A 55,477-nucleotide genomic window follows, 5' to 3' on the forward strand; every position below is an offset into this window, starting at 1 on the left:
ACGGATTACGAAAACCTTCTTCCCATGACAATATGCAAATAATAATCGTTAAATTTGTGGACTCTTTTTTAGACGGGTGCCTGCTGGCGCCCGTCTAAAAGGGGACACCCTAAAATTGGAAACTTACCTTATGACATCTTTCACGAAATCATATTATATTCGTGAATAAAACACTTGTTTTTCAAGAATAGAAATTGTTGAGGATTAGATATTTAAGACATTATTGCAATGCGGAAGGGGTGATGTGAACGACAAAAGACAAGGCGTTCTATTAGAGTGGATGCTTGATAAGATTGAGAAGAATGGACGGGTCGATGGCTCGTCCTTTTTTTGTGTCTTTGAGTGTGAGGTGCAGGTGGGGACCAGTACTGCGACCACTGTTGCCTGTCAGCGCGATGATGATGCCGGGACGGACGTGGGTGCCTTTGGTGACGAGAGTTTGGGAGAGGTGGCAATAGCTGACGGTGAAGTCGCCGTGACGGAGGGTGACATAGAGGCCTGAACGTTTGTCCTTGCCTACCTTGATGACCTCGCCGTGCATCATGGCGTATGTGGGTTCGTAATTTGCCTTCAAATCAAGCCCGTTGTGTAGGGCTTTTCTTTTTGTAAATGGGTCTCTGCGGTAGCCGAAAGGGCTGGTGACAGAGATATGACGGAGTGGACTGACAAGTGCCGTGTGGCGGTCGGTCTGCTCCGTTTGGGTTTGTAATGGGGCAAAGGCAAGAGAGTCTCGCCGCTGATGCGGCGAGCACGGAGGCAGTTGTTCGGATGTTGCGGACTGCGTCGTTTTTGGCACAGCCTTGCGGTGTACCTTAGTCTGTGTGACGGTATTGAACTGAGCGCATACTGTTGCTGATGAACAGAATATTGCTGCTATTGTGATGAGTAGAAATCGTTTCATGGTGCAAAAGTAACAAGCAATTCTTTGACTGGCATAAAGAACAAAGGGAAGACAAGAAGATTGTAACATAATATAGCAATCGAGTTTGATTTTTGAGCAGAAATCAAACTCAAATAATAATAATCGTCAAAAATAACACGCATTATCTTATGCAATTCTGCTTGTCTCTGAATAGGTATATAACTTTGCATGAGTTTAATTTCAAATTCAAAGTTAAAGTATGAAGCAAGTACGATTTGAAGAGAGCGAGGTGCCTTATCAGACACTGGCTCGTTTTGGTCTCACACAAGAGAAGATTGAAGACCTGCCCATGTGGGCGTTGGAAGATATTGGTCAGGGACGACGTTCACCGTTGCTGCCCATTCAGGTGAATAATGATGAGGGCGAGACATTGAAGAGCCGCACCCGATTTGCGTTGGTCCGTATGGAGGACGGCAAGGTGGATGTGGTCTTCTATCCGCAGTTGGAGAAATCACCATTGGAGGCTTTTACTCAGGAACAGCAGGAGGACTTGCTGGCTGGAAAGGCTATCCTTGCCGATGTTAAGGATGCTGATGGCAGGAGCAGCAAGGCTTTCGTGCAGATTGACACGGAGACCAATCAGGTGATGTCGGTACCTACGCCTGTCATCGGGCGCAACTTGGAGGTGCTGAAGGATGAACTGAAACTGAGTTCGGCAGAACTGACCGTGATGCAGAAGGGTGAGCCGCTCACGCTCATCATGGAGGACGAACAGGTGACGGTGGGTATTGACCTGAACGATAAGACCGGCATAAGGATTAATCAAGGCGACAGTCAGAAGTGGAAGGAGAACACCAAGCGAGAGTGGGACAAATACACCTTCGGGTGCTATGGCTGTTGGGTAATGGGCGATGACGGTAATCTTGACTATGTGCCTGAAGAGGAATACACGGAAGAACTTTGGAATGAGCAGAAGAAGAATGGAGAGCGCAACCGCGCCTCTTTTTCCATGCACAAATAATCTACACATAATATAATAAGTATATGGCATCAAATAAATATTATCCAGAGGATGTGCTCGTCGAGAAGATACAGAGCGGCGAGTACGGTTGGTTGGAGTATGTCAACCATCATTCTGCTGAATGGCAGGAAGAATATGAGAGCTATTGTCTGAACAACGGACTCTGCATTTGTGAAGAGAGTGCGGAGCAGTTTGTCCATCACAAAGATGAGGAACTGGAGAAGGCAATAGAGAACGGTGAAGCATGATAAATGAAGAGTGAAGAATGAAGAGTGAAGAATAAGTATGGCGATAAGAAAGAATACGAATCCCCAACAGATGGACCTGCAACCAGAGATGCGTGACTTGCTCATGCGCAATGGTATGCAGGCTCATGTGGTGAGTAATGGCAGCGGCTATCAGCTTGTGGTGCAAGGGCATGACAGTCCGCTGCTTACCTATAACATCACCGAGAAGCAGATGTTGGCTCTGACCGACTGGGGTACGAATCATGCCAACAAGTTAGCCTACAATACCTTTACGGGCATTGTGGGCAACGACTTCTATATGCCCAAGAACTTCGTTCATGCACGCAATGCCAACGGTCGTGTAGCTATGGGGCTGCACGGCTATCGTGTTGGTATCGGCGAGTATGGACGGATGGGGCGCATCGATATGCCACCACCCTTTTTAGGTTGGACACCACGCAGTCAGGAGGGATTCCATCTTCGCAGAGTTGGAGGACGATTGTTCTTCCCCGAAGCCCCGATTGTGCCTGAACGTTGGGACGGCAGAATGAAGCCTGGCGAATTGCAGAGCGGCGGTTATGGGTTCTATTATAAGGGACAGCAACAGAGTTATAGCCCTCAGCAACAGGATGTGCTGAAAGATTTGGAGGGAATCATAATGCCTTCCATCAGCCGCACGAGAAGCACGGAGCCAGCCAAGCCTTATAAGGAACTGATTACCTCGCCTGTCTATTTCACCAATGAGAAGTGGCAGGAGTGTCTGGCATCGCATGGCATCATCATTGATGAGAATGCGAAGACGCTGACCATTCAGTCGAACAGCGTCAATGCCGACATGGTGTATGACCTGACAGATGAGGAACTGAAGAAACTCACCTCCAACTCCATCAAGGAAGTGCCCGTCGTTCAACGCTTGGAACTGCTGAATGGCATCATCAAGGACGACTTTGCTGACAAAATCCTGATGGACACACTGAATAGCAAGGAGCGCATCGACCTGCATCTGCATCCCGAACTTGAACAGGAGTTGCAGCAGCGTCAGCAACAAGACGAGGAACGGTTGCTTCCGTTGGAAGAGGACGAGACTGTCAGACGTGACGTGTTGCAAGGCGATGCCATGGTGAGAGGTGAAGACCTTGCCTTGATTAATGAGAACAAGGGTTGGTATCGTGAGGGAGCGCATGGGCGTGAAGTGAAAGTCGGTGACATCATGGTGGAGAAAGTGCCTCCGATGGAGGGAGATAAGAAAGGCGAAGATAAGTATCGCATGACCGCCATTATCAATGGAGAAGCCATCACGCACGAAATCAAGCAGAAGGACTACGACAAGTTCTTGGCGGTGGATGACTACCATCGCATGAAACTCTTCTCCAAGGTTTTCAGTGAAGTGGATATGAAGACACGCCCCGAAACCAACGCCGGACTGGGCACGAAGATATTGGCGGCTCTGACGGCAGGAGCAGTCGTTACAGCAGAGGTGGCGCATGACATAAGCCACCATCATCACCATCCAGCCCCGGAGTTCTATGCAGAGCATCATGGCGGTCCACGTCCTTACTTCAAACCGGGAGTGGATTCGCCACAGGAGATTGCGGCAAGGTACTTTGAGGCAGAAGCAAATCATGTTGCCACGGAGATAAGGAGAGGATATTAACAATGTATAATTTACAATTTATAATTTATAATGAGTAGTGAACTGACATACGATGACTTTCTGGACAGGTTGAGCATACAGGAAGTACTGGTGGACGCAGGGTATCATCTGAACAAGAGAGATGGCTTGCGTTATCCGTCGTATGTGCGTACTGACAGTGAGGGCAGACGGGTGCGTGGTGATAAGTTCATTGTCACGCAGAATGGGAAATGTTGCTTCCAACCACCGCAGCAGAAGGTGTATAATGTCATTTCGTTCATCAAGGAGCATCCAGAAATGTTTTCAGAGAACAAGGTGGGAATGTCTCCTGACCGACTCGTCAACCTCGTCTGCAACCGACTGCTCAACCAACCCATAGAGGACAGACCATCGAAGATTACAGAACCAAGAAAGGACGGAAAGCCATTCAACCTGAATGACTACGACATCCACAAGTTCAATCCGCAGGACAGGGAAACGCAGAAAAGGTTTTATCCCTATTTTAAGTTCCGAGGCATCGACCTCTATACGCAGTATGCTTTTCATCGGCATTTCTGTCTGGCTACTAAGCATCGGACGGATGGACTTACCTTTGCCAACCTTGCCTTTCCGCTTGTACTGCCCAAGACACCCGACAAGACTGTGGGCTTTGAGGAACGAGGACGACCGAAGATGGACGGTAGCGGCGGTTACAAGGGCAAGGCAGAAGGAAGCAACAGCAGTGAAGGACTGTGGATTGCCAACCTCACGGGCGAGCCGTTGGATAAAGCAAGCGAAATTGTATGGTTTGAGAGTGCCTACGATGCCATGGCAGAGTATCAGATAAATCCTGTAAAGATGGTGTATGTATCTACGGGCGGCACACCCACCGAGGGACAGATGCGAGGACTTCTGTCCGTTACTCCCAACGCACGGCACTATTTGGGTTTTGACAAGGACGATGCAGGGCGGCAGTTTGTTGCAAACTTCAGGAAGGTGGCAGCAGAGATGGGCTTCCGTCACGAGCATGTGCAAGCCTATCATCCATTGGGTTGCTACAAGGACTGGAACGATGCGCTGCTCAACAAGAAATCAGCAGAACTGATTGCCAAGGGCGAACCAGATACCTTCGACTATGCCGAGTTTATCGCAGCCGGCAAGGCAGAGAAACAAAGGGAAAAAGAAGAAAAGAACACATATCATAGAAGCGTATGAGACAAGAAGATAATAGCATCATCACCTTGTGCCCCAGCATCGGACAGTTTTTCATCAACGAACTGCCTCTGTTGCTGTTGTGCGTGGCAATGCTCCTAATCGGAGGATTGCCCGGTTGTGCATATAGTACCCTGTTGCTTGTCTTCAGCCTCCTGTTCTCCCTCTGTTTACTCTACCGATTCATCTATCTGAGGAGTATCCGCTACCATATCGGGAGCGAGCAACTCATCTGTGAGCACGGAGTGTTTCAGCGGAGCGTGAACTACATGGAGTTGTACCGAGTGGTGGACTTTGCCGAGCATCAGACATTGATACAACAGTTATGCGGACTGAAAAGCGTGACCGTGTTGTCGATGGATAGAACGACACCGAAACTGGAAATGACCGGCATCAGCAACAGCTATGACGTGGTGAGTGTGATACGAACAAGAGTAGAAACGAACAAACGAAGAAAGGGCGTATATGAGATTACGAATAGATAAGATTTGGTTCATTGTCGTGGCATTGGTACTGAGCGTGCCGTCAGCCCATGCACAGATTGTGACTGCCAACCCTTTGGAATGGATGGCATTAGCAGAGGGCAACGAAGCCATCAACGGTGAGATAGAGAAGGAAATCAAAGGTCAGACCAAGACTGCCCTGTTGCAGAATACCATCGCCGCAGAGTTCACCAAGATACACGAATGGGAGAAGAAGTACAACAGTTATCTGAAAACCGCCAGTGGTTATGCCTCTTCCCTCAAAGCCTGTACCTATCTGTACGACGATGGAGTGAAGATATTCATCACCTTGTGTAAGATGCGCAAGGCCATCAACAATAATCCGCAAGGCATCGTTGCCACCCTCTCGATGAACAACCTGTATATGGAGACCGCCACGGAATTGGTGTCCGTCTTCACACTGCTGAAAGATGCAGTCGCCAAAGGAGGCAAAGAGAACATGCTGACTGGTGCGGAAAGGAGCAAGACGCTGTGGGCACTGAACGACAAGCTGAGTGCCTTCAGCAAGAAGCTGCATCGTCTTTATCTGTCTATACGATATTACACCATGACCGATGTGTGGAACGGCGTGACGGCAGGGATGATAGACCGAAGCAATGGAGAGATAGCCACCCAAGCCCTTAGCAGATGGCGCAGAGCAGGACGTATGACCATCAGTGATTAACGATAAAGGAATCAGTCATGAAGTATTTCATATCAATTGCCATTTTTATGTTTGTATCATCTTTTGCAGGAGTGCGGGCGCAGAACGACCCGACTCTTGCGGGGATGATTCTGATGTACACCAACAAGGCGGAGAAAGAACTGAAGAATCAGGAGAAAGTGATGCTGCTACAATCCACCGGCCATATCTGGACCAAGGAGGAAGTGGAAGCCACTACCGACCTGCAGCGGGAGTTCAACAACTATCTGGACTCCTTCCGTTCCATCGTCAGCTATGCCGCACAGATATATGGTTTCTATCACGAGATAGGTCAGTTGGTGGACAATATGGGTGGATTGGTGGCGCAGTTGGATGCCCATCCTGCCAACGGACTTGCCGTAGCCCTGTCAGCCAAGCGCAACAAGATATACCGCGAGCTGATTATGAACAGCATCGAGATAGTTAATGACATACGCACGGTATGCCTGTCGGGCAACAAGATGACCGAGAAGGAGCGTGTGGAGATAGTCTTCGGCATCCGACCCAAACTGAAGAAGATGAACAAGCAGTTGAAGCGACTGACGAGGGCGGTGAAATACACCACCATGGGCGATGTTTGGATGGAGATAGACGAAGGGGCAAGACCCACCAAAGCGAACAAAGCCGAGATAGCAGCGGCTGCCAAGAGGCGGTGGAAGCAGGTGGGCAAGAACGTAAACTGATGGAGCAGCGAGAGCAGAGCCGAACTTGTTCGAGCTATGCCGAGTCGTGACAGAAGAAGACGAAGTCAAACCGTGATTAAAAAACGATAAGATATGGGATTTTGGAGTTCATTATTGAAATATGGTGGCAAGGCGGCACGAGGTACTGGCCATGTCATCGGAGTAACTGGAAAGACCTTAGGCAGTGCGGCACTCCACCCGCAACGCACCCTTATGGGAGCCGGCAAGGCTATGCAGACGGCCGCAGTGGGTAGTGCCGCAGGCTATGTGACATGGGAGAAGCTGACCACAGACAAGAGCGTGGCACGCATCGTAGGTGATGCTGTCATCGGCGAGAATGCCACGGAAGCGGTGGCACAAACCGCCAACGATGTGCAACGTCTGACGGGCAAGGCTGGTGAAGCCGTTGATGCGGTGAACACTGTAGCCGGAAAGATGGACACCCAGTTCAGCGGCATCAGTGATTTCTTTAGGAATATGTTCGGAGGCGTAGGATGCGACATGATAGGCAATCTCTTTGGCAATATCGGCAAGGGCAACGTGTCGGGTATGAGCATCGTCGGACTGGTGGCTGCCGCCTTCATGGTATTCGGACGCTTTGGTTGGATGAGCAAGATTGCGGGTGCCCTGCTTGGAGCGATGATCATCGGGAACAATTCTAAGGTGGCGCAAACTCTGCCTAACAGAGGCGGTACGTCTTCACATGGGCAGAACATGAAAGAAGCAGAGACCCAAAGCAGAGGGATGAAACGATAACCAATATACAGTGATATGAGATATACAGAAGAAATGATACTGCGCTCATCGAGCGGCTACTGTATGCCGTTTGAGGAGCCTATAAAGCAGGACGTGCAGATGTCCTTGGGTTACGGAGAGCAGAAAAATCCCGTGACGGGAGAAACATTCTTCCATCACGGCATAGACTTCTCAGTGAACCATTACCTGCTGTCGGCGGTGGCAACGGGAACCGTCTCTGCCATTGGGTCGGACGCGGAGCATGGCATCTACCAGACCATCCGCTACGGCAAATACGAAGTGACTTACAGGCATCTCTCCAATGTCTTCGCCAACTTCTCCCAAAGCGTCAAGGCCGGTCAGACCATCGCCATCAGTGGCGACCTGCTGCACATGGAGGTGAGGTTTGACGGAGAGGAAATCAATCCGTTGGAGTTCCTCACCATGCTCTACGGCAATATCAAGGCATTGGAGCACAATTCCCAAATGGGCATCAATGAACTGGACATGAACATCCCTTCACCCTACGACACCGACCGTCAGGAGATAGAGGCATTGATGCTCCGCTTCCTTCCCTCCTACTTCGAGGACCTTCAACAAGGAGCATACTCTCTGCCCGAACATACGGAGCAGTCGTTGAGAAACATCTTCTCGTTGGGAGCGAGCAAGCATTATTTCTACGAGACCATGCCGAGCATGGCTAATCCCTTGGGCATCGGCAACCGCTGTATGCCTTTGGCGACTAAGGTGCAGAACCTGCTCATTGCCGACTTTCTCAACTATCTTGCCATGCGACATCAGGTATATCTCTCCACGATGGACGAGGTGTTAAAAAAAAACTCCAAGAGCAAGCCCTGACGCATGACGGCATCATCGACCCTCTTGCCGACTTGGACGTGGATATCCAGAGCTTCGACATTCCGAGGATAGTGAGCGTCTATCCCGACCGGGCTGGCGTGAGATGGTGGACAAAGGCATGGTTCAATGGTAAGGAAGAGGGGGAACCCTCCGTGGAGATTGAGGAACGTATGGCCGTGCAGTTCATCCACTGCCAAGTGGACAAGGACGCATGGTTGGAGGAACATTATCCTAAGCAGATGGAGATATATCACAATGCCATCGAGCAGACAAAGGAACAGATATTACAGCAGTATAATATATAAACAAGGTATATGGCAGTTAAGAACAGTCAGCGATTCGCAGAGATAGAGCGTCTGATGGGCGACTACTTCGGGTGTCACCTTGCCCCCGTGATGGGCAGGGTGCAACGGGACTTGTCCAACAGACAGGCAGACGAGATGCGAGCCTACTCCAACAGTACGGCTGGCATCCTACGCTCATTGGCCACTGCCAATATGCCTGGTGATGACCCATACGCCACGCTGAAGATTACAGGCAAGTGGAACAGCAAGACCACCGAAGACTATCTGGCGATGTGCAAGGAGGCTATTGTCGGCAACAAGGATATGCAGCGTGACCTTGCCGTGATGGCTGAGGAATGGCGCAAGGCGGTGGTGACGGAGATAGGACGAGAGCGGTACGATGCACTCTCTAAACAACTCGGTTGTGATTTGGCATACGCCTATATCGATCACCGCATGGAGCAGCTGATGATAGAAAAAATGGTGAAAGACCGTATGCCAACATCTTCTGCCGACTATATCATCCGCAAGGCGGCACAAAGCAGTCTGTTCGGTCTGCCCTACGAACTGAACAAGTCACCCCTTGCCGCAGAGATAGAAGCCAAAGGAGAGGCAGCCTATAAGCCCTCTCGAACAGAGAAGGCAGCGGGATGGGCAGCCGGAGCGGGTGCCGATGTCGTGGCCATGGGAGGGATTGGCTCATGGGCAACCTTCGCCAAGTTTGTCGGTATCGATATGGTGATGAATGTCGGCATGGAGCACCTAAGCAAGAAAGGTAGCAGCCAAGAGGTCTGTGTCGAGGAGTGTATCAGCAAGGGAGTTTTCGGTACGGGCACCAACGTCTTCGCCTCATTCCGCAAACAGGCAAAAGTCATCAAGAACCACGAGAACAGCTATATCAAGGCTACCAACAGCCATTTCAAGAACAAGATTCCCACGAGCAATATCACTTTTATGGATTGGACGAAACAAACCGAGCAGACCTCTTTTCCTTGGAACAAAGGTACGTTCCTTGACCCTCAGAGAAACGAAGCAACCAAACGTACAGGCAAGTACAAGGATGTGCCCTTGATAGTTGCGCCTGGACAGGAAGACGAGTATCTGGAGGTTAAGGCGAGACTGGATGCAGAGGCTGAGAAGGAGAAGAAGGCAGAACCGAAAGAAACTCCTGATTCATCGACTGAAGAGGCAACACCATCTGTAGTCCAGCAGGAGGAAACAGCCTTACAAACAAACGAAAATGGATGGGACGGGCTGTTGCAGAGTTTTGGACTGAACGGCTTTTCAGACATCGGCAAGAACCTTGGTTATGTGTTGGCGATGCTGCCCGATGTACTGGTGGGACTGTTCACTGGCAAGACAAAATCGCTGAATATGGACAATAGCCTCCTTCCTTTGGCCTCTATCGTGGCTGGAATGTTCGTGAAGAATCCTATACTGAAGATGCTGTTGATGGGTATGGGAGGTGCCAATCTGCTCAACAAAGCGGGACATGAGGTGCTGGGCAGGAAACAGCAGGAAGGCATTGCACCTACAGTTAGTCCTGCTGCATCTCGCATTCAGTACCGCCAATATCCTGATGAACCACTCAATCCTCGTATCAGCAACCCGATGCTGCAAGGGCGGTGTCTCGTTGCCAACATTGACCATGTGCCTTGTACCATTCAACTGCCTGACAGTGTGATTGGGGCGCATCAGTCGGGGGCATTGCCGCTGAATACATTGGCTAACGCCATACTTGCCAAGAACGACCAGATGCGACAGATGGCAGCAATGCAGTACGAAGAGCAGGCACGGGAGAGCGTGGTGCGACCGAGGGGAATACAGTGAAGCCCGACAACAAAATTGTCGGGAACGGTGGCTTGGTAAGCCAATTATAGAATGTGATTGAGATAAACAAAAAGATAAAAGCATGAAAGAGAAATCAGAATTTGAGAAGCGGACGGCGGAGAAGCAGGTGTCGCTGCTCACTGAGGCACTGACGAGTGCGGTGGATGCCAAGGGACATTGGTTGAATGCAAGCGGCAAACTCTATCCGAAGCTCTATCCCAAGGGCTTTTCGGTCAGTCCGTTCAATGCCCTTGTCCTTGCCCTTGACTCCGATGCCAAGGGTTGCAAGAGCAATCTGTTTACGCAGTTCTCCGAAGCGAAGGCACGGGGTGAGAGCGTGAGGGAGCATGAGAAAGGTGTGCCGTTCCTGTATTACAATTGGAATAAGTACGTCAACCGCAACAATCCCGACGATGTCATCACCAAGGAGGCATACGCAGAACTGTCGGAACAGGACAAACAGCAGTACAAGGGAGTGAAAAACCGTGAGATCCGTGTGCTGTTCAATATCGACCAGACGCTACTGCCTATGGCTAACGAAACAGCCTACACTACGGCATTGAAGAAGGATGGCACGGTGGAGGATAGAGGTTATGGCGACAAGGAGGACAAGCAGCTGCATGGGTGCGTCAACGGATTCCTTCAGAAGATGAAGGACAACCTCGTGAATGTACGTCAGGACGGCACGGGTGTGGCGCACTACGACACCGAGAAGGATGTCATCTACCTGCCACGGCAGCGTGACTTCGAGCACTACAATGACTATGTACAGGAGATGATGCGTCAGTTGGTGTCTGCCACCGGTCATCAGCAGCGGTTGGCACGTGAGGGCATGGTCATGAAGAACGGCAAAGCCCCGTCGGAGGATGCCGTGAAGAAGGAACGACTCATCACTGAGATAGCTTCGGGCGTGAAGATGCTCGAACTGGGACTGCCTGCCCGTCTGTCAAAGGACAGCCTTAGCATGGTGGACTATTGGACGAGGGAACTGAAGGAAGACCCTTGTCTGATTGATGCCATCGAGAGTGAGGTGAACGGTGCGCTGAAGGTGTTGAAGAAAGCCGAACTGGGTGAAAAGGTGGAGTATGCCACCGACCAGCATCAGCGAGAGACGGCGCAGATACAGGTGCAGTTGCCCAACCACTACTTCGTAGCAGACGAAATCAAGCAGCATCCCAACGAGGAGCAGCGTACTGTGGTCATCGTGCGTGATGATGCCAGCAAGACCGCCGATGTGGTGCTGCCACAGGGTGCATCGTTGGAGGTGAACAACGAGATCAAGGGCATGAACAAGCAACGCTTCACCAATGCCTTGCAGAAAGAGGGTTATGACAACGTGCGTTTCTACAATCCCGACGGAGCCTTGGGCTTCCGTCCCGACGACAGTTATTTCGCCGACAAGAAAATCACGGTATCAAGACTGCGCAACTGGTCTATCGAAGACCTATCCTCGTTGGATGCTTCTGAGGCCGTAACCCACAGCCGTGACATCGGTTTCGACAATGTGCAGTTGGTAAAGGATGACAAGGAGCGGTGGGCATTGTACATCAAGCCCGAAGGTAAGGAGGGCTTTGCCGTCTATCCCGACAAAGGAGACCTCAATCATTTCTTCACCACCTTGAAGCAGTCGATGGACAACATCGAGCGTGTGCGTGAGGAACTGGCACAGAAGTATTATGCTATGGCAGAGGCGAAACCCGACCTGAAGGTGGACATCTTCGGAGGTAATGAGCAGGAGGTTGATTTGAACCGCATCCAGCGTGTGGCAGTATTCCGTGCCAAATCGGGCGAATGCCTGTGTGCAGCCACTATTGACGGCAAGAAGTTGCAGCCGAGAAGTGTCAGTCCGTCACAATGGCAACGATTGTGGGTGGCTCCTGACAGGGATTCCTACAAGCAGAACCTTGCCGCCTCGCTGTTTGCTGATGTATTGCAGAAAGACAACAATGTCGAGCAAAGTACACAAGAGAAGCAGGAAGAAGCGACGGAGGTGAAGCAAGCGGAGACGGCAATTGTCGATAAGCATGATGAACAGAAGGAAGTGGTACTTAAGGAAGATAAAAGCTCTGAACAAAGGGAAGAGAAGAAACAAGAGGAAAAGAAAGAAGAAAAGAAGGATGAAAAGGCTGTCAAGGCTGCTGTCTCTCCCCTTGTCCAACAATATCTTGACTTGAAGAAGAAGCATCCTGATGCCATTCTTTTGTTTCGCTGCGGTGACTTCTATGAGACCTACAAGGATGATGCGGTGAAGGCATCCAAAATATTGGGTATTACGCTGACAAAGAGCAATGGGCGCAAGGATGATGAAGGCAAGCCGTTGGCAATGGCAGGATTCCCATATCATGCCCTCGACACCTATCTGCCGAAGCTCATTCGTGCTGGTGAACGGGTGGCCATCTGTGACCAGTTGGAAATGCCGAAGCAGACAACATCATCGAAGCGTGGAATTACGGAGATGGTGTCACCTGGAAAAGAGACAGGAAAGCAGATGGCACAGGAAAGTCAAGAAACAGAACAACACACCAGTCTAAGGAGATAGGCTTATGGGAAAGAACGCAGCGTATGCCGCACAATATGCGGAGGAAGCCAAAGAACAGATGCGGATGTATGGGATTCCTGCCTCCGTCATCTTGGCGCAAGCCATACTGGAGAGCAGCAACGGACAGAGCCAACTGTCGCGCGAATGCAACAACCACTTTGGCATCAAGGCTACGGCATCGTGGTTGAAGAATGGCGGAGAGTATGGAGTCTATACGGATGATAGGCCCAACGAGAAATTCTGTAAGTACAAAAGCGTGGGTGACAGTTATGAGCATCACTCGCAGTTCCTGAAGCAGAACAAGCGTTATGCGCAGTGCTTCACGCTGTCGCCTGACGACTACAAGGGATGGACGAAGGGCATTGAGCGTGCCGGCTATGCCACGGGCGGCGGTTATGCTGCAAGTCTGCAGCGCATCATTGAAGCCAACGGACTGGACAAGTATGACAGTGAGGTGATGGCTGAGATGCGGGCAGAAGGTCGGTCGTTCGGGGTGGAGAATAATCCTCGTAGAGAAATGCCTGCTGCCCATGTACCGCAGTCTGCCGGGTATTCCTTTCCTGTGGAGCGAGAGGAGTTTCTCTTCATCACCTCGCCTTTCGGCAATCGCCAGGATCCGATGGATGCCACCAAGCAGCAGATGCACAAGGGCATTGACATCAAGACGAACCATGAGGCGGTGTTGGCCACGGAGAACGGCGGCAAGGTGGTGGCGGTGAACCATAATGCGAACACGGCAGGAGGGAAATCCGTCACCGTGGAATACAGCCGTGAGGATGGCAGCAAGGTGCAATGCTCCTACCTGCATCTGTCTGACATAGCAGTAAAGGTAGGTGACGTGGTTAATGCCAGTCAGAAGTTGGGGGTGTCGGGAAATACCGGCACCAGAACCACTGGCGAGCATCTGCATTTCGGAGTGAAGAGTGTATCGGCTGACGGCTCAAAAAGGGATATGGATCCAGCCGCTTATCTGGCAGAAATCGGACAGAAAGGCAACATCAAGCTACAGGCCCTGCATAACGGCAATGACCTGTTGGCAAAATACAAGAGCAATGCGCCACAGGAGCAGAAGGTTTCGTCGGAGGACTGGATGAAGAAAATCCTTTCCTCGGAGGACAGCGGCGTGGGCATTTCGGGAACGAATGACCCTATACTCGACATGGCGATGACCACCTTCATGTCGCTGATGATGTTGGCAGCGCAGATTGACAGCAATGATGAGGAACGACAAAAAGGACTTATCTCTGCCATGGCAGCCAACCGGCTCGTAGATTTGACCTCGCTTGTTCCAGGCATGAGGCAATGCACCATTACTGTGGGTGAGAACGGCAAGACTGTGCTTCATGCAGAGAGCGGTACGGTGAAGATTGACCGTGAACTGACCTCCTCGGAGATGAACCGCCTGTCGCTCATTTTGGGCAATGCCAATCTGTCGGAAGAAAGCAAACGGACGAAGATTGCGGGAATGGTGACAGGCATCGTGGCGACACAGCAGGCTTCGCAGAACTTCGAGCAAGGGATGGAGGCTGAGAGTCAACAACAAAATCTGCAAAGGAAATGAAAAGGATAGCAAGTCATCTGTGTACATTGCTGGTGGGTATGGTAGCTGTGGCAGGACACTTCATGCTTACCCAATGGCTTTTCGGTCAGACCGTGGCCATCATCTATCTCGGCTTCCAACTTATCATAGCAGCGTGGATAGTCTATGAACTGATACGTGCGCTAGTATATGATGATTGAAAAGAGATTATTGTCATTGCTAAGACATTTCACTTGGACGATGGATATGTATAATTCAAATAGTATCGAGCAATGATCAAATGTAATGTAACAGTGTGCGGAACGGTCAGCAAGGCTGCGACCTGCCGCACGAACAAGGAGGGCAAGGCATTCGTGAGCTTTGCCATGAACGTAGTCATTCCAGCGAAGAGCGGGATTAACAAGACCATCGAGGTGTCGGTCATCAAAGATGGGACACTGACGGAGGTGGGCAGCTGCAACATCGGCGAACGCATTGAGGTAGCCGGTGTATTGGTACCAAGAAAATGGGGCGATGTCCTTTATTTCAACCTGTCGGCAAGCAGCATCAGCCACCAGCCTGACGAGGCAGAGGACTGCATCAAGGGCGTGATGGAGTTCCGCGGCAAGGTGGGCAAGAGCATTGAGGACAAGACGGACAAGAATGGTGTGCCGTACTGCCAGTTCTCCGCTTTCAGCGCAGAGAAAGTACAGGACGGATTTGAATACATCTGGGTAAGTTTCTTCCTATTCGATGGCAAATGCGAGGCATGGCTGCAACCAGGCGTGAAAGCGAACATCAAAGGGGCATTGTCTGTCAGTGTCTTCAATGACAAACTGGACTTCTCCTGCCGAGTGTCTGAAATGAGCGAATATGTTCCGCAGCCCTATAATGGTTAATTGACTATGGGAAAGCCTTATGCTAAGGAAGGTCCGAGTGCCGAAGACAAGGCACTCGACCTGTTTGCCGATATGATGATTGAGCGTATTCAGTCGCTGTCGGGCAAAGACGGATGGAAAAAGCCCTGGTTTACTGAAGGTGCGTTGCAATGGCCGAAAAACCTGAACGGACGAGAATATAATGGCATGAACGCTATGATGTTGCTCCTGCATTGCGAGAAGGAGGGTTACAAGATTCCTCGCTTCTGTACCTTCGACCGCATACAGCAGTTTAACAAAACTGGCAAGAAAGACGAGGAACAGAAGCCCCGTGTGTCAGTACTGAAAGGTGAGCATTCTTTCCCCGTGATGCTCACCACGTTTACGGTGGTCAATAAGGAAACAAAGGAACACATCAAGTGGGAGGACTACAAACTGCTCTCTCAGGAAGAGCGCGAAAAGTACAATGTATATCCAAAGCTTCAGACTTACCATGTCTTCAATGTGGCGCAGACCAACCTGAAGGAGGTCAGACCAGAGTTTTGGGAGAAACTGGAACAGGAATACTCGATGCCCAAGGTAGAGAAGGACGAGCAGTTTGCCTTTGAACCCGTGGATAGGATGATAGCGGACAACCGTTGGATATGTCCCATCAAACCGATGTTCGGTGATTCCGCCTATTTCTCCATCAGCAAGAATGAGATTGTGATGCCTGAGAAAAGGCAGTTCAAGGATGGGGAGTCTTTCTACTCGAACCTTTTCCACGAGATGGGACACTCCACGGGTGCGGAGGGACAGTTAGACCGCATCAAGCCCGCTACCTTCGGCTCGGCAGAGTATGCACGCGAGGAACTGGTGGCAGAACTGACGGCTGCGCTGACCGCTCAGCGGTATGGCATGACAAAGCATCTGAAAGGAGATTCGGCTGCCTATTTGAAGTCTTGGCTGGATTCGCTGAAGGAGTCGCCGCAGTTCATCAAGACCACGCTACTCGATGTGAAAAAAGCTACCTCAATGCTCACGCAGCATATCGACAAGATTGCTATGGAGATAGACCAGGAGAAAAAGGCTGAGCAGGAAAACGGGCAAGGGAAAAGTTATCTATCCATAGATGACGGCGACCATGCAGTCTTGGCATATAATGGTTCTGCTGTATATATCCAGCATCATGAGAAGGAGGACTCTGTAAAGATTGCTGTGCCGACGAGTAACGGTCTGGAAGTGAAACTCTCTGTTCCTTACGACCACGGCAAAGACCTTGACACCAATTATCAGGAGGCTTTTGCCCAGTACAAAAGCCTGACAGAGCCTTCACAATCGAAAGAAAACGTCTATTATGCCTCCATCGCCTATCTCCAATCAACGGATGACACATCGGAACTGGATAAGCTAAAGGAGAAAGGTGACTATCAAGGACTGCTGACGCTTGCCAAGGAATACTATGACGGGAACGGCATGGACGAGGAGCAGACCTACAGGAAGCCGTGCCAGAACAGAGGCGATGACCTGCTAATAGAGGACAAGGACTTTGCAGTGGTCTATAACGGGAGTGTCGGCGGTACGTATGAGGTGTTCCTGAAGCATACGGAGCAAGAAGTGCGTGACCATATCACTCGCTATGGCATAGGACGTGCCAGTGAGGACGTGAAGGCTGTGGCGAGGGAGATGACCGCCGAAGAGTTTTCGGAATTGGCGCAGCGAAAAATGCCGATATTCCAAATGCCGAATGGTGGTTTGCTGAACCTGCAATATAACAAGGATAAGGATAGCCTGGATGTGGGGACTGTGACCAATGCAGGACTCTCTGTGAAGCATACCTTCCCTTTCAGCCACAACCATTCTATGGACGCAAACATCAGCTCTGCGTATGAGCAACTGCTTGACATGGAGGAGTACCAGAAGGAAGAGGTACAAGAGGAGCACGTTGCCAAGTCCGCTTTCCGAAGATGAGAGTAGTATCGTAGTATATACTAATCGTAGGCTTTACTACTCATAGTAGGTACTAACAATAGTCAGCCGCAAGGAGTAATGTCCCTGCGGCTGATTTAATTTGGGGTCATTCCATATTATGAAGGAATGCTTGTAAATCCTCGTCTGGAATGCTCTTCAGTTTCACCGGCTTGAAGCCGTCCAACTGCTCCACTTGAAATATCTCGTCCACTCCATATTTGGAGCCATCCACCTTTACGCTCTCCATTTCATTGACGGAGGTATAGCCATACTCCGTTTCATGCAGACCGCATACGATGGTGAACAACGTGGTGTCGTTACCTTCCGGCTGTCCTTCAAGTACGAACCAACGGACGTGTCCGATGAAGAATATTGCCACACAAACGGCATCCTTGCCTTTGCCGTCCTGTGAATACAGAGGATAGGATTTCAGTATCTCCTCCAATACGGGTGTAATCAATCTGCTTGCCATAGTCAATCGTTGTTAAGTGTTCTGTAATACATTCTGTTCTCTACAAGGTGTTCGATGGCCTCTGCTGCCAATCGGCACACCCACTCGTCACGCTGGTCATAACGACCTTTTTGATAGTCGTTGGCAAGGCGTTCCAAGAAGGCAAACACCACCTTGCCCTTTTCGTTGATAAGATAGCGATGGTCATCTGCAAGGGCATTGCCTACCTTGGCGGCTGACCCCATCTGACCGTTTACGAACCGTGAGAAGCACTCGACAAATGCCTGCTCGTTTTCTGATAATCTGTGTAATTCCATACGCAAAGAAATTATTTGTTCAACTTGTTTTTCTTCCCTCCTTTTGAAGCCTTTCGGCTCCTCTTGTCGGGAACTGATTTTTCGTGCATCAAAAGACTGCGGAATGAGGGCGATAAGGCAAGAAAACAGACGGAGGAGTTAATGAAATACCCAAATCTTTGATTTGCGGAAAGCTGTCGTTCAGTCCTCTGCCTGTTAGCATGGCGGTACTTGACCATTCGCCCGGGCAGTAACTTTGCAAAGAAAAATGGGCATCGGCAAGTGGAATAGACACTACAAAACAGGAAAATCATTGATTTTTAGTGCATTTTTCTTTATTTCTTTCTTTGATTTAGGATAAAATATATAACTTTGCCTCCGAAAAAGTGTCACAAGTGACAGTTTTTCGTAAAATATGATAGTAAACAGATATAGATACATAGAACAGTTGAGCCGTTCAAAGAACAACGGGCTCATAAAGATAATCACAGGATTGCGACGTTCAGGCAAGTCGTTCCTTCTGAAGAAACTCTTTCATCAGCATCTATTGGATGAGGGCGTGAGAGAAGACCATATTCTCGTCATCGACATGGAGAGTAGGAAGAACAGAGAGTTCAAGAACCCGGACTACCTGTTGGACTGGGTGGAAAAGATGATGATTGACTATGAGACTTATTATATCATCATCGACGAGGTGCAGGAGGTGGAAGACTTTGTAGAGGTGCTCTCTTCCTTGTCAGTTACCGAAGGGGCGGATGTGTATGTCACAGGCTCCAACTCGCGTTTCCTGTCCTCTGACCTGGTGACGGAATTCCGAGGCAGAGGTGACGAGATACATGTGTGGCCACTATCCTTCAAGGAGTTCATGACGGTGTATGATGGTTCGAAAGAAGACGGTTGGGCTGAATACAGACTGTACGGAGGTTTGCCGCAACTACTTACACAGGTTGGGGATGAGAAGAAGGCTGATTTCCTGCGTCGCCTTTATCGCACGGTATATCTACGTGACATCTACGAGCGGAACAACATAGAACTGAGACCTGAATTTGAAGAATTGTCGAAGACCGTAGCATCCAGTATAGGAGCACCTGTCAATGCACTGAATATAGCCAATACGTTCAAGTCCGTAAGCAATGTGCAGAGCATAACCGACAAGACAGTGTCGGCTTATCTGGAATATATGCAGGATGCTTTCCTTATCGAAAAATCCGAAAGGTTCGACATCAAAGGACGGAAATACATAGGTTCGTTGTCCAAGTATTATTATCAGGACGTAGGTCTGAGGAATGCTATTCTGTCGTTCCGTCAGAGCGAGCCGACACATATCATGGAGAACGTCATCTACAATGAGATGCGTATGCGAGGATGGCTCGTGGATGTGGGTAACGTCTATCATCGAGTGAGGAATACGGAAGGAAAGCAGCAGAGGGTGACATTGGAAGTGGATTTTGTCTGCAACAAAGGGAGCGAGCGGATCTACATCCAGTCGGCGTGGCGTATGCCCGATGCAGAAAAGATGGAACAGGAGAAACGGTCGTTGCGTCTTGTAGATGACTCTTTCCGCAAACTGCTGATCGTGGGAGAACATACCAAGCAGTGGAGCGACGAAAACGGCATACAGATAATGAGTATATATGACTTCCTGCTTGACTGGTCAAGTACTGAGAAACACGGATAAAAAAAAGATATGCGCATAGAATATGCGTTAATACATATATGATTAAGGGAGGGCCTATCCATCACGGACAAGCCCTCCCTTTCTAAAATTTATCAATGAAAAAAAAGTTTTAGTGCTCTTGTTCGGAGCTGTATGTCTGGCTATAGATACAGCAGGATTCTGGTATGGCGGTTCGCCTCATTGGGCGAGTAATCGTCAATGCCGCCATCGAAAATCTGAGAGATGGTGCCATTTTCCATACCACGTTTCATCAGTTCCTCTGCAATGAATCTGGCACGGGAACGGCTGAGGTTATCATTGATGGCTTCACTGCCTGTGGCACTGTCGGCAGCGCCGATGACCTTAACTTTCAAGCCATATTTCTTGGCGATGCGTGCTACTTCGTCGAGATTGACGAGCTGTGACCTGTTGAGCAACCTGTCAGTGCCAAGTTCAAAGAAGAAATAGATGGGCGCACCTATGCAAGCCTTTCCTGAGTGGATGAGCGATAGGTAATCGTCTTCCGGCTCACCTTCAGCATTGCCATATTCTTCTGTACAAGAGGCGGACTCCATGACCTTTGTCTTTTGACCATTACCATACTTGTCTCTCATTCTTGCACGCAGCGAGTTGAGACCGCTGTAGTCGTTTCGAGGATAGCCATTTGTGACGGAAGAAGCGGCATCGTCAGAAAAGAGGTGGCCGTACTTGTCCAGAAGTCCCTCGATGGCAAGAATCTTGCGCAGCTGCTCCAGAGTCTGACAATCTCGATCGTGCTGGGCGTGATAGCGGCTGTTGCTGTCAGAAAGGGATGAGGCGTATGCCGAAAGCCATTCGTTCTGTGCGATGTACGGGCGAGCGTCTATCACTCGCTTCCAGCCAGTCTTGCCGATGCGGACAGAGAGGCCGAGGGATGCGGACAGCAGATGGTCGCCAAGGCGGTGTGCCTTGCCATAGCCGTCAAAATCCTGCATGGTGGTCATGTTGCCTATCTCTGCCGTAACAGCAATGCGTGGGGAGAGATGATACTGCCCCTGTATGCCGTAGGAAATGGCAAAGGGCTTGTGGGCATTCACCTTGTTGTGCAGCATACCCACGCCCACGTATGGAATGACACTCCATCTGGCAAGAGTGTGTACATCGTCCTTGTAGAGGTTGCCGAGGACATTCCACATGAAATCAGCACGCAGGTACTGGTAGTCCTGCGAGGAGTTGTTGCAGTCGTTGAACTGCATACCGCCATAGTTCAGACGACCGCCGACGGAAGGTGTGAACCATTTGCCGATCGACACGGAGAATGCCGGTTTCATGCGACCGAATAGGTCGTTGCATCCGAGCGGTTTGCCGAGGAAGACCGTAGTTCCTCCTGCCGCTTGGACAAACCAGTTGTCCGTCCATGGCGAAGCTACCAATGCCCCTTTCATGTAGGAAGGTTTAAGCGGACGAAGCATACCGTCTGCCGAAAGTCTGCATACAACGGTGGTGGTGTCCGCCGTGCGGTGATAGTCTTTGGCTTGCGCACCCAATGAAAGGGCGAAGCCAAGGGATAGAATAAGTATTTTTCTCATGTTGTTCAATTTAATCTGGTGAATACTATAACAGGTGATACGTGACAGTGCCGCTTATCGTTTCTTCCTTTTGCCGGAAGAGGGGCGCATCATGCGTGCAGCTTTCATCATGCAACGGCGTGCCCAAGCGCGTTCATCCTCGTCATCGTCACGTCCCCATTTGAGGTCGGACGAACTGCCGCCACCGCCATGACCTTCGGCAAAGGTGGTGGCATCATCGACGTAGCCGAGGAATAGAAGCGTGGCACAGTACATCACCTCCGTTCCATTCTCCGCAAAGGCCTGAAGCAGGGAACCGTCAAACACGTCCTTGCCCTCATTGGAAAGCCGTGCCACACGTTCGGAGAACTCGCTGACCATGTTTTCGAGAAGGGCATTTCTGAGAACGGTGTCCGCACCTTGTCGGATAGTATCGGAATATCTGTGTGCCTCCTGCCGCAACTCCTCCGTGCGCTCCTTCATGGCGGTCATCTCCTCACGCAGGGCATCGAGCTTGCGGTCAGCCTCTGAGAGCTTCTCCTGCTTGTCGTCCAGTTTCGACTGGATAGCGGACAGTTCCTGCTCCAGCTCTTGGACTTGCTGACGGAGAGCATCAGGATTGTCGTGACCTGCAAGAATCTGCCGATGCAATTCAGCAAGTGCCGCCTCCTTCTCAGCCTTCTCCTGCAAGAGGTTGTTGACCATTGAGGTGAGTCCTTTTACTCTCCGCTCTGCCAGACGGATGTCCGATTGGAGCGAGGCGAGTGTCCGCTGATGGGTGGCGACGGACTGCTCAATGGTGGTGCACTGTTCTGACAGCTGGCGGCGGTATTCTTCGGTGGTGCGGTGGCGTGCTCCCGTCTCTGAGACGGAAGTTCCGCGCTCCATGCCCCAACGCTTGTTGACATCGGCAAATTCGCTGTGCAGGGCTTTCATCCTGGCAGAAAACTCGTACTTGTCCTTTCCGGCGAATATCTGTTTGTATGCAAACTTGCCGTCCTTGATTGGCAAGAGGGTGCAGTGAACGTGCGGATTGGTTTCGTCCAAGTGTAAGATGAAAGCGACGATGTTCTCCTCACCGTATTTGTCCGCAACAAAGCGGTAAACATCCTTTGCCCATTCCTCAATGTCCTTGCATCGGGTTAGATGCGAATTGTCCGCTCCGTGAGTGAGATTCACCTTCTGGTCACCGAATGCCAATTCTGTCATACGTTCTCGTGAGCCTCCGAAGATGAAATTGACCACTGTGCGGAAGCGTGGCTCTGCCAGTCCCTCGTTGGGGTCTTTGATTCCACGGCTCCGCAGGATGTCTGCCATGCGCTCCGGGATGCTTCGGCTCTTGTCTATAGGACAAACCTTGCCGCCCCGAACCTCGAAGTTGAGCCGCTCACGGCTGCGGTCGTAGTTGCCTGTTGATTCAGCGGATCCCCAACCCTTTTCCGTCCAACGGCGTTGGTGCTCGTTGCTCTGTGCTGTGGTGATTCCCTTAGATGGTCGGAAATCCATAACCTGTTTTGGTGTTGCCATAACCTATTTCCTTTTATGTGTGTACAACTCTCCTGTCTCCAGCTTGCTGCTTGTAAGGACAGCCTCCCGATGGTCGGAGACCAAGAGGGGTATTAGGCTACCCAAATTCCCTCATTTCCGACCAACGGGCAAGCCCGATTATTTTACAGCAATGGCAGACGTGTAAACACTGTGCCAGTAGAAAAGAAGAAGCGTTGTACGGTGATTATTAGAGGTTAATACAGCCTTTTGATGGACAGGAGCCCTCTTGGTTGGCTACAATGGCAAGGAACGGTCGGCAGAGTGACTGAAACTGTGACTTGATGGCTGCGCTTTCCTGATGCAAGGCTGGTGAGCTGCCATCCAATGCCAATTCTGATATTGCCTTTGCCGCCTCGATGAATGAGAGCCAGTCTCCTCCCAGGTCTTTGTAAAAGAAGGGAAGAAGGGAGGTAACGAGGGCGTTATCTGTTTCCTGCGAAAGCACCTGATGGAAGGTGGCTTCGCAGACAGCTGTGAGTGCAGTCATACAAAAGGCGTGTCCTACAGATTCGGGAATGTTTCTTCCGCATGGCACCTTGCCAATTGAATTGCCATTGTCGGCTTTCTGCAAGATAATGGCTACTTCCTCTGTTGCATCTTCGTAGAGTTGTTCACATTCCGAGGCGCAAGCCGATGCGGACATCTTGCCGCTTCGCCATTCGTCCAATGCGGTACACATCTTCTGGCGGAACACATCCAAGGCTGCGTCAATCGGAGAAACGGCAGGTGTCTCAGCCAACATCGGGATGGTGATGATTTGGCTCTTCGTGAGACGGGTGACGGAAATCTGGTTCATCTTCTCCAACTGCTCGATGAAGGTGCGGACAGTGGCGCGGTGCCAATGCCAGCATCCTGCCAGTTCGGTAATGGTGATTACAAACTGCCCGTTGGACAGGCTGAACTCCTGCTTGCACAGATCCTTGGGGATGTACTGTACAGAAGCCTTGTCTACAAGGTCAAGGTAGGCTTCGAGCTTCGACAGCCTTATCCCGGACCTCTCTTTCAAGAACTCCAACAGGGACATCCGTTCAGACATCTTGCCGGAACTCGTTCTATGTTTCTGTTTCTTCATTTCAATAATCTGTTTGGTGAATACTGTTGTTTGTCGCCAGCTCCATTATACAAAAGGAACGGCATGATACAGGTGATACTTAATAGTAGTATATGATGAGCATTTCTGTGTCTTCGAGGAGCATCTTGCGGTCAGCCTTGTTCTTCCACAGCGATATGACTATGCGCGAGGGATAGAACAGTGATGCCAGAAGGACAAAGGAGATGGTGACAGCAAGCGTGAACAGATGAGGAGTGAAGACAAACACCACTGCCGCCAACGCGGCGATGCAGAAGGGTGTCCGCTCCTCGTGCAGACGCTGTAGCCACCTCTCCACATCCATAAAGACAAAGAATATGGCAAACGCTATGGTGGAAGCCACTACGCCTATGTCGTTATAGTGTACACAGAGGTAGAGGAAGTGGAACACGTACAGCAGGATGAGCAGCATCAACCGGTAGAGCTTCCTTGCTGTCACAAGCGCGGTCATGCGCAGATAGAACCGTGTCATAAACTGTCTGCGGCTTCTGTGCAGAATCATCGTCACAAAGAAGAACGCTGACATCAGGATGAGAAACAGTATCTTACTTGTCATAATATGTATAGCATGTGAATAATGGAAGTGGACTCAGGTCGGGCTGGACGACACCGTGTGTGGCAGTGGATATGATACGCTCCACATCCTCCAGTGTCAGTTCTCCCTTGATTATTCTCTGACGGAAAGCTCCGTCGGTTGTCCGAAGGCTCTTGATAGCCTGTTCCAAGTCGTACTCGGCTATCTGCCACACTTGCCCTCTCGTGTAGGGGAAATGATGGTGGATGGCCTTGACCACAAGCACACGGCTGAGGATGTCGGTCATTCTGCCGTTCCTGACTATCGTGTGGTTGCGGACAGTGGCGATGCTCTCAATCTCCAGCCATGTGCGGTGACGGTCGAGAAGATGGATAATCTTCATGTAAAGCGTTTCCTTCATCAGATGGTCGGGAGCTTGTGGCATGACTTTGGCCTTTGTTGTGGACAACAGAATGGAGCGTTGTTGCGGTAGAACAGGACTGTCATCTGGCAAATGTAACTTTCAAATGAAGTCGAGCAGGACTTCCTCCTTGGGCTTCATGTATTTGAAGAACCCGTTCTTGCAATGCAGACTGAGGTCGAGGCATACATCTGCCGACATGTGCTCCAGCGAGTCATAGATGGTCACTTTTATCTGGCTGACCATGCCACGCTCATCTGTGGAGCCGTTGACCTTGAACATCCGTCCGAAAGAAGGGTTGGAATAGGCACAGCAGCTGTGTCCGAACTCCGTATGACGGCTTGGAATGTGGTGATAGAGGATTATCATTTCCATCTCGTCTTCGAGCATATCCATCACCTCCTCTATCGTGAAAGGGGTGTTCAACTGGAAAGTAAGAAGCACGTAATCGTCATACTTGACAGGCTTCTCCATCTTGCGCTTGTCCAGCAGTTCTGGCAACTGCAAAGGCACGACGGCAAGGAAATCATCGCAAAACTGTTCTAACATAATCGTATTCTCTGTTTGGGGTGTTTATAATCTTGTGACATAAATCTTCATCATGAGCATGGGCATATCCGACAGGCGTTGCTTGTCGAGGTGCAGTTTCTTGGCCAGACCGTCCATCTCCTTGGGGAGCGCATCGGCTATTTTGTAGAGGTCTGCCTTGTCCTTGTCGGAGAGCACGCTCACGGAAAGGTCATCCATCGTCATGAACGGCTGCATCATCATCAGGAGGTAGGCGTGCATGGTGTGCTCGTCCTTTACCCTGCCACTATTCAGATCCTCGATAGCCGCTTGTGCGTTGCGCAGCAGACGGTGGTTGGTGCGCATGGAGAGGTATATCATTGCATCCTTGTGGGACAAATCCTTGCGGTCGGCGGCACGGAGTATCTCCCGACAGCAGTGTTCGGTGTTTCGTCTGATGTCACCGATGTCATCGTCAGCAAAATCCGGCAGGTATTGCAGGAAGGATTTGAAATACAAATGCTCTTCCTTGATGAAAGCGAGCAGGTCTTCCTTGCCGTGAATGCCTTGCTTGGCGGATTTTTGCAGGAACAGCAGGTAACGCTTCAGTACCGCCTGTTTACCACCTTTATTATATATAGGCAGGCTATCCAAGGAAGCGAAGAATGGCTGTGCTTCCTTCACGGCTTGCTGTAGTTCCTCATCACCAACATGGGAAGAGGTCTGTTCTCTGAGATAGAGCAGGTCGTGAAAGGTGCGTTGCTTAGACATCGCCATACGGCACAGCTCGATGTGGATGGAGTCGTTCAACTCATGATATACCGTGAACGGGTATGAGTGGGCTTTCCTGACAGTGTCACGTGAGATGCACGATGTCACGGAATCGTCCAACACGCGCCATTCGTTGACAATCTTAACTAATGTCTGAATTGAGACCTTGCCGTTCTGTCGAAGAGTGGTCAGAAAGCCATGATACTCTCTGATGGCTTCATCGCTCGAATGGAACGACTTCGTGCCGTTTCCGTCTGAACATGCTGTCAGCATGACTACGGCAAACGCAGTGGCAATACAAATGGCAAGTCTGATACAGCCATGCGAGTTTGATTTTGCATTATACAATATTTGCTTCATGCAATGGAGGTTGGTTTGTCCTCCGAAAAGTTGGGTTTCATATTTCATTGTTGTCATTATTTTGAGTCTGATTTTGAAATTGACGGTGCAAAGTTAATGCGTTTCAGCGATATATTTGCAAGAATGACAGTAAGTTTAATCTTATTTGTGTATCATACTTGCGAGTATGATTTTCAATGAAATCAAGTGAAAAGAAAATGGCAAATTATCGTGTTTAAGTATGATTTTTCGTTCAAGTATGATTGTTTCTCGGAAAAATAGTGTACCTTTGCACTTGATTTCATTTAATAGCGTACAACAGTATGGCAAAAGTAGGTTACATCTTTATCGCCACCAATGGCGAAGAGTATGCAGAAGACAAGGCTTGGATGCAGCAATACGGCTGTGTTCAGGTGATAGAGGAACTGTCCGAACACGAGAGGCTGCGCCCGATGTGGAAGCAGCTCATATCGAGTCTGGAGCGCGGCGACGAGCTGGTGGTGTCGAGGTTCAGTAACGCACTGCGTGGCACCCGTGAACTGGCTACATTCATAGAATACTGCCGTGTGAAGGTGGTTCGCATCATCTCCATCCAAGACCGCATCGATACGTTTGACGAACTTTTCCCCGACACCAAGCCCTCACAGGTCATCCGTATGTTCGGGTCACTCTCTGAGGAGTGTGCCGTGCTGCGCAAGGCATCGGCACACATCATCCATCTGCAACAGAATATCCGGCCGCCCAAGAAGTCGGAAAGGGCACTGTCGAAACTGGAGCGTGAGAAGAATATCGTGAACATGTACAACGAGGGGCACAGCATAGATGACATCTTTGCCATCAGCGGCTTCACAAGCCGAAGTTCCGTGTTCCGCATACTCAACAAGCATGGTGTGACGCTGAACCGTGGACCTCATAGTGGACCGCTGAAGAAAAGGAATAAAGAATAAACAAAAAACAGATACAATGAATAAGACATTCAACATCTACTGTGATGAAAGCACCCACATGGTGCATGACGGTCATCCCTACATGCTTTTGGGATGTACAAGTATAGCATACACACAAATCCGCATGGCAAAAGATGCCATAAAAGATATTAAGAAGAAGCACGGCTATAGTGATGAGCTGAAATGGACAAATGTCCACGAGGCCACGTATAAAGTCTATGCAGAGCTTATAGACTGGTTCTTTATGAATGACATGGAATTTAGGGCTGTGGTTGTTGACAAGAGTCAGATTGACGAGAAACGAGAAGACTATACGTTTAATGATTTCTACTTTCGCATGTACTACCAATTGCTGCATCACAAGATGGACATGGATTATACATATAACATATATATGGATATCAAGGACACATGCAGTAGCGATAAGCTGGAGAGGCTCAGAAAAATAATGGAATACAACTCTTCCATTGGCAGGTTTCAGTTTATACGTTCACACGAAAGTGTCTTCATCCAATTGGCAGATGTTCTAATGGGAGCCATCAACTACAACCTTAGATATGAAAAGGGAGAAGTTGAAGGAAGGGTGAGAGCCAAAATGAAGCTGATTGAAAAGATAAAAAAACACAGTAATATCAGTCTCAACACCACAACTCCCAAATTTAGAAAGAAGTTTAATTTGTTTTTTATCGCACTGAAATAGCCAATGAGCAGTTTGAATATTATCAAGAAATACCCTGAGCTGCTGGAACTGGCATATCTCAGTGAACGAGAAAGAGAGCATGATCTTCATGCAATATTCAAGCGTGATATAGAAGATAACTGTCAATTCTCATTCAGAGGGTGGCGCATCTATCCTATAAAGACAGATGGCGAGATTGACATGGCAAGATTGTTCAAGCATCTTACCTGTGAAGAAATCATGGTTGAGAACGAAGACGGTACGACTTATCCAAAGCGAGTATTCGAGATGGCTCGTTCACAAAGGCTTCATTGGATAAATCACCATGTGAGAGAATTGACACCAGACAATCTGGATGTATTTACCATAGAAGAGAGGGACGGCAAAAAGCGTAAGGTCAAGAAAACATACATCTATGATAAAGTGGAAAAGTATGTTATTGTCTTGGAACAACAACGTAGCAACGGATTCTATCTGTTGACAGCATACCATCTTAACAAAGAGTATGGACTAAAGGCTTTGGAAAAGAAGATGAAAAAGAGATTGCAGACACCACTATAAAACGCAAGACCCGAATTGCATCAAAGGCAACCGGGTCTCGAAACTCCTTCTATCTATAGATGAGCGCTGCAAAGGTACGAATATTCTTTGAAATAACGAAGGTTTTTCATTGAATTCTTCTCGATTTTAACATTTGCAGGGCAGTATTGTAAGATAACAGGAAAGAAAATAGCATAATTTTACAGAAAATCGTAATGGAAACATTCAAAGACGTTATATCAAGTGACCAACTTGTCTTGGTCGATTTCTTCGCCACCTGGTGCCAGCCATGCAAGATGATGCACCCCATCCTTGAGCAGGTGAAGGAAGTGTTGGGTGACAGAATCCGCATCATCAAGGTAGATGTGGACAAGTATGGGGTGACTGCAAGTCAGTATGGCATACAGTCTGTGCCCACATTGATGCTGTTCAGACGCGGCGAAGTGTTGTGGAGGACGAGCGGTGTGATGCAGAAATCAGAGTTGCTGGCAACGATTGACCCGTTTTTAAGATAAAAGAGCAGAAATGTCAAAATCTAAATTAAAGTCTGTCCTCATGTCCATGGACAAGAGTGAAATAATAAAAATGGTATTGGAACTTTATTCTGCACGGAAAGAGGCAAAGGAATATCTTGACTTCTATGCAGAGCCGAATGAGGGCCAGAAGCTGGAAGAGTATAAGCACATCATACGGGAAGAGTTCTATCCGAGCAGAAACAGAGAGCCAAAGACACGCTTCTCAGTGTGCCGCAAGGCATTGTCCGACTTCAAGAAACTGAAGCCTTCGGAAGATTCAGTCGCAGAATTGATGGTGTTCTATATGGAGAATGCCTGTCAGTTCACTTATGACTATGGAGACATGTGGGAGCAATTCTATGATTCTGTTGAGAGTAATTTCGACAAGACATTGCGCCACATCGTGCTTTATGACCTTTGGGACAAGTATGATTCCCGAATCAAGCAATGCCTTCGTTGGGCAAGCCCTTGTGGATGGGGATTTCCTGACGCACTGAATGATATGTATGAGGAAATGAAGGCGCAAAATGAGGAACTCCGAAAGAAATACAGGAATTTCAAGATGCCCATCAACGCTGATTATTAAACGAATATACTCAAATGGGGAAACCAAAGAAAAAACATAAGAAAGCGAAACAACTGCCCTTAAGCAAAGAAGAGCAGATTTTTCAAGCGGCAAGAGACCTTGCAGCTGAAATTGGCATATCCTATTCTGAGGCATTAGGGTTTACTTTGGGCATAAAGGACGTAACGTATGGTTGGGAAGAAGACTATACGGAAGAAGAGTTTCAGGCACTGATTGACCACGCTGTGGGAGACACTGATTATGAGCACACCCTCTATTGAATCATCTACACGAGAGGAACGTTTGGATTACGTTCTGAATGAATGGAGATGTCTGCACAACTGTGAGCTGTGCGGTAAGTGCCATATTCTGAAAGGCAGAAGCGAAGAAATACTCTATGCAGACTATATAGACGGCAAGCGGTCATATATGGATATAACATTAGAAATCAGAAGCAACAGATAATGATGTCACAGAAATACATATATCCATCGTTGTTCCAAGAGGAAGAGCCGCAAGAAAGCGTTCCTGGTGATAAGAAAGAGTATGACCTGACGAATCTCTTTGAGAGATTGGCAAAGTCTGATTTTCGCAGCCGGTTCCATCTGTCCAAGCAAGACAGGGAGTATGTAATGGAAAAGGGATTGCCGACGATACGAAAACACGCAGAGGACTTTGTGGCAAAAAGACTTGCTCCGGCTGTCATACCGAACGACGGCAAGCAGACTCCCATGCGTGGGCATCCTGTTTTCCTGGCTCAACATGCCACTGGCTGTTGTTGCCGGGGATGCTTCTTCAAGTGGCATCACATCTCAGCAGGCAGGGCACTGACCAAGGAAGAACAGGAATATGCTGTTGCCGTATTGATGGCATGGATTGAAAAACAGATGAATAAAGGATGAAGATAGAAGAAGCCATAGTATATGTGATGGTAAAGCGAAATGGCGGCATGACAACCGACCAGATTGCCGATGCCATCAATCGTCATAGGCTGCACCTGAGAAAGGACGGTCAGCCTGTGACAAGCAAGCAGGTGTATGCAACAATCTGCCGTTTCCCTGAAATGTTCACAAAAGAAGCTGGCAGAATCATGTTAATGATATGACGTAACGATATGACAATAGATACAACCAACATGTGCTCACACCTTCAGAAGAAGTTGTTTGAACCAGAAGGTGTGTATTATCCTATATGGCAAGCCATGCAGGATGATGAGACCTTGACAGCAGTGGTACGAAGCAGACAGCTGCACATCTACAGAAACGGGAAGAAAATTCTCGTTCTGGCAGGTAAGGCACAACCGAAGATTATAAGGGAAGACAAAATACAAGAGTTAATAACAAGATTATAAACAAAACATCAAATCATCAAAACAATGGACGCAAAAGAAAAAGTATTGGCAACAATGAAAGAGGCTGGTCAGCCTCTCAACGCAGGTAAAATCGCAGAACTCAGCGGTCTCGACCGCAAAGAGGTAGATGCAGCCATGAAGCAGCTGAAAGCAGAGGGTGCAATCGTCTCTCCTGTGCGTTGCAAATGGGCACCTGCAGAGTAAGGTTTATACTGCTGTCTTGAAATATAGGCAGCAGTATCTTTATTTTTATCAAAATGTTAAGGTGAGGAATCTGAATATCCTTGCCTACGGACACAATTATCCGCTGCATCTTTTTGGGGTAAGGTGCAGACGTATGGCTGTCAGCGTATCTTGGTTTAAAGACGCTTAGCGGTCACGGCGGAAGTCGTTTCGTCTCTCTCCGCCGAACAAAGCTCTGAGCACATTGCCCAAAGCTCCGAACACGAAGTAGCAAACGATGATTGCAACAATATCGTCCATAAGCATTTTCTGTTTTATGGGTTATACACTATTATGAAGATTCACTATGTCCAATCCCTGCCTCTTGGCTTCTCTGACGGTGTAGAACGTGCCGCCCTTGGGATTGCCATCGAAGTAGGCTATGAGACGTGAACTGCGGTTGACCATATAGTCGTTGCGCCTCAGAAGGCAGCCATTGTAGTATTGCTCGCTCAATACGACCACGTCATCCACGATGCGCAGGATGGCATCATACTTGGCTTGCTCTTCCTTGCTCCACCGGTCAGACTGACCACGGAACGGCACAACGGCTATCACCTGCAAGTCCTTCAACTCGCATTGCAACGAAAGGGCGGCTTCTGCCGCCAGCAGGTCAAATCCCATTGCCATGCCACAATAGAAATACCGGTAGCCGTCGGCATACGCCTTGGCTATCTCCGATTTGAGACATTGCTTCAACTCCCTCCGCTTGGCGAAAGGTACGCTGCGGTGTCCGCTGAAGCATACGGACACTGCCTTGTCGTACTTTGTCATACTTTACCTTACTTTATAATGTGTGCGTGCGAGGAACATACCGCCAATAACACATGCCCCGAGCCTTTCGAGTTGGTTGGCATACTTGGCATAGCTGAGACCCTTGGTTATCACATCGTCAAAGACCAACACCATTTTGTTGTCGAAGAACGGCTCATCAAACTCAACGACATTCGCCTTGCGGACTTCATCCTCGTTCTTGCGGTTATCGTGGATGGTCTTACGCTCTCCGCATACCCTCACGTGCTCGTAGCCGTTTTCCGCTCCTGTCAATTCACACACCCTGTGGCAGAAAGCCTTGTAGCGGAGTTCGTTGCTCTCGCTTGTGGATGCTGGAACGGGGGCGAAGACGATGTTCACGCAACCCTTGCCGTAGAGTGTCAGCATATTCTCTGCGGTGCGCTGCGCCACTTCCTCGTAGGCTCTTCCGTCCTTGAAGTCAAACACTAATTGTCTGTCGGCAATCTCCTTCTCACCCACATTGCGGATGCGTGCGGGATAGTATTTGCAGAACCAAGTCTGAGGCTTGTCTAACTGCTTTTGGATTTGATAGTCATTCTTGTGTGCCATTGCTCTTATGTTTTTTCTTCCCTTATTTCGGAGGCTTTTCCTGCCTGCCCAAGGGATATTTTTTGCTTTCCAAGAGTGATGGCGATCAAAAAGCCAAATCGGGAGCGAAAAATACGCTCTGCACGCAGAGGAAGATTTTTCGGTCAAATGCAATGGACGATTTGGTGTTTGAACAATCGCCAGCATTACCTTTGCAAAACAATATCCGCAGCGGCAAGGCAGGCGAAAAGAAATCTGTTATGTAAAAGAGGAAACGGGCGGGATGGCGTGGGGCGAAGCTGTATATGGGGAAGGACGATAGTTGATATGAGGGAAAAAGAGAAAATCTTGTAATAGGGAACGACATTGCCTTTTATCAGCATGGAGACAGTCCTACAAGCAGAGAAAACTATTGCCCTAAAAATGAGTTGGATAGTATTTTCTAAAAGTAGTATCGACTACGAATAGTATAATAGTCGAATAGTTTTTACTACCATACTACGGATAGTAAAGTCTGTTTATAGAAGAGATAGCGGTATCATCGTCTGTTCGGCGATGATACCGCGCGGCACTCATGTGTCATGCCGCTTTAGGTATTCTGTCATTGCCTCATTGACAATATCACGCAAGGACATCCCTTTCTTGATGGCGAGGTACTTCATCCTCGTGTGGATGCTCTTGTTGATAAGGAAATTGCAATGCACCGGCACTTCGGTAGTCTCAGAAACAGACACAGGTGGTGCTGGTGTAGTTTCTGTGACTATCTGCTCCTTACTCGGCTTCTTTGTGGAAGAAAGGAGTCCGTTGAGACCGCCTTTCATTCCCTCTTTCAACATACTGCTCTTGCTCATGGCTATGCTATTTTAAGTTTAACACTTCTTTTGCCAAAGACATATAATCACTGGCACCATTGGATTTGGGATTATACTCAAAGATAGTCTTGCCGTTGATGGGTGCTTCTGCCAAAGCCACATTATCACGGATGACGGTCTTGAAAACCTTCTCGTGAAAACTGTCATTGACGATTTCCCTCACGCTTCGGTTCAACGTCTTGCGGCGATCGAACTGGGTGATGACGATGCCGCCCACTTTAAGGTTGGAGTTGAGCCGCTCCTGAACGATGCGGATGATGTCCATCAACTTTGCCATACCTCTCATGGCAAGGTATTGCGCTTGAACAGGGATGATGATGTAGTCGGCTGCGGTGAGGGCATTCAAGGTCAGCAAGCCCAATGACGGTGGACAGTCGATGATGATGTAGTCGAAATGCTCTTTGGCGATGGCTTTGGTGATAAGTCCCTTCAAGATAAGCTCCCGTCCCGGCTCGCTGATAAGCTCTAACTCAGCCGCAGACAGGTCAAGGCATGAGGGTGAGACGGTGATGCCGTTGTGCAACTTGACCAACGGCAAGGTGTACTGTCCACACATTGCGCCATAGACTGTCTGTTCTTCCTCGATGGACAATCCCAAGGCTTCCGTGAGGTTGGCTTGTCCATCCATGTCAATAGCCAAGACGTTCTTCTTACTCAGTTGCAGAGCTGCCGCAAGGCTTACTGCGGTCGTACTTTTCCCTACACCACCCTTGTGATTTAATACTGCAATTATCTGTGTCATAACATGATACTACTATTAGTGAATACTACTTTACTATTCTACTACTGATAGTACATACTAACCATAGTAAAAGCGGATTTACTACGATTAGTACGTACTACTCTCAGTTGATACTACCCTCAGAAGGGAAGGTCTTCGCTCTTGTCCTGCGGTGCATCGGCTGGCGGTACGGGAGCCTCGCCCTCTGCCTTGGCTGCCTTGCGTGCCTTTGTTGCAGGTGTGTCGGTTGCATCCTTCTTCCCTGCATTGACAAAGGCGATGGAGTCAGCTATGATGCTATGCTGTATGTGGTTCTCTCCGTTGCGGTCTGTCCAAATGGAAGAAGTCAGTGTGCCTTCCACAAGCACCATACGACCCTTGGTGAGGTATTCAGCCAAACGGATATGGTTCTCCTTGCTGCTCTTCACCCTTACCCAAGTGGTGATTTGCTTGCCCTTACTGTAGTCGTCCACTGCGATGTCAACAGCCATGAATGTTCCGTGTGTACCTGTGATGACGCGGCAATCCTTTGCTCCGATGCGTCCGATAGTGTGAGTGTAAATCATAATGTGAAAATGTTATAGTGGCAAGTTGGTTAGACTTGCCGTTACCTTGTTATTTAAATGACTTTTCTTGTTGATTGAACATAAGCTATTGCTTCATTCATAATTTCTGCTCGTGACCTACTCTTGTTATCTTGCATCCACTCATCAATTTCAGATTTGAGGAACATGATACGTTTCCCCTTCTTATGGAATGGTATTTGTTTATTGCTTGTCCAACAATAGATTGTGTGTTCAACTGGATGGGTAGGGAGATACTCACTCAATTCGGAAACACTAAGCCATTCCAATCCCTTATCGGGCTGAATTTGAGTCATTAGTGTGGAAAACTTTTCTTCTAAAATCTCCAGCTTGTTTATTACTAATGACAATGCTGATGGCAAGTCATTAAAACTCAATATTTGCTTTTCCATATCAATATATGTGTGGCAAGTTGGTTAGGCTTGCCGTTACCTTGTTATTAATATCCTTTCTTCGTCTGCCTTGTATTGGCGACAAAAGACTTGTTGCTGCCTGTGAGACTGATAGAGCCGCAATTAACAAACTCTCCGTCGGAATAGACTCTGTACTTCTGTCCGCTTACCTCATGCTTCTGTTTGATGCGCTCTCGCATCCACTTCTTGGCTGCGGTCAATGAGCAAAAGGTCTCGCTCTCCTTGGTCGTCTCGTCATATACGATGCACTGGGTCATACATGCTCCTACTTCATCCATGCACCTATACTCGACGTGACATAGTCCAACTGACCGCCAAATATGTCGCTTGGCTCTATGTCGTATTGTCCATCCCTCACTTCCTTGTCCTCTCCAAGAAGCGACAAGTTTCCGTCGGCATCCAAACGTGCTGCGTCTATGACGATGTCACGAGGCTCGTCAAAGAGATAACCTGCCACGATGGGCTGCTCTCCCTCGAAATGCACCTCAAAGCCTCCGTCCACCTCCGTGCCGTACTTGCGAAGAGCCGCTTTCAGCTCGTCCTGCTCCCGGTGCTGCAATGCCTGGAGTTGTCCGTGGATAGTGAGGTCTTGCAGTTCTGCCTCTCGTTTGGTGTGGGTTGCCTCGCCGGTCTTGCAGTCGATGTCATACTTGTGGTAAACCACTGGGATATGGTCTGCCGATGTGACAAGCCATGTGATGTTGTTCACTGAGAAGCCCTGTCTGGTGAGGAACTCCTCGATGTCTGAGCCGAGAAGGTGGTCGGCTACGTCAAGATACTCGATGCGTGCGTCAGCATCATGCAGGATGATAATCTTCATTGCCTTTCTATTTTTAGTGATACAAATAAGTTTGTCGCCCATGTCGCTGGACTTGTTTAACTACGTTGAAGAAACTTACGCTCAGCATAGTGAATAAATTCCCTCTGCGTTCGCTTAACCGTTTCTTTCTCTTCCCTCCTTTCGAGACCTTTCAGCCTGTGGAGGGATATTTTCTGCTCCCACAAGCCGCAAGAAAAGACATAAAGACAAATTATGTGTGAAGAATACTCTTTTCCGAGGAAAAGGAAGATTGTTCACAGTCACAAGACCTCAAGCAGAATTTGACGATTGTCTCAGACGCGGCTAACTTTGCAGGAAATATGCCTACCACTGCGCTGATTGGAAGAAGATTATTGATATTGGCTGCAAGAGGAATGATGTGTTATATATAAAGAGGTAAGAAGAAAGATTGAAACAGTAAGGGTGGGCAGTGAAGTGTTTGCAGGTCTGCTGTACCGACATAAAGCGAGTGTGTTGGCTGACCGGGATGCAAGTCATCAAAGCTTCAGCCTTGATAGCTTGTAGCACGGACAGACAATTCTCTCGCGTCGGTACTTCGGCATACTGTCAGCTTTGGCTAATAGCAACGTGTTGCCATCAGCCAAGGATGTCTGTATGACGACAGACCATGTAACGCTTCGCAAAGGCGTGGGGCAAAGCAGTATAATTTAGAAGTAGATAGTAACGTATATCAGGCAAGAAGAGACAGTTGCGCAACGGACAAATCGGGCACTCCTGTCAGCATGACAAATGTGCCTTGTCCTTGCCGCAGGACACTGAGGCAGATTGGACGTAGCAGACATGTCTGCCACATTCAATATGCCTGAGTGGACAAGAACTGCCTCTTGTATAGCAGAAGAGAAATTGTAAAACAGTTGATTAGTGGTAAAGGTGGTATGGGTGGGCAGAATGGCATTACACGGACATTGCCGAAGCCCGATAATGGGACAGCCAGACAGCAATAAAGGCAGTTATCAGAAGTGTCAGTTTCTGATAGTGACATTGTTGGCTGCCTGTCACATGGGATTCGTGCGGTGTCCGTACAGTAATGCCGTTCTGAAGGTGTGGGGCGAAGCGATACAACGCACTTGGACGAAACCACCGCTTATAACAGAAAATATTTTGCAGTCAAAGAGAAGAAGAATAGTAAAGCAGGTGTGGGTGGGTAGTGAAGCTGTCGCAAGATTGACGGTCTGAATATCAAGGCGAGTGGATAGCCAGTAAAGGACACAATTATCAGAAGCCTCGGCTTCGGCATCTTGTGGCATAGATGGCAGTCCTCTCGCGTTCAGACCTTGGCATACTGTCTTTCTTGGCTAATAGCGACTTTGTCGCCATCAGCCGGGAATATCTGTATGCCAACCATCTTGGTGACGTTTCGCAAATGGTGAGGGACGAAGTGGTTAGAATAAAGGAAGACGGCGTTGCCGTTATGGTTAATAAATGCACATGGTTGTTATTAGAGAAGATTATCACACGCTATAACAGCAGATTGATGTCCCTGAGCAAAACAAAAGCGACCCGAAGGTCGCCTTGTTATGGAGAGGAAAGGCTATTTCTTGCCTTTCTTGGTTGCTGGCTTGGCCGGCTCTTCCGCAGGAGTCTCCTCCTTGTCGGGACACTCGTAGAACTTGGTTGCAACCATGATGATTCTGGAGTGCTTCACGCCATCCTTGTCTGTCCACTCCTCTGGCTTGAAGAAACCCTCGACGGTGAGCAACGTGCCCTTGGTGAGCTTGTCGAATGATTCGGTGTGCTCGTTCTTGCGCCATGCCTCCATATTCATGAAAGCCGATACGCGGTTGGTTTCCTCGCCGTTCTTCTCCTGACGGCCTACTGCCAATGAGAAGCGTGCTACGCTGGCGTTTGCGAACTGACGGATTTCTGCATCCTTACCTACGAAACCTGAAACTGTGAAGTTGTTCTCGATCTTTTTCATTTTGAATTGAATTTAAAAGTGAAACTTAATTTTTACATGCATTCAAAAGCAGGGATGTGGCACCATGTGGGAAGCACCATGAAAATCGTTCGCAATACTCTTTTTGTCGTTGGCGGTAAGGGAGAAAAAGGAAGATTACGCACTATTTTATTGGTCACAGCGATAGCGGCCACACAAGAAGGAGGAAGTCCTTCGCAGCATCACGCTACCTTTGCATGGTAAAAATAAGTGGCTTTCAAATAGCTCAATTCAGAAAAAGACGGGGCCAAACAATGGAACAAAGGTTGTAAGCAAGGAGGCAATCCGTATGCAACAGACAGGGGCACTGCTATGGCTGTATGCCTGGAGAAACGAAGCGGGAAATCCGACCTTACAGCTGTATCATCAGAAGAGTGAGGAGCATGAACACTGATGCACGATGAACGACAAGCCTAAGGGTCAGCTTAGCAATAGAGGCATCAAGCCAAAAGAGGACAGACATCAGAGGATTGGCGATAGCACTGTCATCATGCTAAGACCAAGTTCTGTGTCCGACAAGGAAGAGTCGCAAAAGACAGACGAGTAAAACCAAAAGGCGAAATGACCATTCCTATAACAAGGTACAGAGACGCTTAAAACGGCGAAGGGACTTTGGCGACGTATCGCTATACAGGTGTCGAAGCATCGCTTCTATAACAGGACTGGAGCAAGTGAGCAAACCGCACAACTTGCTCCCAAGGTATTTCAGTTACAACAGCCATAACCTCATTGGAGGATTGTCCTAAAAGAGTTTTTGCAGTCAAAGGAAGAAAGAGTCTGCAAGCCACATAGCCAACAGACTCTCTCCTGATTATTCACAGATGACAACATCATCCTTGTACTCCGTCACTTCCTTGCCGTTGATGAGCTGGACAATGACCTCACAACCCAAGTCCTCGACAATCGTTCCCTCTGTCTGACCTCTTCGGGGATAAAGCAAGGTGCAGAAACACCCTACAACGCCGTCCAACTGCTCCATGTCTATCGTTGCCATATCCGTTCCTCCTTGTTAGCCGAATGTGATTGGATTGATGCAGAAATTCGTGTCCTCTGCCTCATACTCGTATTCATTGATGAAGTCAATCATCTTCTGTTCGCTTCTTCCGTCCTGTGAGACACCAGTCTTCTCACACCACAACTTGATAGCATCACCAAAGGTGGAGTAAGCACCCTCACAATCCTCAAAGAGTTCTCCGTATGCAGTGACGTAGCACTCTTCGGGGAAGAAGTCGTTCTCATCGTGCGTATAGAAGATGTCGCAACCTGGCTCAACCTCTCGCCAACTGATTGAAAGTTCATCGCCAAGTGCCTTGTTCACCTCCTCAAAGAACAAGTCGCATGAAGACCAAGCACTTTCGGTGTCAAAGGACAAGAGGGCATAATCGTCTTCCACGTTCTCCTCATACTCTGCCCAATAGATGTGTCCTCTCACCGAGATGCCTTTCTTCTCGTAGTCAATGCCATAGTGTTCTGCCAAGAGATACAGATACACATTATTACTGTTCACCTCCAACTCTTGGAGTGTGTTCCAAAGGTCTGCCACGGCTTTGCGTGAGCCTGTCACCTTGTACTGAGTGTCGCAAATGTTAGCCATAAGATAAAATTTTTATTTTCTTCCCTTATGTAGAACCAACTACCATCGGGATTGATTAAAGAATTATGTTGCCCCAAAAGGTGTTATGGCTCATCAATGCAAGGTTTTGCCGTCAAATACTACCTCTGCCACAATCAGAGCGTGGAGATTTCACGGACAAACCACAGGCACCGACCTTGCAGGATGAACGCCATGACAGGTACCTTTGCAACACAATTCTTATCAAAGCCCGATGGGGTGGTACATGGCAGACTGCATGGTACAGCAGTGTGAAGTGACGTTATAGGTGGAGATAAGGCTATAAGAGGTTTTTGCAGTCAAAGGAGAAAAGAGTCCACAAAGTGCAGTATCTACAGGACAAAAACACTTTAGTTTACCTTGGTTAGCTCTTATATATATGCTAACCTAAAGTAAACTGTATATATGTCCGTCTAAAACCCGAAAACCGTACGGGTCAGCTTACGTCAGAAACAGAAGTATAGAACCATAGAAGTGGTTCAAGAAGTCTTTCTTCCTTTGACTGCAAAATATTATCTTTGCACGAATCATAATTGCCCTGTAGGATTTAATATAATTTAACACTCTTTGTTGAATGCAAGGAAGAACAGCTTCAATATGCTGAATATCAGTAGTATAACATTGTGTTAACCCTTAATCTGTAGAAAAGGATGTTATCATACAAAGTAATGTCCATTTGTACTTTTTCTATATGGTTTTATACTTACATTTGCATATCATTTGTATCTTGATAACAGTAACTAACTGATTATCAATATACTTTATATTTGATAAGGTAGAATCACTAAAAGAAAAAAGCCTGTTCGAAGTTTTTGAAGAGCACAACAATGAACAGGAAAAGTTGGTCGGTAATGGAATTTCTAAAGCTACCTATTGGATTTCGGTCTATACAGTAAGATTACTCAAAGAGTTTGTTCAGCAGAAATACAAAAGAGAAGATTTATACCTACGTGAAATGAGACAGCCTCGTATGATTTTTTGAGAGGATGTAAATTAAACTGTGTCAGCAAAGAATAAAGTATTAACTTTGCTAACACAGTTTTTTTGTATGAAAGAAGAATTTGATTTTGAGAGTATCAAGAACAAGGCAATTGAACAGCTAAAAGCTGGTAAGCCCTTGTTAGGTAAAGACGGTGCTTTTGCCCCTTTATTGGAAAGTATCCTGAATGCAGCTCTGGAGGGTGAGATGGATGCGCATCTTACAGAAGAAGAACGTCAGATGGGTAACCGGCGTAACGGAAAAATGCAGAAGCAGGTCCAGACTTCATTGGGCGAGGTAACCGTATCTACTCCCCGTGACCGTAATTCAAGCTTTGATCCACAATTCATTAAGAAGCGTGAGACCATTCTGGCAGAAGGTGTTGCTGACCGTATAATCGGCCTGTATGCTCTTGGTAACAGCACACGTGAGATTAGTGATTGGATGGAAGAGAATCTTGGTAATCGTGTATCGGCAGATACAATCAGCGCCATTACAGACCGTGTACTTCCGGAAATAAAGGCATGGAAATCACGTATGCTTGATTCTGTCTATCCTATAGTCTGGATGGATGCTATCCATTATAAGGTAACGGATGAACGTGGTTGTGCTGTTACACGTGCAATCTATAATGTGCTGGGTATTGACCGGGAAGGACATAAGGAGCTGCTCGGAATGTATATATCAAGAAATGAGGGAGCAAACTTCTGGCTCAGTGTTCTGACAGACCTCCAGAACCGTGGAGTCGAAGATATTCTTATAGCCTGTATAGACGGCTTGAAAGGTTTTCCTGAAGCAATCCAAAGTGTTTATCCCAATACAGCCGTACAGCTTTGTGTCGTACATCAGATTCGTAATTCCATCAAATATGTAGGCTCTAAGAATCAAAAGGATTTCCTGAAGGATTTGAAATGCGTTTATCAGGCTGTAAATAAAGAATCGGCAGAAAATGAACTTCTTAAGCTGGAAGAGAAATGGGGCGAACAGTATCCTATCGTTATCAGGTCCTGGCAAGAGAATTGGGATAAGCTGTCCGAATATTTCCAGTATACTCCGGCTATCCGTAAGCTCATATATACAACAAACACTGTTGAAGGGTATCACCGTCAGATCCGTAAGGTGACAAAAAACAAAGGCGTGTTCCCGTCAGATACAGCCCTTGAGAAACTGGTTTATCTTGCATACCGCAATATACGGAAGAAGTGGACTATGCCACTTGCCAATTGGGCTACAATCTCACAGCAACTGGCCATAAAGTTTGGAGAACGATTTAAATTATTGTAATTTTACGCTCGTCGGGACGGGTGGTCCCGCCCCTTGGCGCTGGCCGTTCCCCGACCGATGAGTTTTATAGAGAAAAATAATGCGTGACACAGTTTATTTTACACTACCGGCTTTTTTGCACACTCCTTATTGAAAAAACGGAAGTAGAAAAAGCCACAATACCACTTCATCTTTTAAGGTTTCCATCAATTTTTTCATTGCATACGTCAAATGATTACTCACAGTTTTCACTGAAATATGCAATAAATCTGCGACCTCTGCATATGAAAGACGTTCTATCTTTACCAAATATAACACATGACGACTTTTAGATGGTAAAGAAGCGATAGCCGCATTTAAAATAGACAATTTTTCTTCCCCTATTAACTTTTCTTCTTGAGATGGGACTAACTCAAAAGTAAAGTCTTCAACCTCATCAAAAGACAGATTGGTATATTCAACGCTATCTTTACGAAGAAATGATATTGATTTGTTATATAAAATACGATATAGCCACCCTTTTATATTCTCTATTTTTCCTAATTTTTTCCGATGTTTCCATACTTCTAGAAAAACATCACTTACCACTTCCTCTGCACACTCCTTTTGATGAAGAATATTAAAAGTATAATGATATAAAGCAGAAGAATGATATTCAATAAACGCGATGAAAGCACGTTCATCACCCGCTACTAATTTGTCAATATTTATCTCCTTTTGCTCCACGATCTTATTTTGATTACATATTTTATCCTAGTCAGTACAAATTATAAGAATTCCCTACCTTTTCAGATACAAAGAAAGAAAAATCTTTTTTAAGCAAAAATTTTATTCTTAGTTTTTTATCTGAACAAAGCACTCACAAAAACATTTATTTTCTAAAGCTACAGATAACCATGTTAAAAAGACATAGGTTTCACCCGTAACTCCCCCGTATTCCAACAAAATGTTATATCCTTGTCCCAATTATAGACTTTGACGTAACATGATAACCCTGAAAGAATTCTTTTCATTTAAAAAGAACCGCTTTTTCTGGCTGAATCTCATAGCCATAATTGTCGTAATAATTGGTGCATGCTGGGGTACTTTGCTCTGGCTGGACAGTTATACACACCATGGAGAAGCTTACATGGTGCCGAATGTGAAGAACAAAACATTGAACGAGGCTCAGCAGGCTCTCAGCAACCAGAAGTTGAAAGGACTGGTTATCGACTCCAGCTATGTGAAAGGTGTGCCCGACGGTATGGTATTAGACCAAAATCCGGCAGGGGGAGCACGCGTGAAGGAGGGAAGAACAATTTACCTGACTGTCACCACTTCTAAAGTTCCTTTGGTAAAGTTGCCGGACTTGATAGACAACAGTTCTTTGCGTCAGGCGGAAGCCAAATTAAAAGCGATGGGCTTTAAACTAACGGAACCGGAGTACGTTTCGGGAGAGCAGGATTGGATTTATGGCATCAAATACCGTGGAAGAAACCTGATTAGCGGAGATAAAGTTCCTCACGAGGCCATGCTGACTCTCTGCGTAGGCAACACGGCGATTCGTGACTCTCTTGCCATGGATTCTACACAGATTACTATCGATATGAATTCGTCTGCCAACAGTGAAGCAGAGGTAGATGACTCTTGGTTCTAAATCTAACCCCCTAAAGAAAAAGATGGCAGAAGATTTGATTGATTACGAACTGGACGGAGATGCGCCAGACGATATTGAGCCGATTCAGGGTGAGCCTGAATTGTATGAGCATTTCCGTACGGTAGTAGATAAAGGACAGGCTCCTGTCCGCATCGACAAGTATTTATTTGAGCGAATTGTCAACGCGTCGCGCAACCGGATTCAGATGGCAGCCGACAACGGCTTTGTCATGGTCAATGGGAAACCGGTGAAAAGCAGCTACAAGGTCAAGCCGCTGGACGTGCTGACCGTTATGATGGACCGCCCGCGCTATGAGAATGACATTATTCCGGAAGATATTCCACTAAATATTGTATATGAGGACGATGACCTAATGGTCATCAACAAGCCTGCGGGACTGGTGGTGCACCCGGGATGCGGAAATTACCACGGTACCCTGGTCAACGCCATCGCATGGCATCTGCGTGACGTCCCGACCTATAACCCGAATGACCCGCAAGTGGGATTGGTGCACCGCATTGACAAGGATACCTCAGGACTTTTGGTGGTAGCTAAAACCCCCGATGCGAAAACCAGCCTGGGACTTCAGTTTTACAACAAGACAACCAAGCGTGAATACAATGCGCTGGTCTGGGGGATTGTAGAACAAGATGAAGGAACCATCACCGGCAACATCGGACGTAATCCGCGCGACCGGATGCAGATGGCTGTCATGTCCGACCCGGAACAAGGTAAACACGCCGTGACACATTATCAGGTATTGGAACGATTAGGGTATGTCACACTGGTAAAGTGCGTACTCGAAACCGGACGTACCCATCAGATTCGTGTACACATGAAACACATCGGGCACACCTTGTTCAATGATGAACGTTACGGTGGTCACGAAATCTTAATGGATATGAATTTTTCATTATCTACCGACGGAGTAGAGGGACTTACGTTATTAAAACAAGTCAAGCTTTTCCTTCCGGAAGTGCCCGTCATCCTGATGACGGCCTGGGGAAGCATCGAACTGGCAGTACAGGGAATGCAGGCAGGGGCCTTCGACTTCATTACGAAGCCCTGGCAGAACATCCTGCTGATGCAGCGCATAGAAACGGCCCTGAAACTGACGGAGAAGAAAGAAGAGGAGGCCACCGTTGAGGAAAATGGATTCGACAGGTCGGGGATTATCGGAAAGAGCAAGGCACTGACGGAGATCCTGAAGACAGTACAGCGCATTGCACCGACTACCGCCCCGGTCCTCATCATGGGTGAAAGCGGTACCGGCAAGGAACTGATTGCGGAAGCCATACACCGCAACAGTCAGCGCTGCAGGAAACCGTTTGTGAAAGTCAATCTGGGAGGTATCTCGCAGTCGCTGTTCGAAAGTGAAATGTTCGGGCATAAGAAAGGGGCTTTTACGGATGCGGCTACCGACCGTATCGGACGTTTCGAGATGGCCGATAAGGGTACCATTTTCCTGGATGAACTGGGAGAACTCGATTTGAGTTGCCAGGTAAAAATGCTCAGGGTACTGCAGGAGCAGACCTTCGAAGTATTGGGAGACAGCCGGCCGCGAAAAGTCGACGTGAGAGTGGTCTGTGCAACCAATGCCAACCTGGCCGCACGGGTACAGGAAAAGACTTTCCGTGAGGACTTGTTCTACCGGGTCAACCTGATTACCATCCATCTGCCAGCCCTGCGTGAGCGCCGTGAGGACATCCCGCTGCTGGTCCGTCATTTTGCGACACAGCTTTGCAGCCGAAACGAACTGCCCCCTGTCAGTATCTCCGACGGAGCGATGGACTATCTGGAGTCTCTCCCCTATCCGGGAAATATCCGGGAACTGAAGAATCTGGTGGAGCGGACCTTGCTGATGAGCAACAAAAGCATGCTTGATGCCTCCGATTTCAAGGCGCAGTATCATCCCATGGAAACTTCAGTGAACGCTGGGGCACAGTCGCTGCAGGGATATACCCTGGAGGAGATGGAGAAACAGGCCATTCTGCAGGCACTGGACCAATACGGGCACAACTTATCTCAAGTGGCTCAGGCATTGGGAATTACACGGCAGTCGCTGTATAGGAGAATGGAGAAATTCAACCTGCAATAGTCTTCCGGAATCATAACTATTATTTACCTATAGGGGATATTCAACTGTCATAAAAAGAGGAACGTATGAAACTGAAATACCTGTTCGGCATCCTGACAATCTTTCTTTTACTGCCGTGGAGCCTTGTCGTAATCCCTCTGTCTGTAGAAAGAACGACCTTGTTCTACCTGTCCGAAATCATTATCATCGGTACACTGGTCTTTATACTTTACTTTTACAGAAAGGTGATAAGACCGCTGGATACCATTGCCAACGGAATGGATCTGCTGAACGAACAGGATTTCAGCAGCCGGCTGAAAAAGGTCGGTCAAAAAGAAGCCGACCGTGTAGTGGAGGTCTTCAACCGGATGATGGTGCAGCTGAAAGAAGAGCGCTTGCGGCTGCGGGAACAGAATCACCTGCTGGATCTGCTGATTGAGGTTTCGCCGATGGGGGTCGTCATGCTTGACTTCAACCACCGCATTACGATGGCCAACCGTGCGGCATTGCGGTTACTGAATACGGAAAATGAAGAGGAACTGAAGGGAAAGCTCTTCGAAGAGATTTCTTCTCCGCTGGCAAGCCAGATAGCCTTGCTTCCTACGGGAGAGACACGGACCGTACGCCTGAGTGATGCAAAGGTATACAGGTGTTCGCATCTGTCATTCATCGACAGGGGATTTGCACATCCTTTTATTCTGATCGAAAGTCTGACCTCCGAAGTGGTCAAGGCGGAAAAGAAAGCCTATGAAAAGGTCATCCGGATGATTGCGCATGAAGTCAACAATACGGTAGCCGGAGTAACTTCCACGCTGGATACGGTAAAGGGAATACTGGAAGCAGACGGGAAATCGGCAGACCTCTGTGAGGTAATGAGTGTCTGCATAGAACGCAACCTGCGGATGAGCCGTATCATTACCAATTTTGCGGATGTGGTAAAAATACCCGAACCCAACCTGACGGACATCAATCTGAACGATGCCGTCAACGGATGCAGGGTGTTCATGGAAACGCTCTGTCGGGAAAAGCAGATCCAGTTAAAAGTGGAACTCGATCCGTCGGACCTGCAGGTCAGTATGGACCGGGGATTGTTTGAGCAGGTACTGGTCAATATCATCAAGAACTCGGCAGAAAGCATGGAAGGCACTACCGGCACTATCACGATTCAAACTTCTGCAGAGAACCCGATGCTGGTCATTGCCGATACAGGCAAAGGAATCCCACAGGAGGTGGAGTCCAAACTTTTCACGCCTTTCTTCTCTACCAAGCCCAACGGACAGGGCATCGGCCTGTTGCTCATCAGGGATATTCTGGACAAGCATCGCTGTACTTTTTCGTTACGGACTTATCCCGACGGATGGACCAGGTTCAAGATTTCCTTTCCGGCTGCCGCACAGGTATAAAAAACGGGCAGAGAACCGCTGAAAACACTTTCACACTATAGGTACCGCCTTTCATTGGTATTGCGGTTTCTCAAATATCCATTCGGATTCCGTATACAACCAGCAAGAACTGTCTGCTTCGCCTATATGAAATATCCGACCTCCGCATGCAGGTTCTGCAACCTCCGGACGGAAGTCGAAAAACCCGCGGCGGAAAGTTGCAGAACCTTCCGGTGCGGGTTGAAACTATCCTGCCCTTCTCTTCCCATCTTCTTAAAAGAAAAAAGCAGTTTCTTTCTCTGTATTTCAATATCCGGGATACGATGTCCTTATAATAAGGCAATCAGACGGTCGACGTCTTCCTCACGGGTAGCCCAACTTGTAACAAAGCGGACTACTGTCTCAGTCTCTCCACGAGGCCCCCACAATTCAAAAGTCGCCTCCTGCGAAAGACGGTCGATCACCTCATTGGGCAGACACACGAACTGCTGGTTGGTAGGAGAATCCAGATACAGACGATATCCCTTGTCTGCAAAAGCCTTTTTCAGTTTCAGGGCCAGGCGGACCGCATGCGCTCCCATCCGTTCGTACAGTCCTTCGGTAAACAGGGTTTCAAACTGGATGCCCAGCAAACGTCCTTTGGCCAGCAGTGCCCCGTGCTGTTTGATCAGCGAGAAGAAATGCGGAAGGCGCTGAGCCTGAGGAGCAACGACAGCCTCACCGAATAAGGCTCCGACCTTGGTTCCTCCGATATAAAACACATCACACAGACGGGCAATGTCCTTCAATGTCACGTCCGTATCCGGAGCTGCCAGTGCATACCCCAAACGCGCCCCGTCCATATACAAGGGAATACCTGCCTTGCGGCAAACCGCACTCAATTCTTCCAGTTCACTGAGGGAATACAACGTACCCAGCTCGGTAGGATGTGAGATATACACCATTCCCGGAGCCACCATATGCTCATAAGTCTCATCGCGGTAAAAATCATTAATATAAGCAGCCACCTCCTTCGCACAGAGTTTTCCTCCATGCTGGGGCAAGGTCAGCACCTTGTGTCCTCCGGCCTCAATGGCTCCGGCCTCGTGCACGTTGATATGGGCCGTCTCAGCAGCCAATACCCCTTCGTGGCGGGCAAGAAGACCGTCGATTACCGTTGCATTGGTCTGCGTTCCTCCCACCAGGAAAAATACTCCCGCTTCCGGGCAACCGCAGGCCTCACGTATCCGCTCCTTGGCTGCTTTTGTATACACATCGCTTCCGTATCCGGGAGTCTGCTCCAGATTGGTCTCCAACAGGCGGCGCATCACCTCCGGATGTGCCCCCTCCATATAGTCTGTATCAAAATGTATCATACTTTGTCGATTCTTTTGTATTTTTGTAACAAAGGTAGAAAAGAAAATTTAATACGCTTCATTATGTTAGCATATACTTATATCCGAAAAGGGGAATTTTCGCTGATTGAAAAGCCCCTTCCCAAACTGCTTGACCCGCGTGATGCCCTGGGAAGTATCTGCACCAGCAACCTGCACATCAAGCACGGCAGCGTTCCCCGTGCCGTACCCGGAATTACCGTTGGTCATGAGATGGTGGGAATCGTGGAACAGACCGGAGCGGCTGTCACTTCAGTAAAGCCCGGAGACAGGGTAACGGTCAACGTGGAGACGTTCTGCGGGGAATGTTTTTTCTGCCGCCACGGATACGTCAACAACTGTGAGGATCCTCAGGGAGGATGGGCACTGGGATGCCGCATCGACGGCGGACAGACCGAATACGTACGGGTGCCTTATGCAGACCAGGGCCTCAACCGGATACCGGACGGGGTGAGTGACGAACAGGCACTGTTTACCGGAGACATTCTGGCTACGGGATTCTGGGCGGCCCGTATCTCCGAGATTACTTCCGAAGACACGGTACTGATCATCGGTGCCGGACCGACCGGTATCTGCACCCTGCTGTGTACGTTATTGAAGCATCCCCGGAAAATCATTGTCTGCGAACAGTCGGAAGAAAGACTGCGTTTCATCGAGACACATTATCCGGAAGTACTGACCGTACGTCCGGAACACTGCAAGGAATTCGTACAGCAGCACAGCCTGCACGGCGGAGCGGATGTGGTCATCGAAGTAGGCGGAACACCGGAGAGTTTCCGGATGTCCTGGGAGTGTGCCCGTCCGAACGCCATCGTAACGATTATGGCACTCTATGACGAGCCTCAGCAGCTTCCGCTTCCGGACATGTACGGGAAAAACCTGACTTTCAAGACCGGAGGCGTTGACGGATGCGACTGCGAGGAAATCCTGCAGCTGATTGCAGAGGGAAAGATTGACACCACGCCCCTCATTACCCACCGTTTCCCGCTGGAGGAAATCGAAGAAGCCTACCGTATCTTTGAGAACCGGCTGGACGGGGTCATCAAGATTGCCGTTTATCCTCCGACGAAACCTTAGCCTCCACATCGTCCCACAAACGAAACGACCGGCCTCCTTGCAGTAAACTGCAGGAAGCCGGGCGTTTTTGCCTATCCTCATTGATATAAAAGAATCATTGTGCAGCAGGTCCCCTGAAGGAAACCATACCACCCTTCGTTACAGAATGATGGAGCCTTCGATGGTTCCCTGGTTTCCCCAGCCTTCAATCGTTACATTGCCCAGTTCGATATAACCGTTTTTCACTGTCAGGTCAATCGACAACTGCTTGCCACCCTGCAGTTCCTCAGTGTCGGTAACCAGCTGATCCAATTCAAATGTCTTCGTAAAACCGCCAAAGGATACTTCAAGCGTTACATCCGACAACCGCTGAGGTACCAGTGTGAAAGACACATGCTCTCCCTCAGCTGTAAATACCGACTGTTGTGCAGCCGTATTGTTCAACGTTCCGTCGAACAGATTCACCTCACAAGACGACTTGGCAGTACATTTAGTAGTGATACCGGTAATGTCCACTCCCTCGGCTGCGGTAAAGTTCACTACCAGACGATGCATGGCATGCTTGAAAGTCATCGCCACCGGAGTCTCACTTTCCATGTTCACTCCCGAGGTATATGCCAGCAGCAAGTCCTTATCGGCAGCCGTAGCCAGGTCGAAGGTAAATTTTCCATTCTGGACCTGCTGTTTCGGATAACAAGCCGCAAAATTCACCTTTGAGGTAGGAGCTGAGAAAGAAACCTCCTTCCAGTACAGTTGTGTAGAAGCCACCGTATAATCGAAATTCACACATTCCGAAGCAGCCTGTGAAGAAATCTGCAGAGCAAAGACATCTCCATCAGAAAAGTTTCCGCTACCGTTGCTGTCCAGTTCAGGACTTCTTGCCACAGTAGTTTTCTCCTGAGCAATGATAGAAGTACGGAGACTGATTTTCTTATCGGTATTCTCTGTAGGAGTACCACCGGGTACCTCATTGTTTCCACATCCGCTCAACAACAGCACAGCCAAAGCCATGGACGCATAATGTTTTCTCTTCATAACTTATTATTCAAAAATTTATCAGTCAATAAAATCATTCATTCTCTCAACATATCACCGGCTCTCTGCCGACAATAAGGCCTATTAAAGTCCCAAATATTTCTTCCAGTATTCCTCGCCCAAATCAAGTGTCACGATACGACTTATAACAGTCGATCTGTTATCCTCAATATACCCTGATTTAAAGCACGTATAGGAACCTCCTTCAGGATACGTTTCATACACTATCTGAAGACGCAGACAACCTACTTTCCACTGTTCAAAGTAATCCCGGTCATTGTTGTCTGCCATATAGATATAAGAAACATCTCCGTTTTCATCAAACTCTGCTCCCCACATGGTTACAGCATGGCTTTTATTGGCCGGACCTATGACTATCCCTATACCTTTCTTGTTTTTCAAGGCATCTTTGATTGTCTCATTGAAATTTTCCTTACTCAATCCACCGATGTTTTTGCCTAAAAGAACCCCTTCTGGAAACACATCCTTAAAATAACCGGCATAATTATAAGGAGCCAGCAGTTTAGGATAAGAAGGAACCTTACCGTGGATGAACCAGTTGATTCCATCATCAATTTTCCCGGCCTTATCATCAAATGCATCCACGTAGCATTGGAAAATATCACTTTCCTGAGGTTTATCCAACGGATAATCGTAAACCGGTCCTTTATACCTTTCACCGTACAGATCCACGTATTTCTTGTTCTGTGCAATCCACCAGTGCATCAGATTGGCAGCCGTAGCAGCCCAACACATCATTCCATCGGGAGTCAGATTTGGATTTGCCGTAGGATTGCGTTTGTTGCAATCGTACCATCCATATTCCTTCTTCCAGGGCAAATAAAGATTGGAATACTCAGGGAAGAGCTTCAGCCAGGCAGATTCATCGGCAGCATAAGTGCCGTATGTCCAGCATTTTTTATTCTTCCATTCCGAATCAGAAGCCTGCACAGACAACCGGACCGTAGTTTCCTTACCTGCCATAAAAAACTCCAGCGGACTGCCGTCGTTCTGCAGCTCCGGAACCTTATATATCGCCTTCTTACCGTCGGCGGTAATCTCCATGAGACCTTCACTTTCCCGATAAGGCAATGCAGACTGCGGAAAAATAAGCGCTTCCAGACTGCCGTCCGTATTTTTCTTGGGAGTGATCCACTGGAAATCTCCTTCCCCCAACTGAGTATTACCGGTGAGCAGATTCACCGTACCTCCTACCTTGCTTCTTACTCTGACAGTCAGATCTCCGGCCGCATCCGAGAATTCTACCCTCAAACGATGCATCACGTGACGGAAAGTCATGACAGACGTATACTCTCCCGTTTCCAGCGCCGACTGTGAGTACAGCAAGTCGGAAGCAGTGTAACCATTCTCCTGCTGGTTCAGTTCTACAGACAAAGAAACCGACTCTGCATTATCCTCTGCGGCAGACGGTATGCAAGGATAATGGGCAGACAGTTGCAGGCGTCCCGCTCCAAAATCAGAACGTCTCAAACGGGGCATCCATTCTCCCCCGGTAAAGGTCAGTTCTCTATAGGTTAGTCCATTTTCGCCATTAATATACAATCCGATACGGTCGCCTTCGCTGAAATTTCCCGAACCGTCGGGAGCCAGATCGGCTCTTGTTTCCGATTTGGTAAAATACAACTGCAAATAATCATCACCCGCAAGCTTGTCATACTCCTTCTCCTCCGCACAGGAAGCAAGCAAAAAAGGCACAAGCTTAACCAAAGCCCCACTACATTTTTCTCTAAACTGAAGAATTTTCTTTCCATATTAATATTAATAAACCTCTGCTTATACCTCATTGAATGCCCGATACTAAACAGTTCAGATTCAAGTCTGTTTCCTTTAATTTTGCAAAATAAACACATTTTTTCAAACGCAGCATAAATCAAAATATTTTTTATCCCTACTTACTGAAAATAAACATTTTACAAAAACCCAGGAATCAATAATAAATATATACAAAAATCACTTCTGATTTTTCTTCTGGCTTTATTGGCCGGCCCCGATTCCAGCACATCGGAGAATGCAACTCTCCGGTACAATAAAAAAATCCTTTGCATCCCACCCGAAAACCAATATTTATATATAGCTTTGCCTGGAATAATGTCCCGATTAATATGCATAAACTATACTTTTGCCTGTTGTGCCTTTTGAGTATATTAACCGTGTCTGCCGAAAAAAGGACCGCATACCAGAAAATCAAAGGTTGTATCATGCTGATGAATGAGAACAAGCAGCAGGAGCCATTGCCGTATGCCAACCTCAGTATCCTGCTGATGCCCGACTCCACGTTTGTGGCAGGAGGTACCAGCGACGAAACGGGACATTTCCAACTCCAATACAAGCGGAATCCGCAAAAGAAATACTTACTGAAAGCCTCCTACCTGGGATGCGTCTCCCTGTTTCAGGAAATCACTACTGGAAAAGACAATATTGACCTGGGCACACTTGCCCTGCAGGAAAGCAGCAGAAAACTGGAAGAAGTTGTGGTTACGGCAGTCCGCCAGCCGGTAGAGCAAAGAGGAGACACCACCGTATATAACGCAGAAGCCTATAAGATTCCGGAAGGAGCCTATCTGGAAGAACTCGTAAGGCGCATTCCGGGACTGAACTATGACCCGAAAGAAAAGACAATGAAATACAAAGGGGAGCCCATACAGGAAATCACGGTCAACGGAAAAGAGTTTTTCAAGGGCAACAACCGTGTAGCCCTGGAGAATATCCCCGCTCACTTTGTCAGCCGGTTAAAAGTTTATGACAAATCGGCCGAAGAAGAAAAGCTCACCGGCATCAAGGGACAGGAAAAAAACTATGTCCTCGACCTTCAGACCGCCAAAGAAGTAAACGGTTCGCTGATGACCGGCCTGGAAGGAGGCTACGGCAACAAGCATAAATTCGATTCAAGAGGACAGATTTTTCAATTTAAGGACAACGGAGAGAATATCGGCCTGGTAGGAAGCTTCGGCAACCGGAACATTACTTCGGCCTATCCGGGTAACCGGAACGGAAACCTCGGAGGAAACCTTTCGAAAAATATCGGAGAAAAGCTGAAACTCTCGACCAGCCTGAACTATGTCCATTCCCGTCAGGGAGATGAATCGACCTCGCGCAACGAACAGTATATGAGCGGAAAGGAACAGTACGGAGTCTCGGAGAACCTGACCAAAAGCCAGTACAATGGCCTGTCTTCCTCTGCCAACATCATCTGGGACATCAGCAAGAAAACAATGTTTCATGCATCGGGAAGCATGAACCTCAACCGCTCCCGAAACGAAACGGACATGCATTCGGCGAAATTCAGCGAGCATCCGGGAACCAGTCTGACACGTCCCTTCGACTACCCGGAGGATTTCGACCCGGAAACCCGCATGAACGAAATCGAACAACAGAACCACGGCCGGACAAAAGTCAAGGGCTTCAACCTCTTCACCAGCCTGACCCACCAGTTGAGCGAAAAGGGAAACAGCCTGCAAGTCTCTTTCTCGTCTTCGCTCAGCCGTCGGAAAGAAGAAAGTTTCAGGGTATCCACCAGTACCTTCTATCTGCTGCAGAATATTCACGGAACCGACTCGGTCGATTACAGAAACCAATACCAGCATTTGCCCGTCCTCAGCCGGAACAATGAAATACAGGTGGCCTACACCCATAAACTCAGCAAGACAGACCACCTGCAGTTCTCCTATGCGTTCAACAGCCAGCACGAAGAGCAGACACAGGATACGTACGACCTGTCGGCTTTCGCCGCAGAAAACTCATCCGGAACCAGTCTGGAACCGGGATACGAGCAACACCACATCGACAGCCTGAGCAACCGGCGGCAAAGTCGCACCTACAAGCATCTGCTGACCCTGTCATATGCCCACGAAGGAGAGGTATGGAACATCTATGGAGGCATCAGTCTGGCGCCACAGCAGCGAAAACTGAAACAGGAAGAAAGAAAGATGCAGCTGGATACATTGGGAAATTCACTGGAATGGGCTCCCCGACTCTCCGTCAACTACCGGAAAAACGATTATGACCTGGGTATCAGTTACAACGGAAATACCCAGCAGCCCTCGCTGCAGGAACTGATGGCTCCAACGGTCTATCATTCCGCACTTTACGTCACGCGCAGCAACCCCAACCTGAAACCTTCGTACCAGCACAGTCTGAGTCTGACATTCAGCAATTACACCAAAGGTTTTTCGTCCTATCTTCTCTGGCGGCAGGAAATCAACAGCGTCACACAGGCTTCGCGGTATATTCCGCAAACAGGAGGAAGGGAAACCTATCCGGTGAACCTGAACGGGAACTGGGGAATCAACGGAAGTTTCAACTACGAACACCGGTTCAATTCGTTGAAAATCGGAGGAAGAGGCGGGGGAAACTTCAACCGTGACATGGGACTGATAGATGAAACCGGAGACAACCACCTGGAAAAAAGCGTTACAAAAAGTTCGGGAATGGATGCAAAGATAGAAATCTCCTATCTCCCGGCATGGGGAAACATCGACCTGAGTGCAGGCTGGGACTTCATGCAATACAAGAATTCCCTGAACACAGAAAATACGTACGACCGCAACTATACCATCGGCTCCTCGTTATCGGCACAGCTGCCCCTGCGCATACGGATCAGTTCCGATTTCGCCTACCAGATCCGCAGCGGAAGCTATGTAAACAGTGACGAGGAAAACGAGGCCCTCTGGAACCTCAAGGTGGGATGGAAGTTCGCCAAGGAACAGCGCATGGAACTTTCCCTGCTATGGGCAGACATCCTGAACCAGCGGAAAAGCCTGCGGCGTACCGCTTCTCCGGAAGGCTTCTACGAATACTATACCCAGCAACTGGGAAGCTATTTCATGATCTCGCTCCAGTACCGTTTCAACCGGATGAACTGATAAAAAAATGAGGCTGTCTCAAAATAAACTTGAGATGGCCTCTATTGTTTCATCTCAGATTGGATTCATTCGAATTTTTCTAAAGAGAGAAGTTTATAAGCTTAGTTTTGAAGATTTTATCCTTTCAAACTGTTTT

The 55,477-nt window shown here is 48.2% G+C and carries 59 protein-coding genes and 3 pseudogenes; 37 read left to right on the top strand and 25 right to left on the bottom strand.

From position 1 onward, the window contains the following. Window positions 1–271 precede the first annotated feature (271 nt). Window positions 272–901: a M23 family metallopeptidase gene (locus H3001_RS09595; RefSeq protein ID WP_007837448.1), complete on the bottom strand. Its 630-nt coding sequence runs from the start codon at window positions 899–901 to the stop codon at window positions 272–274. Between the two features lie 220 nt (window positions 902–1,121). On the opposite strand from H3001_RS09595, the gene H3001_RS09600 reads away from it, so the two are divergent. The 16 genes from H3001_RS09600 to H3001_RS09675 all read left to right on the top strand — a co-directional run bounded on the left by H3001_RS09600 (window position 1,122) and on the right by H3001_RS09675 (window position 17,395). After that, window positions 1,122–1,883: a DUF4099 domain-containing protein gene (locus tag H3001_RS09600; protein WP_005816235.1), complete on the top strand. Its 762-nt coding sequence runs from the start codon at window positions 1,122–1,124 to the stop codon at window positions 1,881–1,883. A gap of 23 nt (window positions 1,884–1,906) precedes the next feature. Next, complete coding sequence (locus tag H3001_RS09605; protein WP_005816237.1) at window positions 1,907–2,131, top strand: hypothetical protein; 225 nt, start codon at window positions 1,907–1,909, stop codon at window positions 2,129–2,131. Between the two features lie 37 nt (window positions 2,132–2,168). Beyond that, the gene (locus H3001_RS09610; protein ID WP_005816239.1) at window positions 2,169–3,764 is read left to right on the top strand and encodes a hypothetical protein; all 1,596 of its coding nucleotides are present in this window, start codon (window positions 2,169–2,171) and stop codon (window positions 3,762–3,764) included. A gap of 30 nt (window positions 3,765–3,794) precedes the next feature. Further along, window positions 3,795–4,937: a toprim domain-containing protein gene (locus tag H3001_RS09615; protein WP_005816242.1), complete on the top strand. Its 1,143-nt coding sequence runs from the start codon at window positions 3,795–3,797 to the stop codon at window positions 4,935–4,937. After that, window positions 4,934–5,419, top strand: a complete 486-nt coding sequence (locus H3001_RS09620) for a PH domain-containing protein (RefSeq protein WP_005816244.1) — start codon at window positions 4,934–4,936, stop codon at window positions 5,417–5,419. Before H3001_RS09615 ends, H3001_RS09620 begins: the two co-directional genes overlap by 4 nt. Beyond that, the gene (locus H3001_RS09625) at window positions 5,400–6,101 is read left to right on the top strand and encodes a hypothetical protein (RefSeq protein ID WP_005816246.1); all 702 of its coding nucleotides are present in this window, start codon (window positions 5,400–5,402) and stop codon (window positions 6,099–6,101) included. The genes H3001_RS09620 and H3001_RS09625 overlap by 20 nt, the downstream gene beginning before the upstream one ends. Before the next feature lie 17 nt (window positions 6,102–6,118). Then, window positions 6,119–6,802 carry a hypothetical protein gene (locus H3001_RS09630; protein ID WP_146265012.1) on the top strand — a complete coding sequence of 228 codons (684 nt, stop codon included), beginning with the start codon at window positions 6,119–6,121 and terminating at the stop codon, window positions 6,800–6,802. Window positions 6,803–6,895: 93 nt separating this feature from the next. Next, complete coding sequence (locus H3001_RS09635) at window positions 6,896–7,558, top strand: hypothetical protein (RefSeq protein ID WP_005816251.1); 663 nt, start codon at window positions 6,896–6,898, stop codon at window positions 7,556–7,558. Window positions 7,559–7,573: 15 nt separating this feature from the next. Beyond that, window positions 7,574–8,395: a M23 family metallopeptidase gene (locus H3001_RS09640; protein ID WP_005816253.1), complete on the top strand. Its 822-nt coding sequence runs from the start codon at window positions 7,574–7,576 to the stop codon at window positions 8,393–8,395. Window positions 8,396–8,427: 32 nt separating this feature from the next. Then, window positions 8,428–8,700, top strand: coding sequence for a hypothetical protein (locus H3001_RS09645; RefSeq protein ID WP_007897422.1), 273 nt, complete (start codon window positions 8,428–8,430; stop codon window positions 8,698–8,700). 9 nt (window positions 8,701–8,709) lie between these two features. Further along, the gene (locus H3001_RS09650) at window positions 8,710–10,509 is read left to right on the top strand and encodes a hypothetical protein (RefSeq protein ID WP_005816255.1); all 1,800 of its coding nucleotides are present in this window, start codon (window positions 8,710–8,712) and stop codon (window positions 10,507–10,509) included. A gap of 82 nt (window positions 10,510–10,591) precedes the next feature. Further along, the gene (locus H3001_RS09655) at window positions 10,592–13,048 is read left to right on the top strand and encodes a MutS N-terminal domain-containing protein (RefSeq protein WP_005816257.1); all 2,457 of its coding nucleotides are present in this window, start codon (window positions 10,592–10,594) and stop codon (window positions 13,046–13,048) included. 4 nt (window positions 13,049–13,052) lie between these two features. Continuing rightward, window positions 13,053–14,609, top strand: a complete 1,557-nt coding sequence (locus H3001_RS09660) for a glucosaminidase domain-containing protein (RefSeq protein WP_005816260.1) — start codon at window positions 13,053–13,055, stop codon at window positions 14,607–14,609. Next, on the top strand, window positions 14,606–14,788 hold the full coding sequence (locus H3001_RS09665; protein WP_005816263.1) for a hypothetical protein: 183 nt from the start codon (window positions 14,606–14,608) through the stop codon (window positions 14,786–14,788). The genes H3001_RS09660 and H3001_RS09665 overlap by 4 nt, the downstream gene beginning before the upstream one ends. 72 nt (window positions 14,789–14,860) lie before the next feature. Further along, the gene (locus tag H3001_RS09670) at window positions 14,861–15,466 is read left to right on the top strand and encodes a hypothetical protein (protein WP_005816265.1); all 606 of its coding nucleotides are present in this window, start codon (window positions 14,861–14,863) and stop codon (window positions 15,464–15,466) included. 6 nt (window positions 15,467–15,472) lie between these two features. Beyond that, window positions 15,473–17,395: a zincin-like metallopeptidase domain-containing protein gene (locus H3001_RS09675; protein WP_005816267.1), complete on the top strand. Its 1,923-nt coding sequence runs from the start codon at window positions 15,473–15,475 to the stop codon at window positions 17,393–17,395. A gap of 106 nt (window positions 17,396–17,501) precedes the next feature. Here H3001_RS09675 and H3001_RS09680 read toward each other — a convergent pair whose 3' ends face one another. Together H3001_RS09680 and H3001_RS09685 are read right to left on the bottom strand one after the other, a co-directional pair. Further along, entirely contained in the window at window positions 17,502–17,867 is a 366-nt protein-coding gene (locus H3001_RS09680) for a DUF2958 domain-containing protein (RefSeq protein ID WP_005816269.1), read from the bottom strand. Window positions 17,868–17,869: 2 nt separating this feature from the next. Further along, a complete protein-coding gene (locus H3001_RS09685) occupies window positions 17,870–18,163 on the bottom strand; it encodes a hypothetical protein (protein ID WP_005816271.1) in 294 nt (97 codons plus the stop codon). A 394-nt stretch (window positions 18,164–18,557) separates the two neighbouring features. Here H3001_RS09685 and H3001_RS09690 point away from each other — a divergent pair, with 394 nt between their 5' ends. Further along, window positions 18,558–19,820, top strand: coding sequence for an ATP-binding protein (locus tag H3001_RS09690; protein ID WP_005816273.1), 1,263 nt, complete (start codon window positions 18,558–18,560; stop codon window positions 19,818–19,820). A gap of 140 nt (window positions 19,821–19,960) precedes the next feature. Here the strand turns inward: H3001_RS09690 and H3001_RS09695 are convergent, their stop codons facing one another. From H3001_RS09695 to H3001_RS09725, 7 genes are all read right to left on the bottom strand, one after another. Next, complete coding sequence (locus H3001_RS09695) at window positions 19,961–21,367, bottom strand: OmpA family protein (protein ID WP_005816276.1); 1,407 nt, start codon at window positions 21,365–21,367, stop codon at window positions 19,961–19,963. Window positions 21,368–21,421: 54 nt separating this feature from the next. After that, window positions 21,422–22,873, bottom strand: a complete 1,452-nt coding sequence (mobV, locus tag H3001_RS09700; protein ID WP_005816278.1) for a MobV family relaxase — start codon at window positions 22,871–22,873, stop codon at window positions 21,422–21,424. A gap of 208 nt (window positions 22,874–23,081) precedes the next feature. Continuing rightward, window positions 23,082–23,966 carry a hypothetical protein gene (locus tag H3001_RS09705; protein ID WP_005816280.1) on the bottom strand — a complete coding sequence of 295 codons (885 nt, stop codon included), beginning with the start codon at window positions 23,964–23,966 and terminating at the stop codon, window positions 23,082–23,084. A gap of 79 nt (window positions 23,967–24,045) precedes the next feature. After that, window positions 24,046–24,540 (bottom strand): hypothetical protein, encoded by a 495-nt coding sequence (locus H3001_RS09710; RefSeq protein ID WP_005816282.1) that lies wholly within the window; start codon window positions 24,538–24,540, stop codon window positions 24,046–24,048. Continuing rightward, window positions 24,530–24,943: a hypothetical protein gene (locus H3001_RS09715; RefSeq protein ID WP_005816283.1), complete on the bottom strand. Its 414-nt coding sequence runs from the start codon at window positions 24,941–24,943 to the stop codon at window positions 24,530–24,532. The genes H3001_RS09710 and H3001_RS09715 overlap by 11 nt, the downstream gene beginning before the upstream one ends. Before the next feature lie 78 nt (window positions 24,944–25,021). After that, a complete protein-coding gene (locus tag H3001_RS09720; RefSeq protein ID WP_004319947.1) occupies window positions 25,022–25,468 on the bottom strand; it encodes a hypothetical protein in 447 nt (148 codons plus the stop codon). Window positions 25,469–25,492: 24 nt separating this feature from the next. Beyond that, window positions 25,493–26,605, bottom strand: a complete 1,113-nt coding sequence (locus H3001_RS09725; protein ID WP_181214797.1) for a hypothetical protein — start codon at window positions 26,603–26,605, stop codon at window positions 25,493–25,495. 254 nt (window positions 26,606–26,859) lie between these two features. On the opposite strand from H3001_RS09725, the gene H3001_RS09730 reads away from it, so the two are divergent. The 10 genes from H3001_RS09730 to H3001_RS09775 all read left to right on the top strand — a co-directional run bounded on the left by H3001_RS09730 (window position 26,860) and on the right by H3001_RS09775 (window position 31,337). Further along, window positions 26,860–27,483 carry a recombinase family protein gene (locus H3001_RS09730; RefSeq protein ID WP_005816288.1) on the top strand — a complete coding sequence of 208 codons (624 nt, stop codon included), beginning with the start codon at window positions 26,860–26,862 and terminating at the stop codon, window positions 27,481–27,483. Between the two features lie 16 nt (window positions 27,484–27,499). Then, window positions 27,500–28,183: a DUF3800 domain-containing protein gene (locus H3001_RS09735; RefSeq protein ID WP_005816290.1), complete on the top strand. Its 684-nt coding sequence runs from the start codon at window positions 27,500–27,502 to the stop codon at window positions 28,181–28,183. 3 nt (window positions 28,184–28,186) lie between these two features. Then, window positions 28,187–28,723 (top strand): hypothetical protein, encoded by a 537-nt coding sequence (locus H3001_RS09740; RefSeq protein WP_005816292.1) that lies wholly within the window; start codon window positions 28,187–28,189, stop codon window positions 28,721–28,723. 194 nt (window positions 28,724–28,917) lie between these two features. After that, window positions 28,918–29,217, top strand: a complete 300-nt coding sequence (gene trxA, locus H3001_RS09745; RefSeq protein WP_005816294.1) for a thioredoxin — start codon at window positions 28,918–28,920, stop codon at window positions 29,215–29,217. A gap of 10 nt (window positions 29,218–29,227) precedes the next feature. Further along, window positions 29,228–29,803 (top strand): DUF6155 family protein, encoded by a 576-nt coding sequence (locus H3001_RS09750; RefSeq protein WP_007837469.1) that lies wholly within the window; start codon window positions 29,228–29,230, stop codon window positions 29,801–29,803. Window positions 29,804–29,817: 14 nt separating this feature from the next. Next, entirely contained in the window at window positions 29,818–30,063 is a 246-nt protein-coding gene (locus tag H3001_RS09755) for a hypothetical protein (RefSeq protein ID WP_005816298.1), read from the top strand. 183 nt (window positions 30,064–30,246) lie between these two features. Continuing rightward, window positions 30,247–30,684 (top strand): DUF4186 domain-containing protein, encoded by a 438-nt coding sequence (locus H3001_RS09760; RefSeq protein ID WP_005816300.1) that lies wholly within the window; start codon window positions 30,247–30,249, stop codon window positions 30,682–30,684. Then, window positions 30,681–30,887 carry a hypothetical protein gene (locus H3001_RS09765; protein ID WP_005816302.1) on the top strand — a complete coding sequence of 69 codons (207 nt, stop codon included), beginning with the start codon at window positions 30,681–30,683 and terminating at the stop codon, window positions 30,885–30,887. The genes H3001_RS09760 and H3001_RS09765 overlap by 4 nt, the downstream gene beginning before the upstream one ends. A 9-nt stretch (window positions 30,888–30,896) precedes the next feature. Next, entirely contained in the window at window positions 30,897–31,133 is a 237-nt protein-coding gene (locus H3001_RS09770; protein WP_005816304.1) for a hypothetical protein, read from the top strand. A 24-nt stretch (window positions 31,134–31,157) separates the two neighbouring features. Continuing rightward, a complete protein-coding gene (locus H3001_RS09775) occupies window positions 31,158–31,337 on the top strand; it encodes a transcriptional regulator (RefSeq protein WP_005816310.1) in 180 nt (59 codons plus the stop codon). A gap of 300 nt (window positions 31,338–31,637) precedes the next feature. Here H3001_RS09775 and H3001_RS09780 read toward each other — a convergent pair whose 3' ends face one another. After that, window positions 31,638–32,129 carry an SLOG family protein gene (locus H3001_RS09780; RefSeq protein WP_005816313.1) on the bottom strand — a complete coding sequence of 164 codons (492 nt, stop codon included), beginning with the start codon at window positions 32,127–32,129 and terminating at the stop codon, window positions 31,638–31,640. Window positions 32,130–32,132: 3 nt separating this feature from the next. Beyond that, window positions 32,133–32,699 carry a hypothetical protein gene (locus tag H3001_RS09785; protein WP_005816315.1) on the bottom strand — a complete coding sequence of 189 codons (567 nt, stop codon included), beginning with the start codon at window positions 32,697–32,699 and terminating at the stop codon, window positions 32,133–32,135. Between H3001_RS09785 and H3001_RS09790 the strand changes: the two genes are divergently transcribed. Further along, window positions 32,693–32,944, top strand: coding sequence for a hypothetical protein (locus H3001_RS09790; protein WP_225494525.1), 252 nt, complete (start codon window positions 32,693–32,695; stop codon window positions 32,942–32,944). The genes H3001_RS09785 and H3001_RS09790 overlap by 7 nt on opposite strands. A 306-nt stretch (window positions 32,945–33,250) precedes the next feature. Here H3001_RS09790 and H3001_RS09795 read toward each other — a convergent pair whose 3' ends face one another. The 6 genes from H3001_RS09795 to H3001_RS09820 form a co-directional block, all read right to left on the bottom strand. Continuing rightward, window positions 33,251–33,529 carry a plasmid partition protein ParG gene (locus tag H3001_RS09795; protein ID WP_005816317.1) on the bottom strand — a complete coding sequence of 93 codons (279 nt, stop codon included), beginning with the start codon at window positions 33,527–33,529 and terminating at the stop codon, window positions 33,251–33,253. Window positions 33,530–33,536: 7 nt separating this feature from the next. Further along, on the bottom strand, window positions 33,537–34,292 hold the full coding sequence (locus H3001_RS09800) for a ParA family protein (protein ID WP_005816319.1): 756 nt from the start codon (window positions 34,290–34,292) through the stop codon (window positions 33,537–33,539). A gap of 119 nt (window positions 34,293–34,411) precedes the next feature. Beyond that, window positions 34,412–34,837 (bottom strand): single-stranded DNA-binding protein, encoded by a 426-nt coding sequence (locus H3001_RS09805; protein WP_005816321.1) that lies wholly within the window; start codon window positions 34,835–34,837, stop codon window positions 34,412–34,414. Window positions 34,838–34,890: 53 nt separating this feature from the next. Then, window positions 34,891–35,247, bottom strand: a complete 357-nt coding sequence (locus H3001_RS09810) for a helix-turn-helix domain-containing protein (RefSeq protein ID WP_007837478.1) — start codon at window positions 35,245–35,247, stop codon at window positions 34,891–34,893. A 47-nt stretch (window positions 35,248–35,294) separates the two neighbouring features. After that, a complete protein-coding gene (locus tag H3001_RS09815; RefSeq protein WP_007837480.1) occupies window positions 35,295–35,546 on the bottom strand; it encodes a hypothetical protein in 252 nt (83 codons plus the stop codon). Then, complete coding sequence (locus tag H3001_RS09820) at window positions 35,534–36,088, bottom strand: hypothetical protein (RefSeq protein ID WP_005816324.1); 555 nt, start codon at window positions 36,086–36,088, stop codon at window positions 35,534–35,536. Before H3001_RS09820 ends, H3001_RS09815 begins: the two co-directional genes overlap by 13 nt. 882 nt (window positions 36,089–36,970) lie before the next feature. On the opposite strand from H3001_RS09820, the gene H3001_RS09825 reads away from it, so the two are divergent. Further along, window positions 36,971–37,285 carry a hypothetical protein gene (locus tag H3001_RS09825; RefSeq protein WP_224204806.1) on the top strand — a complete coding sequence of 105 codons (315 nt, stop codon included), beginning with the start codon at window positions 36,971–36,973 and terminating at the stop codon, window positions 37,283–37,285. Between the two features lie 355 nt (window positions 37,286–37,640). Here the strand turns inward: H3001_RS09825 and H3001_RS09830 are convergent, their stop codons facing one another. From H3001_RS09830 to H3001_RS09845, 3 genes are all read right to left on the bottom strand, one after another. Further along, entirely contained in the window at window positions 37,641–38,027 is a 387-nt protein-coding gene (locus H3001_RS09830; protein ID WP_004319910.1) for a single-stranded DNA-binding protein, read from the bottom strand. Between the two features lie 829 nt (window positions 38,028–38,856). Beyond that, window positions 38,857–39,039, bottom strand: a complete 183-nt coding sequence (locus H3001_RS09840) for a hypothetical protein (protein WP_004319908.1) — start codon at window positions 39,037–39,039, stop codon at window positions 38,857–38,859. Between the two features lie 15 nt (window positions 39,040–39,054). Then, on the bottom strand, window positions 39,055–39,639 hold the full coding sequence (locus H3001_RS09845; protein ID WP_005816332.1) for a hypothetical protein: 585 nt from the start codon (window positions 39,637–39,639) through the stop codon (window positions 39,055–39,057). A 784-nt stretch (window positions 39,640–40,423) separates the two neighbouring features. Between H3001_RS09845 and H3001_RS19680 the strand changes: the two are divergent. Continuing rightward, window positions 40,424–40,615, top strand: a pseudogene (locus tag H3001_RS19680) (site-specific integrase); the annotation flags it as partial. A 90-nt stretch (window positions 40,616–40,705) separates the two neighbouring features. Further along, window positions 40,706–41,920 carry an IS256 family transposase gene (locus tag H3001_RS09850; RefSeq protein ID WP_181214798.1) on the top strand — a complete coding sequence of 405 codons (1,215 nt, stop codon included), beginning with the start codon at window positions 40,706–40,708 and terminating at the stop codon, window positions 41,918–41,920. Window positions 41,921–42,046: 126 nt separating this feature from the next. On the opposite strand, the gene H3001_RS09855 is transcribed toward H3001_RS09850, so the two are convergent. Beyond that, a complete protein-coding gene (locus tag H3001_RS09855; protein ID WP_181214799.1) occupies window positions 42,047–42,625 on the bottom strand; it encodes an RNA polymerase sigma factor in 579 nt (192 codons plus the stop codon). A gap of 259 nt (window positions 42,626–42,884) precedes the next feature. Here H3001_RS09855 and H3001_RS09860 point away from each other — a divergent pair, with 259 nt between their 5' ends. From H3001_RS09860 to H3001_RS09870, 4 genes and pseudogenes are all read left to right on the top strand, one after another. After that, the gene (locus H3001_RS09860) at window positions 42,885–43,535 is read left to right on the top strand and encodes a PASTA domain-containing protein (RefSeq protein WP_181214800.1); all 651 of its coding nucleotides are present in this window, start codon (window positions 42,885–42,887) and stop codon (window positions 43,533–43,535) included. 22 nt (window positions 43,536–43,557) lie between these two features. Further along, window positions 43,558–44,448: pseudogene (locus tag H3001_RS19445) on the top strand (RluA family pseudouridine synthase); the annotation flags it as partial. Next, window positions 44,425–45,633 (top strand): annotated as a pseudogene (locus tag H3001_RS19450) (sigma-54-dependent transcriptional regulator); the annotation flags it as partial. The pseudogenes H3001_RS19445 and H3001_RS19450, both read left to right, overlap by 24 nt. A gap of 65 nt (window positions 45,634–45,698) precedes the next feature. After that, the gene (locus H3001_RS09870; protein WP_181214801.1) at window positions 45,699–47,015 is read left to right on the top strand and encodes a sensor histidine kinase; all 1,317 of its coding nucleotides are present in this window, start codon (window positions 45,699–45,701) and stop codon (window positions 47,013–47,015) included. Between the two features lie 308 nt (window positions 47,016–47,323). On the opposite strand, the gene H3001_RS09875 is transcribed toward H3001_RS09870, so the two are convergent. Continuing rightward, complete coding sequence (locus H3001_RS09875; protein ID WP_181214802.1) at window positions 47,324–48,349, bottom strand: threonine aldolase family protein; 1,026 nt, start codon at window positions 48,347–48,349, stop codon at window positions 47,324–47,326. 63 nt (window positions 48,350–48,412) lie between these two features. Here H3001_RS09875 and H3001_RS09880 point away from each other — a divergent pair, with 63 nt between their 5' ends. Further along, the gene (locus H3001_RS09880; protein ID WP_181214803.1) at window positions 48,413–49,444 is read left to right on the top strand and encodes an alcohol dehydrogenase; all 1,032 of its coding nucleotides are present in this window, start codon (window positions 48,413–48,415) and stop codon (window positions 49,442–49,444) included. A gap of 138 nt (window positions 49,445–49,582) precedes the next feature. Here H3001_RS09880 and H3001_RS09885 read toward each other — a convergent pair whose 3' ends face one another. After that, a complete protein-coding gene (locus H3001_RS09885; RefSeq protein ID WP_181214804.1) occupies window positions 49,583–50,458 on the bottom strand; it encodes a fimbrillin family protein in 876 nt (291 codons plus the stop codon). 84 nt (window positions 50,459–50,542) lie between these two features. After that, the gene (locus H3001_RS09890; RefSeq protein ID WP_181214805.1) at window positions 50,543–52,186 is read right to left on the bottom strand and encodes a fimbrillin family protein; all 1,644 of its coding nucleotides are present in this window, start codon (window positions 52,184–52,186) and stop codon (window positions 50,543–50,545) included. 491 nt (window positions 52,187–52,677) lie between these two features. Here H3001_RS09890 and H3001_RS09895 point away from each other — a divergent pair, with 491 nt between their 5' ends. Continuing rightward, the gene (locus tag H3001_RS09895) at window positions 52,678–55,341 is read left to right on the top strand and encodes an outer membrane beta-barrel protein (protein WP_181214806.1); all 2,664 of its coding nucleotides are present in this window, start codon (window positions 52,678–52,680) and stop codon (window positions 55,339–55,341) included. Window positions 55,342–55,477 lie beyond the last annotated feature (136 nt).

It is taken from the genome of Phocaeicola faecicola (genome assembly GCF_013618865.1).
GTDB lineage: Bacteria > Bacteroidota > Bacteroidia > Bacteroidales > Bacteroidaceae > Phocaeicola > Phocaeicola faecicola.

Coding starts and splice junctions, on each gene's coding strand:
- H3001_RS09675 (WP_005816267.1), top strand. CDS start 15,473: ATGGGAAAGCCTTATGCTAAGGAAGGTCCGAGTGCCGAAGACAAGGCA.
- H3001_RS09870 (WP_181214801.1), top strand. CDS start 45,699: ATGAAACTGAAATACCTGTTCGGCATCCTGACAATCTTTCTTTTACTG.
- H3001_RS09665 (WP_005816263.1), top strand. CDS start 14,606: ATGAAAAGGATAGCAAGTCATCTGTGTACATTGCTGGTGGGTATGGTA.
- H3001_RS09605 (WP_005816237.1), top strand. CDS start 1,907: ATGGCATCAAATAAATATTATCCAGAGGATGTGCTCGTCGAGAAGATA.
- H3001_RS09830 (WP_004319910.1), bottom strand. CDS start 38,027: ATGAAAAAGATCGAGAACAACTTCACAGTTTCAGGTTTCGTAGGTAAG.
- H3001_RS09610 (WP_005816239.1), top strand. CDS start 2,169: ATGGCGATAAGAAAGAATACGAATCCCCAACAGATGGACCTGCAACCA.
- H3001_RS09810 (WP_007837478.1), bottom strand. CDS start 35,247: ATGGAAAAGCAAATATTGAGTTTTAATGACTTGCCATCAGCATTGTCA.
- H3001_RS09815 (WP_007837480.1), bottom strand. CDS start 35,546: ATGGATGAAGTAGGAGCATGTATGACCCAGTGCATCGTATATGACGAG.
- H3001_RS09750 (WP_007837469.1), top strand. CDS start 29,228: ATGTCAAAATCTAAATTAAAGTCTGTCCTCATGTCCATGGACAAGAGT.
- H3001_RS09720 (WP_004319947.1), bottom strand. CDS start 25,468: ATGTTAGAACAGTTTTGCGATGATTTCCTTGCCGTCGTGCCTTTGCAG.
- H3001_RS09820 (WP_005816324.1), bottom strand. CDS start 36,088: ATGAAGATTATCATCCTGCATGATGCTGACGCACGCATCGAGTATCTT.
- H3001_RS09660 (WP_005816260.1), top strand. CDS start 13,053: ATGGGAAAGAACGCAGCGTATGCCGCACAATATGCGGAGGAAGCCAAA.
- H3001_RS09770 (WP_005816304.1), top strand. CDS start 30,897: ATGACAATAGATACAACCAACATGTGCTCACACCTTCAGAAGAAGTTG.
- H3001_RS09875 (WP_181214802.1), bottom strand. CDS start 48,349: ATGATACATTTTGATACAGACTATATGGAGGGGGCACATCCGGAGGTG.
- H3001_RS09715 (WP_005816283.1), bottom strand. CDS start 24,943: ATGCCACAAGCTCCCGACCATCTGATGAAGGAAACGCTTTACATGAAG.
- H3001_RS09595 (WP_007837448.1), bottom strand. CDS start 901: ATGAAACGATTTCTACTCATCACAATAGCAGCAATATTCTGTTCATCA.
- H3001_RS09630 (WP_146265012.1), top strand. CDS start 6,119: ATGAAGTATTTCATATCAATTGCCATTTTTATGTTTGTATCATCTTTT.
- H3001_RS09625 (WP_005816246.1), top strand. CDS start 5,400: ATGAGATTACGAATAGATAAGATTTGGTTCATTGTCGTGGCATTGGTA.
- H3001_RS09710 (WP_005816282.1), bottom strand. CDS start 24,540: ATGACAAGTAAGATACTGTTTCTCATCCTGATGTCAGCGTTCTTCTTT.
- H3001_RS09680 (WP_005816269.1), bottom strand. CDS start 17,867: ATGGCAAGCAGATTGATTACACCCGTATTGGAGGAGATACTGAAATCC.
- H3001_RS09730 (WP_005816288.1), top strand. CDS start 26,860: ATGGCAAAAGTAGGTTACATCTTTATCGCCACCAATGGCGAAGAGTAT.
- mobV (WP_005816278.1), bottom strand. CDS start 22,873: ATGGCAACACCAAAACAGGTTATGGATTTCCGACCATCTAAGGGAATC.
- H3001_RS09690 (WP_005816273.1), top strand. CDS start 18,558: ATGATAGTAAACAGATATAGATACATAGAACAGTTGAGCCGTTCAAAG.
- H3001_RS09755 (WP_005816298.1), top strand. CDS start 29,818: ATGGGGAAACCAAAGAAAAAACATAAGAAAGCGAAACAACTGCCCTTA.
- H3001_RS09620 (WP_005816244.1), top strand. CDS start 4,934: ATGAGACAAGAAGATAATAGCATCATCACCTTGTGCCCCAGCATCGGA.
- H3001_RS09725 (WP_181214797.1), bottom strand. CDS start 26,605: ATGAAATATGAAACCCAACTTTTCGGAGGACAAACCAACCTCCATTGC.
- H3001_RS09705 (WP_005816280.1), bottom strand. CDS start 23,966: ATGAAGAAACAGAAACATAGAACGAGTTCCGGCAAGATGTCTGAACGG.
- H3001_RS09670 (WP_005816265.1), top strand. CDS start 14,861: ATGATCAAATGTAATGTAACAGTGTGCGGAACGGTCAGCAAGGCTGCG.
- H3001_RS09805 (WP_005816321.1), bottom strand. CDS start 34,837: ATGATTTACACTCACACTATCGGACGCATCGGAGCAAAGGATTGCCGC.
- H3001_RS09685 (WP_005816271.1), bottom strand. CDS start 18,163: ATGGAATTACACAGATTATCAGAAAACGAGCAGGCATTTGTCGAGTGC.
- H3001_RS09780 (WP_005816313.1), bottom strand. CDS start 32,129: ATGACAAAGTACGACAAGGCAGTGTCCGTATGCTTCAGCGGACACCGC.
- H3001_RS09795 (WP_005816317.1), bottom strand. CDS start 33,529: ATGAGCAAGAGCAGTATGTTGAAAGAGGGAATGAAAGGCGGTCTCAAC.
- H3001_RS09600 (WP_005816235.1), top strand. CDS start 1,122: ATGAAGCAAGTACGATTTGAAGAGAGCGAGGTGCCTTATCAGACACTG.
- H3001_RS09735 (WP_005816290.1), top strand. CDS start 27,500: ATGAATAAGACATTCAACATCTACTGTGATGAAAGCACCCACATGGTG.
- H3001_RS09655 (WP_005816257.1), top strand. CDS start 10,592: ATGAAAGAGAAATCAGAATTTGAGAAGCGGACGGCGGAGAAGCAGGTG.
- H3001_RS09800 (WP_005816319.1), bottom strand. CDS start 34,292: ATGACACAGATAATTGCAGTATTAAATCACAAGGGTGGTGTAGGGAAA.
- H3001_RS09740 (WP_005816292.1), top strand. CDS start 28,187: ATGAGCAGTTTGAATATTATCAAGAAATACCCTGAGCTGCTGGAACTG.
- H3001_RS09880 (WP_181214803.1), top strand. CDS start 48,413: ATGTTAGCATATACTTATATCCGAAAAGGGGAATTTTCGCTGATTGAA.
- H3001_RS09840 (WP_004319908.1), bottom strand. CDS start 39,039: ATGGCAACGATAGACATGGAGCAGTTGGACGGCGTTGTAGGGTGTTTC.
- H3001_RS09765 (WP_005816302.1), top strand. CDS start 30,681: ATGAAGATAGAAGAAGCCATAGTATATGTGATGGTAAAGCGAAATGGC.
- H3001_RS09760 (WP_005816300.1), top strand. CDS start 30,247: ATGATGTCACAGAAATACATATATCCATCGTTGTTCCAAGAGGAAGAG.
- H3001_RS09885 (WP_181214804.1), bottom strand. CDS start 50,458: ATGAAGAGAAAACATTATGCGTCCATGGCTTTGGCTGTGCTGTTGTTG.
- trxA (WP_005816294.1), top strand. CDS start 28,918: ATGGAAACATTCAAAGACGTTATATCAAGTGACCAACTTGTCTTGGTC.
- H3001_RS09860 (WP_181214800.1), top strand. CDS start 42,885: ATGATAACCCTGAAAGAATTCTTTTCATTTAAAAAGAACCGCTTTTTC.
- H3001_RS09775 (WP_005816310.1), top strand. CDS start 31,158: ATGGACGCAAAAGAAAAAGTATTGGCAACAATGAAAGAGGCTGGTCAG.
- H3001_RS09650 (WP_005816255.1), top strand. CDS start 8,710: ATGGCAGTTAAGAACAGTCAGCGATTCGCAGAGATAGAGCGTCTGATG.
- H3001_RS09640 (WP_005816253.1), top strand. CDS start 7,574: ATGAGATATACAGAAGAAATGATACTGCGCTCATCGAGCGGCTACTGT.
- H3001_RS09635 (WP_005816251.1), top strand. CDS start 6,896: ATGGGATTTTGGAGTTCATTATTGAAATATGGTGGCAAGGCGGCACGA.
- H3001_RS09695 (WP_005816276.1), bottom strand. CDS start 21,367: ATGAGAAAAATACTTATTCTATCCCTTGGCTTCGCCCTTTCATTGGGT.
- H3001_RS09845 (WP_005816332.1), bottom strand. CDS start 39,639: ATGGCTAACATTTGCGACACTCAGTACAAGGTGACAGGCTCACGCAAA.
- H3001_RS09785 (WP_005816315.1), bottom strand. CDS start 32,699: ATGGCACACAAGAATGACTATCAAATCCAAAAGCAGTTAGACAAGCCT.
- H3001_RS09895 (WP_181214806.1), top strand. CDS start 52,678: ATGCTGATGAATGAGAACAAGCAGCAGGAGCCATTGCCGTATGCCAAC.
- H3001_RS09615 (WP_005816242.1), top strand. CDS start 3,795: ATGAGTAGTGAACTGACATACGATGACTTTCTGGACAGGTTGAGCATA.
- H3001_RS09850 (WP_181214798.1), top strand. CDS start 40,706: ATGAAAGAAGAATTTGATTTTGAGAGTATCAAGAACAAGGCAATTGAA.